This is a genomic window from Enterobacter sp. BIDMC 30, assembly GCF_000534355.1.
In the GTDB taxonomy this organism is placed as follows: Bacteria; Pseudomonadota; Gammaproteobacteria; order Enterobacterales; family Enterobacteriaceae; genus Enterobacter; species Enterobacter ludwigii.
Genome location: NZ_KI973169.1, coordinates 2,846,447 through 2,903,121, shown reverse-complemented (window position 1 = coordinate 2,903,121; position 56,675 = coordinate 2,846,447). Strand labels below are relative to the sequence as shown.

Below are 56,675 nucleotides of genomic sequence, written 5' to 3'. Positions count from 1 at the left end.
GAGCCGGGTAGCTCTATCATGCCGGGCAAAGTAAACCCGACCCAATGTGAAGCCATGACCATGCTCTGCTGCCAGGTAATGGGTAACGACGTTGCCGTTAACATGGGCGGCGCATCCGGTAACTTTGAGCTGAACGTCTATCGCCCGATGGTGATTCACAACGTGCTTCAGTCCATACGCCTGCTGGCGGACGGTATGGAGAGTTTCAACGAGCACTGTGCGTCAGGCATTGAGCCAAACCGCGAGCGCATCAGCCAGTTGCTCAATGAGTCGTTGATGCTGGTGACCGCGCTGAATACCCATATCGGCTACGACAAAGCCGCCGAGATTGCGAAAAAAGCGCATAAAGAGGGGCTGACGCTGAAAGCCTCCGCTCTGGCATTGGGTTACCTGACGGAGGCTGAGTTTGATGCATGGGTACGCCCGGAATCGATGGTCGGCAGCCTGAAATAATCACTGCGCCACATACAGGTGCAGCCGCGGAATAATCAGCTGCAGCGGTTGCGCCTGAGGTCTGTAACGATGCTGGACATTTTCAGCATCGTAATTCAGCAGTTCGCCAATATCCGGCACAATGGCCCCCTGATCGGCATCATAAAGAGCGATCAGCGGCGTCGGGCAGGCATACTGTACCTGCTTTTGCTGGCCGGAATACCAGACGCGTGCGATAGGCTGCACCTTCACCGGACGCTTAATCTTAAGCCGGGTATCCGCCGGCAGTGAGGCGATGCTGTGGTACTCCTGCTCAAGCCGTTCAATCCACTGCTCGCGTGACCACGGTGCGACAGTCCGCGGTGCCTTCAGACTCTTTTCCAGCTGCGCCAGAATGTCATCCCGGGTGAAGTTTTTAATGATGTGCTTGTTGGCCCAGCCGAAGCGAAGCGTGGCGGGATGACGCAGTACCGTGAGCGTACGGTAGGCATTCAGGGTGATTAATCCCGGTAGCTGTCGGTGTACCCATTCAAAACGGGCGGCAGGGGCCAGACCCGAATCTTCAGTGATGATCTTTTCAAACGTCGCCTTAAGCGTGTTGATATGCGCAATCTGGTTTTCCAGCGCTTCTCGCGTTGTTGCATCAGTTTGCAGGCAGATTACGCCCGGCAGACGAACGGCCGCCTTACTGCTGCGGTTTTCTGACTGCTGCTGGATAAACAGGCGACGGTAGTGCCGCAGCGTCAGTTCCAGCGCCGCTTTGCCGATATGCTGCTGTACCTCTATGGTTTCCAGCGGGTCGTGTTCAGCGCCTTTCACCACATCCGGCAGGGTAAAGACGCGCGCGGCTAACAGACGGCAGGTCTGCAAACGTTCGGTCAGGGTCAGTAACTCGTGTTCAATGTCGCGGAACGTGCTGTTCAGCCTTTCGATGAGATCGTACGTCGCCATGATAACTCTTCATTAGTTACAACATACTTATCATATAGCACAGCACGCCGGGTCAGGCCAGCGTGCGATAAAGGTCAGGCAGGGACGGGAAGGGTGATGTTGTGATATACCGGCCAGCTAAAGCAGAAGCGCGCGCCGCCGAGCGCGCTCTCTTCACAATGCACCGTGCCGCCCATCGCCTGCGCAATGGAGTAAACAATTGCCAGCCCGAGGCCACATCCCCCCGTGGCACGATCGCGGCTGGGGTCGAGGCGTACAAACGGCTCAAACACCGTTTCACGCGCTTCCGGGGCGATGCCCGGTCCGTCGTCCTCAACCGTCAGACAGGCCTGACTACCCTGTAAATCTAAGCCAATCTGCAGCGTGCTCTCGCTATAACGCATGGCGTTGTTCATCAGATTATCCAGCACGCGTTCCATCAGACGCATATCCAGTGCGCCATAATCGCCGGGCGTGACGTGTGTCAGCAGGGTACGTTGCGGGTTTACGCTCTGGACATCATCGATATGGGTTTGTAACCAGCCGGGCAGGTCCGGCGTACTGAGGTTCAGTTCGTTTTGCGGGCGATCGAGGCGCGCGTAGGTCAGGAGCTCCTCAATGAGGCCCTCAAGCTGACCAATGTCGCGGTTCAGCGCCTGAGACTCGGCCTCCGTCAGGTTTTCGCTCATCTCCAGCCGATAGCGCAGGCGTACCAGCGGCGTACGCAGCTCGTGAGCAATTCCGTCAATGAGCTGTTTTTTACTGATAATCAGCGCATTGATGTTATCGGCCATCTGGTTAAACGCCACGCCAAGACGTTCGAAGCTGGAACCGCTGTCGAAGTGAATGCGCTCGGTAAAATGCCCGTCACCAAAACGTTGCGCAGCAGATTCCAGTTTCAGCATGTCCTGCCAGTGTGGCCTCATCCAGATAAAGACCGGGAACGCGAGCGAAATGGCAATGAAAGCCAGCAGGGCAAGGTCCAGCAGGCGCATCTGATGCAGATAATAGAGATAAGGTACCGGCCCCACGGCCAGAACGTAATGGCTCCGTGGAATGCGCTGGATAAAGGTATATTTCTCATCCAGCGCCACAATGTCCCCGTCACGCAGTCGCTGCATGGCGGGTGGCTCTAAATCGAAATCCTTCATCGGCTCGATGCGCAGATCAAACGACAGGTTCAGATCCAGCTCTTTTAAGGTCTTGGCCCAGTCGTGTGGCGGAATCTCTCGCAGCTCGCTGCGCATCAGGTAGAGCGAGCTTTTCATTAAATCATCCAGTGACTGCCTGCCCGCACGTTCGGCGGTGAATTTATAGACCAGCCCAACCAGCATGGTCATCACCAGGAAGCAGACAAACAGCAGGAGATAAAACTGTACGAACAGCTTTTTCATTCAATCTCACCGAAAATCAATACGTTAACAACCTGCGTCGAAGACAAACACGCAAACCCAAACTAGTTACACATACCGCTCGGTTTTTTACGGGGCCCGCATTGTGAGTAATCCCACAGAACGTACCCTTTTGATTTCATACAGTCTTCTATTTTTTTGATCCTGGAATCCTGCTGTTCTATCGTTTCGCCCGGCAGCAGGCGGTTACGACTGAAGTTTTCGTCCCATGAATTGAGCGAATACTTTCGATCAACGCCGCAGGCGTACAAATCCTCACGGCGTTGTTGCACATTGGTATGGCCCGGGGTCCTGGGATTCTGGATAGTCTGAATATACGGAACATAGTCATAATGACTTGAATCCATATCTGCGACAACGCACCCGGTTAACCCAAAACAGCAGATCAGGCTGAGTGTTCTTATTTTATGCAACTGTCAGACCTCGTCTGCGTAATGTTTTAAACAGTGTCGTTCGGGGAACCGGCATCAGGTTTCCCAGGCGTGAGGCGCGAACAGATAGCCCTTGTTACGCACGGTTTTAATGCGGTACGGCTCAGTGGCATTATCCTGCAGTTTTTTACGCAGGCGCGAAATAGCCACGTCAACGCTGCGATCCATTCCGTCGTAGCTGACGCCGCGCAGGTTTTTCAGTAATGCATCGCGGTCCATGATCTGCCCGGCGTGGGTTGCCAGTTCCCAGAGCAGGTCAAAATCTGCCGTGGAAAGGGCGATAAGCTCGCCAGAAAGCAGAACCTGACGGTTAATCGGATCAATAGACAAGGTACCAAAACGCATCGCTTTGTGCGGGGTCAGCGACTGAGCAGGCGCTTCTCGTTCAACGCTGGCACGCTGGCGTAAATGAAGGCGCAGACGAGCAAGGAGGACGGCAGGGGGCGTGGTTTTCAGAATGTAGTCATTGGCACCCATTTCGAGTGACAAAATATGGTTCATGTCGCTGTCCAGCGAGGTCAGCAGCACGATAGGGCCCTCCCACCGGGCGCGCAGATCGCGGCAGACCGTCATGCCATCTTTGCCGGGCAGCATAATGTCCAGCAGCACCAGGTCCGGGTTTTCACGTAAGACCACCTCTTCGGCACGATCGCCACGAGGCTCAACAATGACGTCCATATCATGTTTACCCAGATAGGCGGCGATCAATTGCCCCACTTCGGGCTCGTCTTCAACATAAACAATCTTATTCATACAACGTCTGTTATTGCGAAAAAAGCCAACATACACCGCACAACCTTAACGTTCCATTAATCTTTCATAATTAACGCCAGTTCCGTTATTCTGGCTCATAGTGTTATTTGATTGTTATAGGGAAAAAGATGGGGCTGGTGATAAAAGCCGCGTTGGGTGCGCTGGTGGTGTTACTGATTGGTATTCTGGCTAAAACCAGGAATTATTATATTGCCGGGCTGATCCCACTCTTCCCGACCTTTGCGTTAATAGCGCACTATATTGTCGCCTCAGAACGAGGCACGGAAGCATTGCGTACGACTATCGTGTTCGGGATGTGGTCGATCATCCCTTATTTTCTTTATCTGCTTTCGCTCTGGTACTTCACCGGTTTTATGCGACTTCCCCTGGCGCTGAGCGGGGCCGTTGTCTGCTGGGGGCTCAGCGCCTGGGTGCTTATCTTCTTCTGGAGCCGCTTTCACTAGCGCAGCGGTCGACCGCCGTCCACGGCAAAGGTTCTGCCAGTGACATAGCAACTGGTGAGCAGATAATCGATAAGATCGATAACCTCTTTTTCACCTGGCGCAATTTTCATCAGCGATTTATTTAGCGCCTGCTGGCGATACTCCGCATCATCGTCTTCGTTGAATAAAATCATCGCCGGGGCGATGGCGTTCACCTTAACTTCAGGGGCAAGTTTACGGGCGAACGAGCGCGTCATGTTATCGAGTGCGGCTTTACTGGCCGCATAGGCGATGTGCTTGTCGCTGCCGCGCTCCACGACGTAATCGGTGAAATGAATAATATCACCCGCCGCATGTCCGTGACCACGCAGCAGGTCGAGCAGGGCATGGTTCAGCAGATAGGGCGCATTGACGTGGATCTGCAGCATGCAGGAGAGCGTTTCGCTGAGTGGCGTACCGGATTTTTCGGGAAGCCAGGCGCTGGCATTATGGATAATGGCGCGCAGCCCGGGGGTGGTAGATTTTACTTTTTCAGCGAAGGCCAGAATACCGTCATCGGTTGAGAAATCGGCCTGAATGCAGATCGCACCGGCTTTGCGTAGCCCCTCAATCGAGGGATATTCGCTGCGGTAACTGATGATGACCGGATGGCGAAGATTGAGAAAGTGATGGGCAAGGGCGAGGCCGATACGACGGCCTCCACCAGTAATCAGTATTGGGCGTTGCTGCGCGTTTCCCATCGTGTTCTCCTTTTCAGTTCAACAATGGGAAAGGCGATTCTATCCCATTAACATCCAGGTTGCCGGTACGGCAGCAACCAGTAACAGCCCGATTAAGGCCATCTCACGGCGTCTAAGCGCGTTCTCTAACTGATGCGTGCGGCGGGCGTAGATAAACACCAGCAGGCCCGGTGCATACAACACCACCGACAGCAGCAGATGCATAGGCCCGGAAGCATACAACAACCACAGGCCGTAAATACAGGCTCCGACGCCCACCACATAGTGCGCCGGACGTGTGGCGATTTTTAACAGATATGCACCCACTAAGAAATAGGGTACCAGAATCATCTCCGAGGCGATGGTCAGCAGAGTGTTATAGTCTGAACCTGTGAGCCAGATCAGCACCAGACAGACCTGAACGCTGATGTTGGTCAGCCAGAGTGAGGCCGACGGCGCGCTGTTTTTGTTTTGACGAGCAAACAGGCGTGGAAATGCTTTGTGCGTTGCGGCCAGGAACGGCACTTCTGCCGCCATAATGGTCCAGCTCAGGTACGCGCCACACACGGAGATAATCAGCCCCGCGGCAATCACCACGTCACCCCACGGTCCGAACATTTTCACCATCAGGCCCGCCATCGACGGGTTACGCATTTCGGCCAGCTCAGGACGCGCGACCACCCCCAGCGACAGCAGCGTCACCATCAGATACACGCCCAGCGCCGCCAGTACCGCCAGCAGCGTGGCGCGACCCACATCGCGCTTATTCCGCGCCCGGGCAGAGACCACGACGGCCCCTTCAACACCGATGAAGACCCACAAGGTGATCAGCATGGTGTTTTTGACCTGCTCCCAGACCGGTACGCCCAGCGCGACACCGCTGAAATCGAGACTGAACACATCGAGACGGAACGCCATAAAGGCCAGCACGATAAACAGGCCGAGCGGAACCAGTTTGGCCAGAGTTGCCACCAGATTAATGCTGGCCGCCGTCTGTACGCCACGTAGAATCAGCCAGTGAACAACCCACAGCAGTACCGAGGCGCCCACAATGGACTGCCAGGTATTGCCGTCGCCAAAGAACCGCAGTTCAGGGGTATCGGTAAAGAAACTGAGCGCCGAAAAGACGATCACCAGGTAGGAGACGTTTGCGATGACCGCACATAGCCAGTAGCCCCATGCGGAACAGAAGCCAATCAGTTCGCCGAAACCTTCACGGGCGTAAGTGAAAATCCCTCCATCCAGATCCGGGCGGATGCGGGTCAGAAGCAGCATTGCGAACGCCAGCAACAAAATCCCGGCACCCGTGATGCCCCACCCTATAAGCAGTGCGGCAGGGCTGGCGACCGCTGCCATATTCTGCGGTAAGCTGAACACGCCCGCACCCAGCATTGAGCTCAAAACGAGTGCAGTCAAAGCACTCAGGCCTAGTTTCTTTTCCATTGGCTTCCTGTTATGAAAGGTCCAAATCCAGAATAATTATTTCGCACAGGCGCATAAAAATGGTGGATCACACTAAGGCGCGGGATTTTACGGAGTGTCACGAAAGCATGCAATGACGTGGGGCCGAATTTCAAAAAAAAGTAACAAAAAAGGCGGCATTGCGCCGCCTCGGGTCAACCGTTCTGTTACTTGTACAGGTCGGCGCTGATGGTCACGTTGTTACCACGTTCCTGCCACTGGCGGGTGATGTGGTAATACTTCGCCCCTTTCTTCGCCGCACGTTTCGCGACCTGATAAGAGACTTCCGTCATGTTGCCGTAGTTGCCGGTAAATTTAATGCTGTCGAACGGCACCATCTGCGCTGCAGTGGCTTTGTTCAGCTCTTCAATTTTGGTTCCGTCTGGCAGGGTAACGGAGTAACGGCCACCTTTGGTGGATTGCGTTTCGAAGAAACGGCCCACTTCAGCGCTTGGTGCGGCAGAGGTGGCTACGCCTGGAATTTCCACTTTCTTCGCTTCTTCGCCGCCTTTTGCTATCGCCGCACGACCCGCTTCGGAATCAGCAGGGATGGCGTCCGGGCTTTGCAGAACGCGTTTTTTCGCATCTTCTTTATAGATGAACGCGGTAATACGCTGGTTGCCACCCTGGTTAGCATCGACCTGACGCACGATAAAGAAAGAGTACGCGCCTTTTTCTTTTGCGGCTTTGGTGATGGCATCGTTCACTTCAGGCTGGCTGCGATAGAAGCCCTGCACGGTGACGGTGTCATAAGGTTCCAGCTCAATCGCCTGATCTTTTGGTAATTCAACGACGCCGTTAATCACGCGGTTTTTCGGTGCGTCAGCTTTCGGGGCATTGTCTTTATACAGCGCAATGGTCACGCGCTGGTTACCGCTGTTGCCGGAGTCAGACTGATCAACAACGTAAAACGAGGCCGCACCGTTTTTATCGGCGGCTTTTGATGCGGCGGCGACGGCATCGCCAATAGAATTATAACGACCCACAATGACCGTATGGTCAAAAGGTTTTAACGCTGCCGCTTGCTCCGGCGTTAACTCTGTCGCGGCATTCGCAGACAGGGCGGTCGCGGAGAGAAGTGCGGACGCCAGGAGTGTGTTCTTAAGCTTCATAAAAATAATCCTTCGCCTTGCGCAAACCATGTACTGGTATTGTTGTTAATTTGAGACGGTCCCGATTATGGCATTTAAAACCCGTCGCTGTCTGCGCCATTTTTCACAGCCTGTGCTCACTGAATCATCTGATTTGATAACATTTAGTGATATGTTGAAAAAACAGGCGTCTGACAAGCAAAACTGATAAAGCTTATGACTTTTACAAGTTAATTTAATGTTAATAAGTTGTTCTCTAATGGCGCTATATCATGTTTTTACCGCTTCGCTTGCGCTATTTATCGGTCTCAGCGATGAATTTAAGGTAAATATCACTGTCAGCGACGCAGATCACTTATTTTTCACAGATAAAGTAAGAAATAGTGTTTTCTGGCGGTAGATCACGGGCGTTATTTTCAGTAGGTTATAGAAAGTTTGTTACTGTTTTATTTTCTGGGGTTAATCATATGTCGTCGCTGTCCTGCTGGCGAAAGTTGATACAAACCGCGGGCATTTATCGACAAACCATCATCAAAAACCGATGGAAGGGAAAACTATGCGTATTGGGGTACCAAAAGAACGGTTAGCCAATGAAACCCGCGTAGCGGCAACACCGAAAACGGTGGAGCAACTGCTTAAACTGGGTTTTACCGTCGCAGTTGAACGCGGCGCGGGCAAACTGGCGAGTTTCGATGACGAGGCCTTTATTCAGGCTGGCGCGGAAGTGGTGGACGGTGCTGAAGTCTGGCAGTCGCCCGTTATTCTCAAGGTTAATGCGCCGGAAGAGAGCGAGATTGAACTGCTGAATCCCGGCACGACGCTGGTGAGCTTCATTTGGCCTGCACAGAATCCTGAGTTGATGGAGAAGCTGGCAGCACGTGGCGTGACCGTGATGGCCATGGACTCCGTACCGCGTATTTCGCGCGCGCAGTCGCTGGATGCCTTAAGTTCCATGGCGAATATCGCCGGTTACCGCGCGATTGTTGAGGCGGCGCATGAGTTTGGTCGCTTCTTTACCGGTCAGATCACCGCGGCAGGGAAAGTGCCTCCGGCGAAAGTGATGGTGATTGGCGCGGGCGTGGCGGGTCTTGCGGCTATCGGCGCGGCTAACAGCCTGGGCGCTATCGTACGCGCTTTTGACACCCGTCCTGAAGTAAAAGAACAAGTCCAAAGTATGGGTGCCGAATTCCTTGAGCTGGACTTCAAGGAAGAAGCGGGCAGCGGTGACGGTTACGCGAAGGTCATGTCCGAAGCCTTTATCAAAGCGGAAATGGAACTCTTCGCCGCGCAGGCAAAAGATGTCGACATCATTGTCACTACCGCGCTTATCCCCGGTAAACCCGCGCCGAAGCTGATTACCCGTGAGATGGTTGACTCAATGAAGTCGGGCAGTGTGATCGTCGACCTGGCGTCGCAGAACGGTGGCAACTGTGAATACACCGTGCCAAATCAGGTGACCACAACCGCTAACGGCGTGAAGGTGATCGGGTATACCGATTTGCCGGGCCGTCTGCCAACCCAGTCTTCTCAGCTGTACGGTACCAACCTTGTTAACCTGCTGAAACTGCTCTGCAAAGAGAAAGACGGCAACATCACCGTTGATTTTGACGATGTTGTTGTGCGTGGCGTAACGGTGGTGCGTGAAGGCGAAATCACCTGGCCTGCGCCACCGATTCAGGTGTCCGCGCAGCCTCAGGCGGCACCGAAAGCGGCACCTGAGCCTAAAGAGCCTGCTAAACCGGCTTCTCCGTGGCGCAAGTACGCGATCATGGCGCTGGTCATTATTCTGTTTGGCTGGCTGGCAGATGTCGCGCCGAAAGAATTCCTCGGCCACTTTACCGTCTTCGCGCTCTCGTGTGTGGTGGGGTACTACGTCGTGTGGAATGTCTCTCATGCGCTGCATACGCCACTGATGTCGGTCACTAACGCCATCTCCGGGATTATCGTGGTCGGGGCGCTGCTGCAGATTGGCCACGGCGGCTGGGTAAGCTTCCTGAGCTTTATCGCGGTGCTGATCGCCAGTATCAATATTTTCGGTGGGTTCACCGTGACTCAGCGCATGCTGAAAATGTTTCGTAAAGGCTAAGGGGTAGCATATGTCTGGAGGATTAGTCACAGCCGCATACATTGTTGCTGCAATCCTGTTTATTTTCAGTCTGGCGGGGCTTTCCAAACACGAAACGTCTCAGCAGGGAAATAACTTTGGTATCGCCGGGATGGCGATTGCGCTGATTGCCACCATCTTCGGGCCGGACACCGGCAACGTTGCATGGATCCTGGTGGCGATGATCATCGGTGGCGCGATTGGTATTCGCCTGGCGAAACGCGTTGAAATGACCGAGATGCCGGAGCTGGTGGCCATTCTGCACAGCTTCGTGGGGCTGGCGGCGGTGCTGGTGGGCTTCAACAGCTACCTGTACCACACACCCGGTCTGGAACCGATTCTGGTCAACATCCATCTGACGGAAGTGTTCCTCGGCATCTTCATTGGTGCGGTGACCTTCACCGGCTCAATTGTCGCGTTCGGCAAACTGCGCGGTAAGATCTCTTCTAAACCGCTGATGCTGCCAAACCGTCACAAGCTGAACCTGGCGGCGCTGGTCGTGTCCTTTGTGCTGCTGGTGGTCTTCGTGCGCACTGAAAGCGTGGGCCTGCAGGTGCTGGCGTTACTGGTGATGACCCTGATTGCTCTGGCCTTTGGCTGGCACCTGGTGGCCTCCATTGGTGGTGCCGATATGCCAGTGGTTGTCTCCATGCTGAACTCCTACTCCGGTTGGGCCGCGGCGGCAGCTGGCTTCATGCTGAGCAACGATCTGTTGATCGTCACCGGTGCGCTGGTCGGTTCTTCTGGTGCGATCCTGTCTTACATCATGTGTAAGGCGATGAACCGTTCGTTTATCAGCGTTATCGCGGGTGGCTTTGGTTCTGATGGCTCCTCAACCGGTTCTGACGAAGAAGTGGGTGAGCACCGTGAGATCACCGCGGAAGATACCGCAGAGATGCTGAAAAACTCACACTCGGTCATCATTACCCCAGGCTACGGCATGGCGGTGGCACAGGCTCAGTATCCGGTTGCGGAGATCACCGAGAAGCTGCGTGCGCGCGGTATCAAGGTTCGCTTTGGCATTCACCCGGTAGCGGGGCGTCTGCCAGGCCACATGAACGTGCTGCTGGCGGAAGCGAAAGTGCCTTACGACATCGTGCTGGAGATGGATGAGATCAACGATGATTTCACCGATACCGACACCGTCCTGGTTATTGGTGCCAACGACACCGTTAACCCGGCGGCGCAGGACGATCCGCGTAGCCCAATCGCCGGTATGCCGGTTCTGGAAGTGTGGAAGGCGCAGAACGTGATTGTCTTCAAACGTTCCATGAACACCGGTTATGCAGGGGTTCAGAACCCGCTGTTCTTTAAAGAGAACACGCACATGCTGTTTGGCGATGCAAAAGCCAGTGTCGATGCTATTCTGAAATCGCTGTAAATCAGCGACAAAAAAACCGCCGTTTCCGGCGGTTTTTTTTATGTCTGAACTTAGTCGTCTTCCGGGTCGTCCAGTTCAACCGGTGTCTGATACTCATCCGGCTTGATGACCAGCAGGTCACAGCGCAGATGGTCGATCACCTGTTCGGCGGTATTGCCCAGGAATGCGGCAGAAATACCGGTCCGGCCAATGGTACCCAGTACCACAATCCCCGCCTGCAGATGTTCTGCTAAATCCGGGATCACCTCTTCAGGCAACCCTTTTTCCACATGTGTCATTTTCTCATCGATGCTGAATTTCTGGCGTAACGCCTTCATGGCCAGCAGGTGCTGCCCCCGGATCGCATCGTTATACACGCTCGGGTCAAATTCAGGCAGCTCGATGGCAATATTAATCGGTGTTACCGGGTAAGCGCCCACCAGATGGACTTCAGTGTGGTTAACCTGCTCGGCAAGCTGGATCGTCTCCTTGACCAGCTTTTCATTGAGCGAATTGTGGTAATCCTCCTCGCTCGCCAGGTTGACCGCCACGACGGCCTTGCCGCCTTCTGGCCACGGCTGGTCTTTTACCATCCACACCGGGCAAGGGCATTTACGCAGCAGGTGCCAGTCGGTAGGGGTAAAGATCACGGATTCCAGCTTGTCGTGCTGGTGCGCCATTTTCAGCAACAGGTCGTGCCCACCGGCGACCACTTCCTGGATAATGGCTTCGAAAGGTCGGTTATGCCAGACCACTTTAATATCGATAGGAACACCCGCTTCCAGGTAATATTTGGCCTGTTCACGGATCCACGCGGTACGCTGGCTGATCACTCCCTGACGCATTGCGGTGCGTTCGTCAGGCGACAGAAGGGTGGTCATCTCATATGAGAAGTCATAGATCGGCAAAAACGCTTTGATTTTGCCACCAATCCGTTGATGTAGATACACAGCACGTCGTAATGCCGGCTGATCGTCCTGGTTAGGATCGATAGCCACCAGCATGTTTTGATACTTTGCCATACAGGTCTCCTTACTACTGTCACCACAGTCTGTAATTAAAAGAGTAACCTATATATCTTGAATGAAACAGGGGGGAAGTTTTTGTCAGATCAATAAATCATGAAAATCTGTCACAGAAAAAGAACCGTTGTTGTTACCGCGATAAAGGCAATCAACAGCAGTACCATCACCGCAATCGCAAACGTCGTTGAATCCTGTACGTAGGTTTTTTCTTCACCCTTCATTGGCCCGACAAGCATGATCCAGATGAATATGAAGGTCACTGAGGCGATAACGACTGAAACGAAAAATAAACTTTCTCTCAATTCATAACCTCAACAAGAACCTTTCAGGGACTGAGTGGGGCGGTGCCAGGGAAACGTGGTGAAACGGAAGTGGTGACGTACCAGACCAATAAATCATAAAAATTTATCGGCCTGGCATCAATCATGCGGGGGCGTTATGCCACGTTGCGGGAGTGACCGGCAAGAACGGCCAGAGCTTCACCGTTTTCGATGGTAATGTATTTACCCTTAACGGCCAGCATTCCGCTTTTCTGGAAACGACCCAGCAGGCGGCTAATGGTTTCCACGGTCAGGCCCAGGTAGTTGCCGATATCGCCACGCGTCATGGTCAGACGGAATTCACGCGGGGAGAAACCGCGCTCCGCGAAGCGGCGTGAGAGGTTATAGATAAACGCGGCCAGGCGTTCTTCTGCATTCTTTTTAGAAAGCAGCAGAATCATGTCCTGATCGCCTTTGATCTCACCGCTCATCAGACGCATCATCTGCTGACGCAGATTGGGCATTTTGCCTGAGAGATCGTCCAGCGTTTCAAACGGGATTTCACAAACCATTGAGGTTTCCAGCGCCTGAGCAAAGCTCGGGTGATGGCCAGTACCGATGGCATCAAAGCCAACCAGGTCACCCGCCAGATGGAAGCCGGTGATCTGCTCATCACCCTGTTCAGTGATGGTGTAGCTTTTGATGGTGCCAGAACGGATAGCATAGAGCGATTTCAGTTCGTCTCCCGCTTTAAACAGCGTCTGCCCTTTCTGAATAGGCTTTTTGCGCTCGATGATATTATCAAGCTGATCGAGTTCATGCTCATTCAGAGTAAACGGGATACAGAGCTGGCTGATGCTGCAATCCTGGCAATGGATAGCACAACCGCCAGACTGAATGCGTCGTATAATTCGCTTTTCCGGGATCATAGGTTTGCTCAAGCCTTAATTGATATTGGTCAATTTTAACATCTTTTTGGTAAGTACGTAAGCCTGCCAAACCATCAATAAGGACAAGAGACGGCAACCTGTTGCCATCTTCTTGAAATTCCACAGCTTGATTATGGATTTTTAGCCTAACCGGAAGAAAATTAAGCACTAAAAGCCTGGAAACTAGAGCAGGAGATACCCCTCGTGACGCAGTAACCACTCCTTGCGCTGCACGCCACCGGCATAGCCGGTCAGGGTGCCGTTGCGGCCAATCACGCGGTGGCAGGGGACCACAATACTGACGGGGTTAGCGCCATTTGCCGCGCCGACCGCGCGGGCCGCGCCGGCACGGCCGAGCTGCCCGGCGAGCTGGCCGTAATGCATGACCTGTCCGCACGGAATACTGCGCAGCGCCTGCCAGACTTCGCGCTGGAAAGGTGTGCCTGCCGTGGCGGTCGGCAGGGTGTCAATGATGCTGAGATCGCCCTCGAAGTACGCCGTCAGTTTGTCGCTCAGGCCGCCGGGGTTGGTGGCGCTGATACGTTCATAACCCTGCGCGCGATAGTGCACGTTGAGCAACGTGTCCATCCTGTCGCTGTGTTCTTCCCACTCAACGGCGCGCAGACAGAACTGCTCGTCTGCAATCACCCACAGTGGACCAAGCGGCGTGGCAATTTTATCTTCGAGTAATCTCAGCATCGATAATCCTTTAGTGCAGTCTTGGGTAAATCCCCGGCCCAATCGGCAGACCGACAAGATACCATGCCACCAGCATCACCAGCCATACCCCTAAAAAGATAAGCGGATAGGGTAAAACCAGCGAATAGTAGGTACCCAGTTTTGCCTCTGGTTTATAGCGCTGCAGGAAGCCTAAAAACAGCGGAACAAACGGTGAGACCGGTGCCAGCGGGATGACGGAGGAGTCTGCGATACGGAACAGGATCTGGGCAAACGCCGGGTGGAACCCCAGCATCATAAACATCGGCACAAAGATGGGGGCCAGAATCGACCAGATTGCCGAGCCGCTGGCGATAAACATGCACAGCAGTGACGACAGCAGCGCAAGGCCGACAAATGCCGGGACGCCGCTTAACCCCGCCGCTTCCAGCGCATCGGTCAGCCCCACGGCCATAAATTTGCCCATGTTGCTCCAGTTAAACATCGCCACGAACTGCGCCAGCGGGAACACCATCACAATAAAGCCCGCCATCTCTTTCATGGGTTCGATCATCAGCTGCGGCAGATCGCCCTGACGGCGAATTTTGCCGGTGGCGATCCCATAGGCGAGCGAAACGACAAAGAAAAACAGAATAATCAGCGGCACAATGCCCTGAATAAACGGCGAGGGGAGAACGGTATGTTTAACCGGATCGCGCAGGATGCCGTTTTCCGGTACCACCATCAGCGCGACCGCGGCAATAAACGCCAGCGAGACCACGCCTGCCACGCGCAGGCCAACGCGTTGCTCTTTACTCAGCGTCTCCAGCTTCTCATCGCTTCGGCCTTCCCATTTCCCTAAACGCGGCTCAATGAGCTTATCGGTAATCAGTCCGCCCACCAGGGTCAGCAGGACCACCGAGCTGGCCATAAAGTACCAGTTGTCGATGACGCTGACGTGCATCGCGGTGTCGATGGTTTTGGCCGCCTCCGTGCTGATGCCTGAGAGCAGGACATCGGTGGTCACGATCAGCAGGTTGGCGGTAAAGCCGCAGCCTACGCCCGCAATCGCCGACAGCAGACCCGCCACGGGATGGCGTCCGACGGCGAGGAAAATCAGAGCGCCCATGGGCGGCATGATCACCAGCGCGGCATCAGAGGAGATGTGGCTAAAGAAGGCGATAAACAGCACCATGTAGCTGGCGTAACGTGCGCTGACGTGGGAGGCCATTTTCACCATCAGCGCCGGTAACAGTCCGACACGCTCGGCAAGCCCGGCGCCCAGTACCAGCGCCAGAATGGCTCCCAGCGGGGCGAAGCCGCTGAAGTTTTTAACCACATTCGGTAAGAACCAGTGCAACCCTTCGACACTCAACAGGTTCTTGACCGCCACCAGACTGCCATCGGCCGGACTGCGCACGCTGACATCAAAGGCGGACAGCACCGCTGTCGCCACCATCAAAACCACGATCAACCAGATAAAAAGCAGGAAAGGGTGCGGCACTTTATTGCCGATCCTTTCAACCCAGCCATAGAGCTTACCGGATGGGGAATGCGAAGGTATGGAAGACATACTCATGGGCGTTCCTCGGGACTGTTGTTGTGTTGTTGTGTTGTTGTGTTGTGTTTTATTATTTTAAAGGTGACGGTGTCACGCCTGCCGGAATCGGACACACGTACGGCTTTTCGGTGATTTGTTGTTCGAACTCTTCCCGGCATTGTTGCAGCAGCGTTGCATCCTGGAGCAGATTTAGCGCGGTTGCGCCCATCACTTTTCCGGCCAGCAGCATGCCCTTATGAGCAATCGAGGTTCGCCCCTGAGCCACGAGTTGGCAGGTATGCAAAGGCGTTCCGATGGTAAAGCAGGGGCTGAAACACTGTGCCACCGGCATTTTCCAGCTGACATCGCCCACATCGGTTGACCCGGCCAGTACGTTATCGGTAATGGCATAAGGTGCGACCTCATCTGTCAGTAACTTCTCCTGCTGACGGCGCGCAAAAGCGTTACCGGCTTCTCCCCCCGTCGCGGCAATGTTCTTCAGGCTGTTTTGCAGGTCATTTGGCGTTAGCGTGGCACGAATATCCTGCGCAAACTGGCGCTCCTCTTCCGTCCACTCCGGCGTGCCGTAATGCTGCAGGGCGCGATACATCGCCGCTTCGAGCGTGCGATTGGGCAGGTAGCTGGAACAGGCTTTATCAAAGCGACACGCAACGGTGGTTTCGGTCATCATTGCCGCGCCCTGAGCGATTTTCTCGATACGTTCGTAGATCTGCTGCGCATCGGCCATTTCCGGCGCGCGGATCAGGTACAGCACTTCAGCCTGCGCCTGCACCACGTTGGGTGAGATTCCACCGGTATCGGTGATAGCGTAATGAACGCGCGCTTTCTCAATGATGTGTTCGTTGAGGAAATTGGTGCCGGTGGTCATCAGCGTTACGGCATCCAGCGCGCTACGCCCCAGATGTGGCGAGTTAGCAGCATGTGCCGCCACGCCGTGAAACCGCCAGGCGGCCTGAATATTGGCCAGCGTGCTGACGTTAAACATGCCGGCAAATGCTTCAGGGTGCCAGGTGACGGCGGCATCAACGTCATCAAACAAACCTTCGCGCACCATAAAGGTTTTCCCTGAACCGCCTTCTTCACCAGGACAGCCGTAGAAACGCACGGTGCCGTTCCCCCCGTGCTGCTCCAGCCAGCTTTTCACCGCAATGGCACCCGCCAGCGCTGCCGTTCCCAGCAAATTGTGGCCACAGCCGTGGCCGTTGGCACCCGGCGTGGCGGACTGTGCCGTCGCGCAATGTGCCTGCTGGCTCAATCCGGCCAGAGCATCATATTCCCCCAGCAGGGCGATAACGGGTTTACCGCTGCCGAAGCTGGCGATAAAGGCATTCGGAATCCCGCCGGCTTCACGGGTCAGGGTGAAACCTTCCGCTTCCAGCGCGCCGGCAATCCGTTCCGCGGACCAGAACTCTTCAAAACGCGTTTCAGGGTGATCCCAGATGTCGTCGGCAATGTCGGTTAACAGCTGACATCGTGTGTCGATGGCATCGGCAATAAAAGCGTAGTTCTCCTGCATTACACACCTCGCGTCCACGGGAAATTAAGCGCAGTGCGCGCCAGCGTTTTGATAGCGAGGTTCATGACCTGCTCATCAAAATCAAATTTTTCATTGTGATGACCTGCGCTTAACTCGGTACCGAACACCATATACGACGCCATTCCGCCATTCTGCTGCACGCGGGCCATCATCAGCGTCGCGTCTTCGGAACCTGCGGGGGCGTTGACTCTGTCAATGGCCTGCACCACGCCGGTCACCTGGCTTGCCTGCTGGCGCAGATAATCTACCCAGGCCGGTGTAGGGGCACTGGCGGTGGCGGCGCCCATCAGACGCATCTCGACGCTCACGCCGTAGAGTGCCGCCGCACCGGTAATCACGGCCTGCGCGCGTTCAAAGACGTACTGGTTAATGGCTTCGCTTACGCCGCGGGTTTCAACCTTGAGCAGGGCGTTAGCCGGCACGACGTTGCGTCCGCTGCCGGCCTGCATCACGCCGACATTCACCCGCGATGCACCTTCGCTGTGTGGGGCAATGCTGTGAAGCGCGATAGCGGCCTGAGCCGCGGCGAGCAGGGCATTACGGCCGTCCTCCGGTTTACCACCGGCGTGTGCGGCAACCCCGGTAAAATGCACATCGAACTTGGTGGTGGCCATAAAGTTATCGCTGCCGCAGATCACCACACCGGCGGGCACACCGGTGCCAATGTGAATCGCGGTGAAGTAGTCCACATCGTCGAGCGCCCCGGCGGCCACCATGGCGCGAGCGCCTCGGGTGCCTTCCTCGGCAGGCTGGAAGATCAGTTTGATGGTGCCATTGAGTTGCGATTCATTCTGCTTAAGCACGTGCGCCAGCCCCAGACCAATGGTGGTGTGGCCATCGTGACCGCAGGCGTGCATCATCCCCGGGTTGCAGGAGGCAAATCCGTCGCGGAACGGGCGATGGCTGTCATCGAGTGCTTCGCTTAAATCCAGCGCGTCCATATCCACGCGAAACGCCAGCGTCGGTCCTGGGCGGCCGGTATTCAGGGTCGCCACAATGCCGGTAAATCCCCCTTCAAACGGGGCCAGCCATTTCTCTGGTGCGCCTTGCGCCCGGGCGCGGGCAAACTCTCGCGCCAGCGTGGCGTCATCGGGTAATCCCATACGGCTTTCGGCGTCCACCACGTCGCGGCCCATCGCCAGCGAATAACCCAACTGGTCTAAGATTTCCGCGACTTTCGCCGCCGTGCGAAATTCGAGCCATCCGGACTCCGCGAAATGGTGAAAATCGCGACGCCATGCGCTCAGTTGTGGGGCTAATGTCTGGATGTACTGCGCCAGTGATTCCATATCTGTTCCTGTCATCATTAAAATATGTGAACTGCTTCACGCTGTGATAGTTTTTACTTATCACTAACCGTTTTTTCACAGTTTTAACCGTTCAGGAATTACCCTCGCACATCCATTTCCATTAAAGTAGATGACAGTTTCTTTACTCTGATAAACAACGGTTATCGGTCGGGCTATGTCATTTCAGATTAAATTTCATCAAATCCGGGCGTTTGTTGAAGTCGCGCGTCAGGGCAGTATCCGCGGTGCCAGCAGGACGCTTAATCTTTCGCAACCGGCGCTGACTAAATCGATCAAAGAGCTGGAAGAGGGCATGGCGGCGCAGCTTTTTGTGCGCAGGAGTAAAGGCGTCGCATTGACCGAGTGTGGGGAAGGGTTTTACTCGCGCGCCAGGCTGATTCTGGAAGAGTTACGCGCGGCGCAGGATGATATCCGCCAGCGCCAGGGGGAACTGGCCGGGCAGATTAACATTGGAATGGGAGCCAGTATTTCGCGAAGCCTTATGCCCGCGGTGATCACCCGCTTTCATGCACAACATCCGCAGGTAAAAGTCCGGATTATGGAAGGGCAACTGGTGTCGATGATCAATGAATTACGCCAGGGCGAGCTGGATTTCACCATCAACACCTATTATCAGGGGCCGTACGATCATGAGTTTACGTTTGAAAAATTGTTTGAAAAGCCTTTCGCCGTATTTTGTCGGGAAGGACATCCGGCGACGGGCGCGACATCCATTACCGAATTGCTTAATTATAACTGGACAATGCCGACGCCACGCGGGAGTTATTATAAGCAATTAGAAGATGTGTTTACTCATCGCTCGCAAATACCGCGCATTGACGTTGTCTGCGAAACGTTTTCTTCCTGCATTAGCCTTGTTGCACAAAGTGATTTTTTAAGTATCCTGCCAAAGGAACTGGGCTGTGACCCGCTGCTGGCGCACCGTCTGGTTATGCTGCCCGTTGTCGAATCGCTACCTAAAGCGGCCTATTATTTAATTCAGCGCCGTGATTCTCGTCAGACACCCCTGACCGAATCGTTAATTACGCAATTCAGAAGAGAGGCGCGGAAAATAGTATCGGAGTGAAGCGGGGAGTAAAATAAAAAAACAGAGCCTGTCCGACATCAGACAGACCCTACAACACACAGCAGTGCTTCCCTTCGCAGATCCTGAATGTTATATCCGTGAAGCAGGTTTATTTAATTATAACAGCCCACCCTCAAAAAGATATGTTTTAGCATGATTGATTCCACATTTTTTTAACCTAAACTTTCTGTTTTATGTGTGCTGAAATTTAAGTTAAGTCGCGTTTAACTTTTGCGGAGAAATAATTTTTATATTCATCAGATTAATATTTATGCCCTCATCCTGGGGGGCGGTTATTGAGGCCCATGCCTGGCGCAGGTATAGTACAGGCTCAGATGTAGCGGGAGGATGTCCATGAACCCTGACGACAAATCACTTTTTCTTGACGCCATGGAGGGTATCCAGCCCCTGAAGCGCTGCACGGATATTCACTGGCAGCCGAGCCGCAACACGCGAACGCGTCAGGAGATTGATACCGAGCAACTGGATAACTTCCTGACCCTGGGCTTCCTGGAACTGCTGCCCCTGGAGGAGCCGCTGGCGTTCAGACGGGAAGGGGTGCAACAGGGCGTTATTGATAAGCTCCGCTCGGGTAAATATTCCCGCCAGGCCAGTTTAAATCTGTTACGCCAGCCCGCCGAGCGTTGCCGGCAGATGCTGTTTTCCTTTATCCGCCAGGCTGGACGCGATGGATTACGTAACCTGGTGATCATTCATGGAAAAGGGCGGGAGCAGAACGCCCATCCCAACGTGGTACGCAGCTATCTGGCGCGCTGGTTAACCGAGTTCGAGGAAGTGCAGGCCTTTTGCGTGGCGCTGCCGCATCACGGCGGCAGCGGAGCATGCTATGTTTCGCTACGAAAGTCTGACGAAGCGAAACAGGAGAACTGGGAACGGCACGCTAAGCGCAGCCGTTAAGCGCTTCTGGCGGGCGAGACGTTCGCCCGCCTGTCACTCAGAAGGTTTCCCAGTTGCTGTCGGTGGCGGTGTTGGCCGTTGCCGGGCGTAACAGCTGTGGGGTTTTCACCGTGGCCGGGCGGGGCGCGGTGGCTTTTTCCTTTCCGTTCAGGCGAAACGCTGCCACAGCCTGGCGCAGTTGTTCCGACTGATCTTCCAGGGCCGCCGCCGCCGTGGCGGATTGCTGTACCAGCGCGGCGTTTTGCTGTGTGACGCTGTCCATCTGCGAAACGGCCAGGCTCACCTGTTCAATGCCGCGGCTCTGTTCATCGGACGCCGACGAAATCTCGCCCATGATATCGGTCACGCGGGTGACGGCCGCGACAATCTCCTTCATGGTTGCGCCCGCTTCGCTGACCTGCTCTGAACCGGTATTCACCCGGCTGACGGAGTTCTCAATCAGCCCTTTGATCTCTTTCGCCGCCTGCGCACTGCGGCTGGCCAGCGTGCGGACTTCACCTGCAACGACCGCAAAGCCACGACCTTGCTCCCCGGCACGCGCGGCTTCCACCGCCGCGTTAAGCGCCAGAATGTTTGTCTGGAAGGCAATGCTGTCAATCACGCCGGTAATGTGCGCAATTTGCTGCGAGCTGTCGGCGATTTCGGTCATGGTACGGACAACGTTATCCACCACGTGACCGCCACGGGCCGCCGTTTCTGAAGCGTTCTTCGCCAGTAGCGTAGCCTGACGGGCGTTGTCGGAGTTCTGTTTAACCGTTGCGGTCAGCTCTTCCATGCTGGCAGCCGTCTCCTCCAGCGAAGCCGCCTGTTGCTCGGTGCGGGCAGACAGATCGTTGCTTCCGGCGGCAATTTCACCTGCGCCTGTGTAAATGGAGTCGGTGCTACCACGCACGGCGCTGACGGTGGTCACCAGCGACTGTTGCATCTCATGCAGACCCGCTGCCAGCTGACCCATCTCATTGCGGCCAGACAGGGCGATATCCTGCGTCAGATCGCCGCCCGCAATGGCGCGAATATGGTTCATAATCATGTGGAGCGGTTTTAACAGCAGGTGTTGTAAACCCTGCCAGATCACCACCAGCACCGCGATCACGGCCAGGAAGATCGCTGCCAGCGTCCATTGCATCTGGGTAAAGCTGCTCTGGTTCTCTTCGGTTGCGGCTTTCAGCAGGGTGTTGTTTTCGGCGCGCCAGCGGTTATAAACCCCTTCCATATCGTCCTGGGCCTGTTGGGCATCCAGATCGCCATAGGCCTGGTAGTTGTCGGCACGCAGATACGCAATGGAGAGACGCATCACTTCATGCATCTGGCTCCATGATTTCTGCATTTCATCGGTTAATGCCGCGTTCTGGCCGTTAACCTGCGGCATTTTCTGCCACTCTTTGTTATAGGCTTCAGCTTTAGCCAGAGAATCAGCCGCGGTGCCAAGCAGTTTGTTGATCGCCGCAAGGGACGCCGGGTCGCGCTGGTTTTTCAGGTAGCGGATCGCCACGCGGGTGACGGTGACGCGCGTTTTGATCAGCGTGTTCACGCTGTCGCTCAGGCTCTCCTGCTGGGCATTGAGCACCCCGGAGTTCTGGAAGTTATGGCGGTCGTTGCTGACGGCAGAGTAGAACAACCCTCCCGTGACAACTTGCAACAGACAGAATATGGTGAGAGCAAAGATAATACCGGTAATCACGTGCAGATTTTTCAGCATAGCGGTCGTCCGTTAGAGAAGATGCAGGGTTACACAAATACTATCGTCGTAGAGAAATTAAACTTTAATTTAACTCGCGCTTAACTACGGGGTCTGTTAAGGAACTCGTTGTAAATCCGGATCATTTTTATGAGGAAGGTCGACATGAGCAGCATTGATAAAAGCGGGACGTACGCACTTGGGTCGCGGACGGTTAAACGGCTTGGCTATGGCGCGATGCAGCTTGCCGGGCCGGGCGTGTTTGGTCCTCCAAAGGACAAAAATGCCGCGCTGGATGTGCTCCGCGAAGCGGTGGCTGCTGGGGTGAATCACATTGATACCAGCGATTTTTACGGGCCGCATATCACCAACCAGCTGATCCGTGAGGCGCTTCATCCGTACCGCGACGATCTGACGCTCGTCACCAAGATCGGTGCCCGTCGCGGCAGTGATGCCTCCTGGCTGCCGGCCTTCTCCGCGCAGGAACTGACGCAGGCGGTACATGACAACCTGCGTAATCTGCAGCTGGATGTGCTGGACGTGGTTAATCTGCGCATCATGTTCAGCTCACACGGGCCAGCAGAAGGCTCAATTGCTGAACCTCTCGCCACGCTGGCCGAGTTACAACAGCAAGGTTTGGTGCGCCATATTGGCCTGAGCAACGTCACGGCCACCCAGGTTGCGGAAGCGCAGAAGATGGTGCAGGTGGTGTGTGTGCAGAACATGTACAACATCGTGAACCGTGGCGATGATGCGCTGGTGGATTCGCTGGCGCAGCAGGGGATTGCGTATGTGCCGTTCTTCCCGCTGGGCGGTTTTACACCCCTGCAATCATCCGGGCTGCAGGCGGTCGCTGATTCGCTGGGCGTAACGGCAATGCAGGTCGCGCTGGCGTGGTTGCTGCAACGCTCGCCGAACATCCTGTTGATCCCCGGCACCTCCTCCGTGGCGCATCTGCGACAAAATCTTGCGGCGGCGGAGCTGGTACTTCCGGCTGACGCGCTGGAAACGCTTGATTCGCTGGCGGATTAAGACAGACAGGCATAAGCCCAAAGCAGTGCTTTGGGCTTTTTTGTCCCTCTTGAAACCTGAATGTCGCTGCCGCAGGCGTTATCTGGCTATTCTTTCGCCGATGCGCAGGATACGGCTGAATTAAATCCGCTCACACTTCAATGCGTTTGGGGATAACCCCCGTAAAGGACCTTGATCCTTGTCCATAATCCGTAATACTGTAGTTATATACAGTATCTGGCGAGAAAGGCATTTATGGACACTCTCTTTTCTTATTATCCTAAGCAACCCCTTGAATTACCGTTATTTGTAGAACGCGTAGCGTGTGGTTTTCCAAGCCCGGCACAGGATTATGTGGAAGATCGTCTCGATCTTAACCGCCTGGCCGTCAGGCATCCCAGCGCGACCTACTTTGTGAAGGTGAGCGGAGACTCGATGATCGGCGTTGGGATCGGCGATGGCGATCTGCTGGTCGTCGATCGTTCGTTAAACGCCGTGCACGGGGATATTGTGGTGGCATCCGTCGCGGGTGAGTTTACGGTCAAAGAGCTGCAGACCCGCCCGATCCTGAGGTTAGTGCCGCATAACGTTCGCTATCAGCCGATCACGTTTCAGTCCGAAGAGGAACTGCAGATCTTCGGTGTTGTCACCCACACACTCAAAACGCATAAACATGTTCGCGCTGGTTGATGTGAACAGCTTTTATGCCTCCTGCGAGACGGTGTTTCGGCCCGATCTGCGGGGTAAACCCGTGGTGGTGGTCTCCAATAACGACGGCTGCATTATTTCGCTGTCGCGGGAGGCAAAGCAGTTCGATATAAAAATGGGCGAGCCGTATTTCAAATTCAAAGAGAAGCGCTTTCCCGCGCGGGTTTACGTCTTCAGCTCGAACTATGCGCTTTATGCCGATCTCAGCAGCCGGGTGATGCAGACGCTGACCGACTTCGCCCCGGCCATAGAGATTTACTCCATTGATGAGGCGTTTGTGAACGTTGCTGGCGTCAGCAACTGCATGGCGCTGGAGGCGTTTGGTCATCATATGCGCACGCAGGTGTTTAAAAATACGGGATTAACCGTTGGCGTAGGCATTGCCCCCACGAAAACGCTGGCGAAGCTGGCCAACTATGCGGCAAAGCGGTGGAGCAGCACGGGAGGCGTAGTGGATTTATCGGATCGCGAGCGGCAGCGTAAATTGCTGGCGCGCGTACCGGTAGAGGAGGTGTGGGGCGTCGGGCGGCGCATTACCAAAAAACTTAATGCGATGGGCGTCACCACGGCGCTGGATCTGGCACAAGCTTCCTCGTGGGTCATCCGCAAACATTTTAATGTTGTCCTGGAGCGCACGGCGCGCGAGCTGCGCGGCGAGCCCTGTCTTGATCTGGAAGAGTTTACGCCTACGAAGCAGCAGATTATCTGTAGCCGCTCGTTTGGACACCGTATTACGCAATACGAGGAGATGCACCAGGCCATTTGTGCCTACGCTGAACGGGCTGCGGAAAAGCTGCGCAGCGAGCATCAATATTGTCGCTTTATCAGCGTGTTTTTGCGTACCAGCCCGCATGCGGACAACGAGGTTTATTACGGCAATCAGGCGTCTGTCACCCTGATGACGCCCACCAATGACTCGCGCGATATCATCCGTGCCGCCACCGATGCGCTGGGGCGCATATGGCTTGACGGCTATCGCTACATGAAAGCGGGGGTGATGCTGGCGGACTTTTTCAGTAGCGGCGTCGCCCAGCTGAATTTATTTGACGATAACCGTTTGCGCGCCAACAGCGCGGCGCTGATGGAGTTGATCGACAGCGTGAATCATTCCGGGAAAGGGAAGATATGGTTTGCCGGGCAGGGGATTGAGAAATCCTGGGCGATGAAGCGCGAGATGTTGTCACCGGCTTATACGACGCGGTACGCGGATTTGCCGGTAGCGAAGTAGGCGCCGGTTATTTGGCAAGCGTCGGCAGGATTTGTTCGATCACCTGTATCACGCTTCTGACGCGTTGTGGGATAAAGCGGGCGTCGGGGTAGACGGCATAGAGATAGCGGTCAGGTAACCGCCAGGCCGGTAATACCGGCACCAGCGTGCCGGCTTGCAACGCCTTTGCCGCAAGCGGCAGCTGCATGCCGCCAATCCCGATGCCTGACTCCAGCGCCTGTAACAGGGCGTCACTGGTGTTGGCACGAAAAACGGTATGCACTTTCACGTCAATTGTTTCCTCACCGGCGATCAACCGTAGAGGCGCATCCCGCGGGATGCCGCTAAATCGCACATGGGGATGTGCCGCCAGTTCGCTGACGGAGTGTACCGCCTGAAAGCCGGGAGCAGCGAACAGCGCGGTTTCAATCCGCATCAGCAGACGTGCCGCATGCGACTGCGGAGGCTCAGCGCTAAGGCGTAGCGCGACATCCACCCCTTCGCTCACCAGGTCGGCGATGCGGTCATCCAGGGACAGCGTCAGGTGCAACGCCGGATGCAGGCGCTGAAGCGCCAGCAGAGGGGGCAAAACGATCTGCCCCAGACCGCTTGGCAACTGAACATGGACGCTGCCCTGAAACTGATGATCGGCAGGGTTTAACCGTCTCTCCGCTTCCTGCATGGCATCCAGCAAAAGCTGCATATCACGGCGATAACGTTCACCCTGCTCGGTGAGCTTCATCATTCGCGTTGTCCGATGCAGTAATACCACCCCGAGCTCCTGTTCCAGGGCGGCAATCTGCTGGCTGACGGCAGACTGCTTCATTCCGCTCTGGCGAGCGGCTGCCGAAAAGGAACCCGCTTCTGCGACGCGCAGAAAGGTGGAAATGGCGTTGAGCTTATTGTTCATTTAATGTTTTTTCTTATAAGTGCCATCGAATTCAGGGGATATGTAGGGAAAAAATAATATATCACACTGTGTCTGTCACCTTAACTGGAGAAACACCGTGAATAAGATGCAGCCACAAAACGTCGCGCTGGTCGCTGGCGCCAGCGGGATCGTAGGCAGACAGCTCGTCAAAACGCTCCTGGACAACAAATGGCAGGTGATTGGCCTGAGCCGCCATGCCTTATCCCATCCTGATGCTATTTCGCTGATCAACGTTGATTTACTGGATGCGGAGGATAGCGCCAGGGCTTTGCAAGCCGCTGGCGAGATCACCCATATTTTTTACAGCGCCTGGATGAATGCCGGGAGCTGGACGGAAATGGTTGAACCGAACGTCACGATGTTGCGCAACCTGGTCAGCAATATTGAAAAAACGGCACCTTTGCAGACGGTAAGCCTGATGCAGGGATACAAAGTGTATGGCGCGCACCTGGGACCGTTCAAAACCCCGGCACGCGAAAGCGATCCGGGCGTACCCGGGGCAGAATTTAACGCCGCTCAGCTCGCGTGGCTCCGTGATTTTCAGCGGGGGAAACGCTGGCACTGGAATGCCATCAGGCCAGGCGTGGTGGGCAGTTCGGTGCCAGGCAATACCATGAACCTTGCGCTGAGCATCGCACTGTATGCGTCCCTGTGTAAGGCTCTGGGTTTACCTCTGCGTTTTCCCGGTTCGGAACAGACCTGGCACAGCATTGTTGATCATACTGACGCCGGATTGCTGGCGGAGGCAACGCTGTGGGCAGCCACATCACGTAGGGCTGACAACCAGGCTTTCAACGTGAATAATGGGGACATCTGGCGCTGGAGCGAGCTGTGGCCACGTATCGCACGCTGGTTTGAACTGGACTCTGCGCCGCCGGTCAGATTGTCATTCCATCAGCTGTTTAAGGATTATCGTGCGTTATGGCGCGACATTGCCGGGGATCGGTTGGTGGAGGCGGATATTTTGCAGCTGAACGACGGACATTTTGCCGATTTTGTCTTTAGCTGGAATTACGACATGTTTGGCGACGGCAGTAAGCTCCGCCGGTCAGGGTTCACGCGAATGCAGGCAACCGATGAGATGTTTTTCAGCCTGTTCTCGCAGCTAAGAGCGGCACGTATTATTCCGTGAAAAAAAGAGTGCGTTTCTGACGGCAGTAAAAAACGCGAACCCGAATGCAGGGAGTAAAGAACGCTCAATGTTCACTTTCTGGAATAAGGCCAGAGGAACCGGCCAGTTCATGACAAAGCGCGCCAATCCGATCCACCGCATTCAGCAGGAGGGGCGTGGGTTCGTTGGCACAATTTAATCGCAGGTAATTCGTTAAGTGTGCGCGGGGGGAAAACAGCGGCCCGGGGCTAACGCCAATGTTCAGTGCCAGCGCGCGGCGGTGCACCTCCAGTGCATTCACCTGGTGTGGAAGTTCAACCCACAACAGGAAACCGGCAGCCGGCACGTTAACGCGTGTGCCGGGAGGGAAGCTTGCCTTGACGCGCGCAATGACGGCACCAATCCCTTCTGCGATGCGCCGCTTTAGCCGCCGCAGATGACGATCGTAGTCGCCACTGGCCAGGATTTCGCTCGTTGCGGCTTCAAACAGCGGCGCGCCTGCCCAGTCTCCGGCCATACGCGCCTGCAGGACCTGGGCGTGGTAACGTCCGGCCGCAATCCAGCCGATGCGCCATCCGGGCGCAAGCGTTTTAGACAATGAACTGCAGTAAATGACATTCCCGCTCTGGTCGAACGCTTTACAGGCCGGAGGACGTTGCCCTTCGCCGACCAGATCGCCATAAACATCGTCCTCAATTAACGGGATGCCTGCATCTTCCAGCAGGGCAACAAGTTCCTGCTTGCGGGTGACGGACATACTGGCGCCCAGCGGATTTTGCACGGTGGGCGAGGCCAGAACGGCCGCTGGATGATGGCACCGAATAGCATCGGCGAGCGGCGCCAGCAACAACCCTTCTTGAGGATCGGTTGGGATCTCCAGCGCCTTCAGGCCCAAATCTTCCAGCAGCAACAGCGTACCGAAATAGGCGGGTTGTTCTATCGCTACCACGTCGCCAGGCTGGCACACAGCCCGCAACGCCAGACGCAGCGCCTGTGTCGCGCCAGCGGTGATGATGAGATCCTCTGCACCAAAACGGCCACCCCATTGCGCTGCCCGGGCGGCAATCTTACTGCGCAAATCAACCCGTCCCGGAGGCAGGCTATAGCTTTGCCCACGCGCTTCCAGACGTCGACCTGCAGACTGCAGCGCACGTTGCAGGGTATCGCCTGGTAGCCACGCGGGGTCGGGCAAGGCAGCCCCCAGCGGTACCAGCCGGGCTTCTGCACTACTGAATAACGATCGCGCGACGGCTGACATTGTCACAGGCACGGGGCCGGACAGGGAACGCGTGGGCTGCACGCATCGGGACTGGCGGGTCTGACGGACGTAGTAGCCCGAACGCGGACGCGCAACGATCAGGCCTTCGGCCTCAAGACAGCGGAGTGCTTCCAGTGCTGTCGGGAGACTGACCTGTTCGCGCTCGGCCAGTTTACGTGCAGAGATCATCCGGTCGCCGATTTGCAACGCGCCTGAAGCCAGCGTAAGACGCAGCATCTCAGCAATCCGACGGTAATGGGGGGACGGGGCGGCCATGGGGATCTGTGCAGTCAAATTTTCGATAAAACTGACTATACAGCCAATGAAGTGCCCCATCTATAGTGTCCGGCATGTTCCAGACAAGGAGGCACTATGCACAGCGACAATTTCGATATTTCTGCCTATTTCAGGCGCATAAACTATACCGGCCCGGCGGCTGCCGATACTGCAACCCTGCATGCGCTGATGCGCCATCAGCTCTTTTCGATACCCTTTGAAAATGGGGATGTACAGGCGGGTAAAGTCGTTTCGCTGGTCCCCGAAGACATTGCCGATAAGCTGTTGAGGCAGAAGCGCGGCGGTTACTGCTATGAGGTGAATGGGCTATTTGCGATGGCGCTGGAGGCATTGGGCATTCGCTGGCGTTTTGTCGCGGCGCGCCCGATGTTCTACCCGGTGCGTCGGCCTAAAACCCATATGGCACTCATTGCTGAGATTGACGGTCGTCAGTGGCTTTGTGACCTCGGGTTCGGTAGCTACGGCATCCGTGCGCCGATGGCGTTAGACATGCTTGATACGGATATCCGGCAGGATTTCGACACGTTCCGGCTGACCCGTAACGCTGAGGGTGAGTATCTGCTTCAGGCATGGGTGGAGGGTAAATGGGCCAGTCAGTACGGCTTTGACCTCTCTCCTCAGGAGTGGATTGATTTTGTGCCTGCCAACTACCTTAACTCCACGCACCCGGACGCCATTTTTGTGCAGAAACTGCTCGTCGTACAGCATCGCCCGGAAGGACGCCAGATTTTGCTGGGTAACGTGCTGAAAACGATCACCGCGCAGGGCGTTGAAACGCAGCAGCTGGCAGAAGATGATATTGCCTCTGTACTGAAAAATTGTTTTGCGCTGACGGTTGAGTGATCCGCAGGGGGACGCTGGACTGTATCGAGTCTGCGCATGCGTCCCCGGCTTATCATCGACAATGCGAACTGTTAAAGACAGAGGCTACCTGAGACGCCTTCAGGGCAGAAACCGTATCCGCTACGTAAAAAGCGTCGTAATAATCGACCCTATAATATACAGGGAAAGGATGCCCTGGATGCTACTTAAAGCCCACCGCAAATAGCGCCACTGGTAGCGTTCTCTGGCATTGGCCTCGGCAATGGGGCCGGTAGCGTCAGGGGCTTCTTTTCTGAAGCGCTGCAGGGTTTGATGACACCACCACACCAGCAGTAATACCAGCACGGTTTTCGTGAGCAGTGAGCCATAAGCATTGAAAAAAACGTCCCAGTAGCAACGGAGTGTATCCATATCCTTTTACCTGTAACTGTGCGGCCCATATGACGAAGAGGGGCAATATTAAGGAATTATTTTTTCTTATTCATCATCGCTTTTAGATCGGCAAACGGGTTGAAAGTGGCCACGCCCATGTCTTTTTGCGCGTCTTCACCCGCCACAACGGTGGTGCCGTACTGATCTGCTTCGGTGTATTTCGAGTGTTCATGGTCGTGGCAAAACAGGCACAACAGCTCCCAGTTGCTGCCATCTTCCGGGTTATTAGTATGATCGTGATCGATATGGTGAACCGTGAGCTCGCGCAGGTTTGAATAGACGAACTCGCGTGAGCAGCGTCCACAGACCCAGGGATAGATTTTTAATGCCTTTTCACGGTAGCCACTTTCCAGTCGCGCGTAGTTTTTAGGGATCAGAGCCATTGCCGGTTTTACCTGCCAGGGAAAAAGAAAGACGCACTATATCTCATTATGGGGCGTCATTGCGATCTGCTCAATTCAGTCAATTTATTTGAATTATTCCGTTAAATAAAGGGCATTTATTCTCCCCGGGTAATGCGTAAAGTAGAGATAACGCAAAGCATCATCAGGATATCTCGTTATGAAAAAGATCGGCTTTTTGTCATTTGGTCACTGGACACCGTCACCTCAGTCCGGCACGCGTTCCGCGGCGGACACCCTGTTGCAATCCATCGACCTGGCCGTCGCCGCTGAAGAGCTGGGCGCAGATGGTGCCTATTTCCGTGTGCATCATTTTGCCCGTCAACTCAGCTCTCCATTCCCCTTACTGGCGGCGATCGGTGCCAAAACGAAAAGCATCGAAATCGGTACTGGTGTGATCGATATGCGCTATGAAAATCCGATGTACATGGCGGAAGATGCGGGCGCGGCGGATTTAATCTCCGGCGGACGTTTGCAGCTGGGGATCAGCCGGGGCTCTCCGGAGCAGGTCATTGATGGCTGGCGTCATTTTGGTTATGTCCCGCAGGAAGGGGAAAATGAATCAGATATGGCACGCCGACACACCGAGGTACTGCTTGAGGTGCTGCGCGGAGAAGGGTTTGCAAAACCGAACCCACAACCCATGTTCCCAAATCCACCGGGACTGCTGCGCCTGGAGCCACATTCCGAAGGTTTACGTGAGCGCATCTGGTGGGGCGCAGGGTCGAACGCGACAGCGGTATGGGCTGCAAAACTGGGGATGAACCTGCAAAGCTCAACCCTGAAAGATGATGAAACCGGTGAGCCATTCCATATTCAGCAGGCAAAACAGATCCGCGCTTACCGACAGGCCTGGGCGGAAGCCGGGCATACTCGTCAGCCGCGCGTCTCGGTCAGCCGCAGTATTTTTGCGCTGATGGACGATCGTGACCGCATGTACTTCGGCGCAAGCCGGAACGACAGCGATAGCGTGGGTTACCTTGATGAGAAAACGCGCGCAATTTTCGGACGCAGCTATGCCGCTGAGCCTGAAAAGCTGATTGAGCAGTTGAAACAGGACGAAGCGATTGCCGAAGCGGACACCTTATTGCTCACCGTGCCGAACCAGCTCGGTGTGGATTATAACGCGCATGTTATCGAATCCATTCTGAAGCATGTTGCACCGGCAATGGGATGGCGCGAGTAGCCATTTTGTTGTGCGCCGAACGCCGCGCGCGAAGGCCGTAACGCCTGCCTGTCTCGTCACCCCCGGTAAGGGGGACGAGGCAGGCATCTGCGGAGGTTATTCGACTGGCTTATGGCTCATATCGCTCAGCAGCACGGCGATACTTTGCCCGCCCGCCGTCTGTTCGAGGCCAATCTTCACAATGATGGTCAGCGGAACGGAGAGCAACATGCCGACCGGGCCGAGCAGCCATCCCCAAAATATAAGGGACAGAAATACCACCAGTGTGGACAATCCCAGACCGCGCCCCATCATGCGTGGCTCAAGAATATTCCCGAACACCAGGTTAATCACCAGATACCCGGCCAGCAGAATCAGCGCATCATAGAACCCACTGAACACCAGCACCTGCAGAATAGGGGGAATGGCGGCCAGCACCGAACCGATGTTGGGGATATAGTTGAGCGCAAAGGCCAGTAATCCCCAGACGAATGCAAACCGGACATCCAGCGCCATCAGCATTCCCCAGACCACGGCCCCGGTGACCAGGCTAATGGCGGTTTTCAGGACCAGATAGCGGGAGACGCTATCCAGCGCGCGTTGAATCGCCCCCATGCCTTCAACCGGACGGACCATTATTTGCTGCAGTTTTGCGGGCAGTTGCGGCACTTCCAGCAGCATAAACACCACCGTTAAAAACAGCAGGAAAATCGAGGTCATGGCGTTAGAGAGCTGCGCCAGCAGGCCGGTGACGAGGGTCATGGCGGCATTCGGATCAATGTACTTCAGCAACTCCTCAACGGAGACTTCGATTCCCGCACGCTGCAGCCAGGGTTCAAGCTGCAACAGCGGTATCGCCAGCGACGAGCGGTATTTCGGTAACGTTCGCGTCAGTTCATTCAGGGAGGTGCCGAGATAAGCGACCAGCAGCACCATGGCAATAATAATGATGCTGATAAGCATCGTGATTGCCAGCACGCGCGGGATGCGGAACCGCGTCATGCGCTGTATGAGCGGGTTAAGGATCACCGCAATAAACAGGGCCAGAATAAACGGCACGATGATGTCGGCGGCAAAACGAACGCCCGTCAGTATGATCACCAGCATGCCCAGCATGATGACAATTTTTAGCCCGTTCAGGGTAATGATGGGTTTAGCCATGGGGGTTCCTGAATAATATTTTTATTTATAATAAAGGCGAAAGCCGTTTCAATAAACTAACCAAAATCAAACGGGATGGGTAAAGAATTGAAAAGACTTTGAGTAAAAGCCTTACTTATGGTACAAATTTGGCGTGTTCAACTACCGAGGACAATTTTCATCCGCAAAGACGAGAAGCAACAACGCGGATAATTGTAATTTTATGGACAATTTGTTCAGGACGTATTCTTCAAACAACACCGCTGTATTTTTCACTTCCTTCTGCCTTCTTTCTGGTGAGCAACACTGGCGCAACGCGCTATAGTCACATCTTCTGCCTGAGCTGGCGCTACGCGCTTAGCTGTCTGATTTAATTTCATATTTTTGGGTTTGCTGCACGCAGCAGGCCACGATGGATTATATTCTCAAGCAGGAGAAAAACATGTTTTACTGGATTTTATTAGCCCTTGCTATTGTCGCTGAAATTACCGGCACGCTGTCTATGAAATGGGCAAGCGTCAGCGATGGCAATGCCGGCTTTATTTTAATGCTGGTGATGATTTCACTTTCCTATATTTTCCTGTCGTTTGCAGTGAAGAAAATTGCGCTGGGTGTGGCCTATGCGCTGTGGGAAGGGATCGGTATTTTGTTGATCACCCTGTTCAGCGTCTTATTATTTGACGAAACATTATCAACAATGAAGATTGCCGGGTTAACGACGCTGGTAGCAGGTATCGTGCTGATTAAATCGGGTACACGCAAACCGACTAAGCAGCCGAAGGAGCAGACCCATGCAGCAGTTTGAATGGATCCACGCGGCCTGGTTGGGGTTTGCCATCGTGCTGGAGATTTTAGCGAACGTCCTGCTAAAATTCTCTGACGGTTTTCGTCGTAAAATTTACGGACTGTTGTCGATTGCCGCCGTACTGGGGGCGTTCAGCGCCCTGTCACAGGCGGTGAAGGGTATCGATCTGTCCGTGGCCTATGCGCTGTGGGGCGGGTTTGGTATTGCCGCCACCCTGGCAGCCGGCTGGGTGCTGTTCGGTCAGCGTTTAAATAACAAAGGTTGGATTGGACTGATATTGCTGCTTGCCGGCATGATCATGATAAAACTCGCCTGATACACGTTAAGCCATTATTTACAGGCAGCGAAATTCGCTGCCTGTATTACTCTTAAAAAAAGCAAAACATTGAAGAGGATGGCTAATGTATCGCACATTAAGCTGGCGCAATATTCCCACCGCGAGAACATTGTTTGCCATGATCTTCATGGCGGGGATCGGCTTAATCATCTCCATTGTCGCGCTGCTCTATTTATCTCTGCACCTGATCAGCACCAAAACCAATGAAATTGACGAGCACCGCACCACGCTTTCCGTGCAGGGTGCGATACAAACGTCGGTTAACCGTGTCTCGACCCTGGTGATTGATAATGCCGTCTGGGACGATGCGGTACGCGAGGTCTACCGCCCAAAGCTCGATACCGAATGGTTATACAACACCTGGGGAGCGGGCTTTAAAGTCAATAACCTCTATGACGGCACTTTCGTGCTGGATGAGCATTTCAACGTCATCTGGGGATCGTTTCAAAGCCAGCCTTTTGCGGAGACGAATCTCGACTTTTTTGGCAAAGGCCTGCAAGCGCTTATTCAGCAGCACGGACGTGAGTTACCCAGCCAGAAGAATATTTATGCCGGGATCACCCGAACGCGTCACGGCGTCGCGTTTGTCGGAATAGGGCTGATTCGACCGATGATCGGGCGATTGCAGGTTAACGACGGTACACGCCGCTATCTGGTGATTACCCGCCATTTGAATGGCGGCATATTATCCGATCTGGGGCAGACCTTTCAGATTGATAACCTCAACTTTACCCCGGATAAAATCAACAGTCTGAGTATGCCGCTGCGCAGTTCTGCAGGGGAGTTACTGGGGTACCTCAACTGGCAGGCACGCCTTCCTGGCGCGCAGGCGGCCCGGGCTGCATCATCCGATATTACGCAGATAGTGGTGCTGGCATCAGTGCTGATCCTGCTGTTCATTATGGTGAGCTGTGTGGGCCTGTACAAACTGGCCCGCGGAGAAAGCCAGGCGCGTCTGGTCGCCAGAACGGACTGGCTAAGCCATCTGCCGAACCGCCGCGCACTCATTGAAGCGCTGGACCGCGTGAGTTTGCGTGGCGATATTGACGTCAAAAGCGTGGTGTTTATCGATCTGGATGGCTTCAAGGACGTCAACGATATCTACGGCCACAGCGTCGGTGACGATCTCATTGTGACCATCGCCAAAACGCTGAATGAATGCGTTCCACCGGGTGGAATGCTGGCGCGCATGGGAGGCGATGAGTTTGCCATGACCATCGGCGGTGAAGGGGCAGAAGCGCTGGCGACCACCTTTGCCGAATCCGTACTGGATTTTCTCAATACCCCCATTCGTCTGGGGGAGCGCACCATTCATATCGGTGCCAGCATCGGGATTGCCAGCGGAACCCTGATTGAATGCACCAGTTCCGAGCTGTTTCGCCGCGCCGATATCGCCATGTACCATTCCAAAATTAGCGGGAAAGGGCGTGTCACCCACTATGACGCGGCGCTGAATAACGCCCGGGAACGCAAGCTTGCGATTGAAAACCAGATCCGTAACGGACTGGAGCGAGACGAGTTTGAGGTCTGGTACCAGCCGATTATTGACGCCCGCAGTCAGAAAATGAGCAGTGTGGAAGCGCTGGTTCGCTGGCCGCGTCGTCCGGAAGGTGAACTCGGTCCGGATACCTTCATTTCCATTGCGGAAACGAGCGGGCTGATTTACAAACTGGGCCAGTTTGTTTTGCAGCGTGCCTGCCAGGATCTGGAGCCGTACAGCGAATTAAAGCTCTCCGTTAATATCTCCCCGGCGCAGTTTCGCGATCCTGAATTCGAAGAAAAAGTGGCCTGGGTTCTGGAAAGCACCCGTTTCCCGGCCAGGCGACTCCAGCTCGAAGTCACGGAGACCTATGTGCTGGAAAACCCCGAGCGTGCCCGCACGGCGATTGCCAACCTTAAAGCGCTGGGCACCGCGGTGGCGCTGGATGATTTTGGCACGGGCTATTCGAGTATTGGCTATTTGCGGCGTTTTAATTTCGACACCATTAAGATCGATAAATCACTGGCCGGGCTGGTGGACAACGATGAGCAGGCGGCGGCGCTGGTGAGCGGCACGGTGAGGATCGCCAATGCCCTGGGCATGGCGGTGGTCGCTGAAGGGGTGGAAAACGAAAAGCAGATGAAATTGTTACGACTGGCTGGCTGCGATCAGCTGCAGGGGTTCTGGTTCAGCCAGCCGATGCCGATTGAATCAATCAGGGCGTTACGTCAGGTCAGACAGTGCTGAGCTACTGCTGCGCCAGTGCTTCCAGCTTGTCACGAAACCCGGTCACGGCTAAGGCCCGGTTATCTGCACGCCATCTGTCTTTTGCCGCTGGCGCAGAGCTTTGAACCCCAATCAGCTGCCAGCCGTTATCCGTTTTTAACATCAGCGGCGAGCCGCTGTCACCGGGTAACGTATCGCACTGATGTGAGAGCACGCTGTTTTGCGCCCATCCTGTGACAATACAGTCCGTGTGGGTGTAAAGCGCGTCCAGATGATCGACAGGGTAGCCTGATTGCGTCACCTTACGGTCGGCGGCTTTCAGTGCGGCAGTGAGCGCGGCTTTGTCTCCGTCAAATAACGGAAGCGGGGTAATGCCAGAAGGCGGGTAGCGCAAAATGATCAGGCCAAAATCCCAGGATGCCGCTGACGGAGGCACTATCCAGCCGTCACCGTCGGGCTTCAGACGTTTGCCGAGAGAAGCATCAACCCGTCCCTCAATACCGTGAATTTCATAACGCCACATCCCTTTTTGCGACACAAATCGCAGGGCAACGGCTTTGTCTGGCTTGCCGTCTGGCGGTGTCAGCAGGCAGTGGCCAGCCGTCAGGGCTAGTTGCGGGGTAATCAGCGTAGCGGTACATAAATTACCGCTGGCGGTTTCCAGTTGCCCGATAGCGTCCCAGGGTGCCTGGGTAGGATCGGCGACGCGCGTACGATCGTCATGACCGAAAAACAGCGTTTTAAGCTCTTTCGCGCTAATGGTTTCATCACCGCCATCATCCGCCTGTGAGAATCCAGAAAAAAGACCAAACGTTCCCAGTAACAACACAACAGATTTACGCATATCACACTCTGGTGGGGGCAATTATGATTATTAAAAGTGAACCCTATGAAAATACTATAGACGGGACAGCGCTAAAGTGGGAGTAAAATCAGCGTGCTACGATCAGGAAAGATAAAAATGGCTTGCGATGAGCGCGCATAAAATAAGCAGGATAAGAATCAGCTCAAACCGATAGCGCCGCAGCATACGCCCTCCGGATAAAAAAAACGGCGCTGGACCTTTCCGGTTCAGCGCCGGTTTACCAACGTGCCCCGAAAGGCACGGTTAAGCTTGTACTCTTACGCAGCTGGCTGTGCAGCTGGTTTAGCAGCTTCGTGTTTTACTGCTTTTTTGTGATGCTTTTTAGCCGCCTGGGCTTTCTGTTCTACAGCAGGTTTGGTCGCTTTTTTGTGGTGCTTTTTAGCGGCCTGCGCTTTCTGCTCTACAGCCGGTTTAGCGGCATCTTGTTTAACGGCTTTTTTGTGGTGTTTTTTAGCAGCCTGGGCTTTTTGCTCTGCAGCAGGTTTAGCGGCTTTATGGTGTTTCTTGTGGTGTACGGTTTTTGCCGGAGCAGCAGTCGTTGTTGCAGCTGGAGCAGCAGCAGCCGGTGCAGCAGTGGTTTCAGCAGCAAATGCAGCAGAAGACAGACCCATAGCAGCGGCAACAACCAGAGCTAATACTTTTTTCATGTTCATACCCTCGAATTTGGTTTTTCATTTAACCCCACTGCGGGGCCGTTGAAAGAACTATATCCCTGTAAATTCGGGGTTTCCGTGAGTGATTGGTATCGGCGTGTAACGGAATGTACAAAGGGCGGTACAGGGTGCGCAAAAGGAAAACGGCCGGAGCGTACTCCGGCCGCTGGATTACAGATAACGGGACGTCAAATGCTCGCGGAAGTAACGGATATTCAGGTCTTCACCCGTCGCCTGGGTAATCAGTTGCGAAGTGGTGAAGCGGCTACCGTGCTGCCAGATGTTCTGACGCAGCCAGTCAAACAGGGCGGAGAAATCGCCCTCAGCGATGGAGGACTGCAGACCCGGTAGCGCTGTTTTGGCCGCATGGAACAATTGTGCGGCGTACATCGCGCCGAGCGTGTAGGACGGGAAGTAGCCAAAACCGCCGTCGGTCCAGTGAATGTCCTGCATACAGCCGTTGCGGTAGTTATCTTTGGTTGATAACCCGAGCCAGGCCTGCATTTTCTCATCCCACAGTGCCGGAATGTCATCCACCTCGATATCGCCATTGATCAGCGCACGTTCAATTTCATAGCGCAGCACCACATGTGCCGGGTAGCTGACTTCGTCGGCATCGACGCGGATATAGCCCGGCTTCACGCGCTGGTTCCAGGCAATAAAGTTCTCTTCACTGAACGCCGCCTGACTGCCAAAACGGGCGTGAACCGCAGGGAGGAGATGTTTAAGGAAAGCGTCGCTGCGCCCCAGCTGCATCTCAAAGAACAGGCTCTGGGATTCGTGGATCGCCGTTGAACGGGCCAGCGCGACAGGTTGACCGGCCCACGTTCGCGGCAGGTTTTGCTCGTAGCGCGCGTGTCCGGTTTCGTGGATCACGCCAAACAGCGCGCTGAGCAGCTCGTCCTCATCATAACGCGTGGTGATGCGCACATCTTCCGGCACGCCACCGCAGAACGGGTGTGCACTGACGTCCAGGCGACCGCCGTTAAAATCAAAGCCGAGCATCTTCATGGCTTCAAGCCCGAGTTCACGCTGCGTTGCCGTCGGGAAGGGGCCCTGCGGCGGAACGAACGACTGCTGAGCCTGTTTTTCCACAACGTTTGCCAGCAGGTCCGGCAGCCAGGATTTCATATCCGCGAACAGTACGTCCAGACGCGCGCTGGTCATGTCCGGCTCGAAAATATCCAGCAGCGCGTCGTAAGGGCTGCAGCCTTTGGCTTCAGCACGCAGGCGAGCCTCCTCACGGCTCAGTTTGACGACCTCTTTCAGGTTGGCGGCAAACCCCTGCCAGTCATTGGCCGGGCGCTGAGTACGCCAGGAGTGCTCACATTTGCTGCCTGCCAGCGATTTGGCTTCCACCAGCGCTTCCGGCAACAGCGACGCCTGCTGGTAATGACGCGTCATTTCACGCAGATTGGCTTGTTCAATATCATTCAGATCCTCACCGGCCGCGGCGGACAGCCATTCACCCACCTTTTTATCGGTCAGGATCTGGTGTTGCAGAACGCTCATTTCGGCCAGCGCTTCACCGCGCGCGGCACTGCCACCCGGCGGCATCATGGTAAACATATCCCAGCTGGCGATGGAGGAGAGGTGGGAGAAACGGGAGAGGCGCTGGAAGGTGCGGGTGAGTTGTTGGTAGTGGCTGTTTTCGCTCATTTCGTTTTCTCTTTGCAAGGCGATGTTTCAGGCATGAAGAGTGAGTAGTATCAAAATTCCCGCCTGAATCCAAGCCATTACCCCTTAGAGTTTGGTGCTATTTCGTTCAGTAACGCTGTGTTATAACCCTAAAAAAACGACTGCCGGATGGAAAATGAACAAGGTTGTGAGTGTAGGGATTGCAGTGTTGCTGACGGGATGCCAGACACATCATCATGACGTGATCCCGTTCAACACCGAAGAGGACTCCGCGCACGCATGGGCGTTTGCGTATGTGGAAACAGTGAAACAAAGGATGACAACCACAGAGCAGTATGAAGGGAAGCTCTGCTCGTTAAAGATTCACCAGCCCAAAGACGCGGCCTATGTGACCCACATTCAGGTGGTAAAAGGCAGCGATCCTGAGCTGTGTAAGGCCGCCATTGCGGCCTTACAGTCTGCCAGTGACGATCATGTGCTCCCAGTGGTACCTGATGAGCGTATCGGGGAAAACTACACGCTCGATTTCAAACCCTGAATCAGTGCAGCCGCTGGTGTAAACGGGTCCCTACCAACAGCGCCCCGCAGAGCATCAGCGCAATAAAACCGCCCACGCCGTTCCAGCCATAGTTATGCCAGAACACCCCACCCAGCGTCCCCGCAAAGCTGGAACCGAGGTAATAGCTGAACAGATACAAAGACGACGCCTGGCCTTTGGCCCGGCGAGCGCGTGGCCCAATCCAGCTGCTGGCCACCGAGTGAGCGGCGAAGAAACCGGCAGAGAAAAGCAGCATCCCGGCGAAGATAAGCCACAGGGAGGCGAAAAGGGTCATCAACAGGCCGAGCAGCATGACGGCCGTAGAGACCAGCATAACCGGACCGCGTCCAAAGCGGGCCGTCATCGCTCCGGCTTTAGGTGAACTCCACGTGCCGGTGAGATACGCCACAGAGAGCAGACCCACCACCGCCTGGCTCAGGTGCCACGGGGAGAGCATCAGGCGATAACCGATATAGTTAAACAACGTAACGAATGAGCCCATCAGCAGAAAGCCGGTCAGGAACAGCAGCGGCAACCCTTTGTCACGCCAGTGCAGACGGAAGTTGATGAACAGCGTTTTCGGGCGCAGGGAGGTGGAACGAAAATGACGTGATTCCGGAAGGATTTTCCAGAACATCAGCGCAGACGCAAGGGCAAAGCAGCCGATCACCGCCAGCGCAATGCGCCAGTTAAAGAAGTCCGTAAACACCCCGCTCAGCAGACGTCCACTCATTCCGCCAATCGAGTTCCCGCTGATGTACAGCCCCATAGAGAAGGCGACAAAGCTCGGGTGGATCTCTTCGCTGAGATAGGTCATCCCGACCGCCGCCACGCCACTCAGGGATAACCCAATTAACGCGCGCATCACCAGGATACCGTGCCAGCTGGTCATCATCGTGGAGAGTAACGTACAAATCGAAGCCAGCATCAGGGCGGTAACCATCACCTGTTTACGGCCAATGGCGTCGGAAAGTGGCCCGGTGAAAAGCAGACCAATCGCCAGCATGCCGGTAGAGATGGAGAGCGAAATACTGCTGCTGGCAGGCGATACGCCAAATTCATGGGAAAGAACGGGCAGGATCGGCTGAACGCAATAGAGCAGGGCGAAGGTTGCCAGACCCGCTGAGAAAAGCGCCAGCGTGACGCGCATAAACTGGGGGGTACCACGTTTAATGAACTGAACCGGCTGCGATGCTGCGGGTAAATCATCAATATCTCTGGCCGGATCGATATCAATGGTAGATGTACGACTCACACAATGTCCTTGCTTAAACATCCCCGTGGTTTCGGGTGACGGGTATGACCACACGATCAGAGTAGGAAAATGTAAATATTCTGTCTAATATATTAATAATCTCAAATGATACTTTAAAAATATGAATATCGAACTGCGTCATCTGCGCTACTTTGTCGCCGTCGCTGAAGAGCTTCATTTTGGCCGCGCGGCGGCAAGACTGAATATCTCACAACCCCCGCTAAGCCAGCAGATCCAGATCCTTGAGCAACAGGTCGGGGCGCGCCTTCTGGCACGGACCAACCGCAGCGTGAGCCTGACGGCGGCCGGGAAGCAATTTCTGGCCGACAGCCGACAAATCCTCAGTATGGTGGATGAGGCGGCAGCCCGGGCAGAGCGGCTTTATCTCGGGGAAACCGGAGAGTTGCGGATTGGGTTTACCTCGTCTGCACCGTTTATCAGCGCTGTTTCGCAGACCCTGTCGTCGTTTCGCCGGCATTTTCCGGATGTGCATATTCAGACGCGCGAAATTAATACCCGCGAGCAAATCGCTCCGCTGAATGAAGGTTCTCTTGATTTAGGTCTGATGCGTAACACCCAACTCCCGGATACGCTGGCGTGGCAGGTTATTCTGCGCGAACCGTTGATGGCAATGATTCCGCACGATCATCCGCTCGCCTCGCGTTCGGCGGTCACGCTGGCAGAGCTGGCAAAAGAGCCGTTTGTTTTTTTCGACCCGCAGGTAGGTACCGGTCTGTACGACGATATTCTGGGCCTGTTACGACGCTACGATCTTGCCCCGATCATTACGCAGGAAGTTGGGGAAGCGATGACCATTATTGGGCTGGTCGCGGCGGGGCTGGGCGTCTCTATTCTTCCGGCCTCGTTTAAACGGGTACAATTGCGTGAAATGCGCTGGGTTGCTATCGCCGAAGACGATGCTGTTTCGGAAATGTGGCTGGTATGGTCGAAACATCATGAGCAGAGCCATGCAGCGCAGCGGTTTAAAGCACAGCTGTTAAGCGCCTCTGCAGGACGATATTTAGAGGGAAAAGTGGGTAAAAATGTGCAGTAAATCACATGGCTAAGTAAATATTTGACGACGGCCATTGAAGTGCTTCACCATAGCCCACAGTTTATTTCGATGCTCGAAAATAAGGGAGTACGAGGTGGTTGCTGATAGTCAGCCAGGGCACATTGATCAGATTAAGCAGACCAACGCTGGCGCGGTTTATCGCCTGATTGATCAGCTTGGCCCGGTTTCGCGTATCGATCTTTCGCGCCTGGCACAACTGGCACCTGCCAGTATTACCAAGATTGTTCGTGAAATGCTGGAAGCCCACCTGGTCCAGGAGACGGAAATTCAGGAGCCGGGCAGCCGCGGCCGTCCGGCGGTCGGCCTGGTGGTGGAGACCGAAGCGTGGCACTACCTGTCACTGCGCATTAGCCGGGGAGAGATCTTCCTTGCCCTGCGCGATCTAAGCAGCAAGCTGGTGGTAGAAGACCGGCTGGATCTGCCGCTCAAGGCTGAACAATCGCTCCTCGATGCCATTGTCACCCATATCGATCACTTCTTTATTCGCCATCAGCAACGCCTTGAACGCTTAACGGCCATTGCGATCACCATGCCGGGTATTATTGATACCGAAAATGGAATCGTGCACCGCATGCCGTTCTACGACGATGTCAAAGAGATGCCGCTGGGCGAGGTGCTGAAAAATCACACCGGCGTGCCGGTCTATATTCAGCATGACATCAGCGCCTGGACGATGGCGGAGGCGCTGTTTGGCGCATCCCGCGGCGCAAGGGACGTGATTCAGGTGGTGATTGACCATAACGTCGGGGCGGGCGTCATCACCGACGGACGCCTTCTGCATGCCGGAAGCAGTAGCCTGGTCGAAATCGGCCACACGCAGGTCGATCCCTACGGCAAGCGCTGTTATTGCGGCAACCATGGCTGTCTGGAAACCATCGCCAGCGTGGAAAGCGTGCTGGAGCTGGCGCAGGTCAGGCTCAGCCAGTCCATGAGCTCTTCGCTGCACGGACAACCGTTGACCGTCGATTCACTGTGCGCCGCAGCGCGTCAGGGGGATCTGCTGGCAAAGGATATTATTACCGGAGTGGGGAATAACGTTGGCCGCATTCTGGCCATTATGGTGAATCTCTTCAACCCGCAAAAAATCCTGATTGGCTCACCGCTGAGTCAGGCGGCGGAAATCCTCTTCCCGGCGATCTCGGCCTGTATTCATCAACAGGCGCTCCCGGCCTACAGCAAAAATATTGCCGTGGAAAGCACCCAGTTTTCCAATCAGGGCACCATGGCTGGTGCAGCCCTGGTCAAGGACGCCATGTACAACGGCTCGCTGTTGATCCGCCTGTTACAGGGTTAACTCTTTTCCGCAGATGTACGAAAAATTGCGCTATCTCAAGCTGGGTAGCGCACGCATCCCGTAGACTTCCCCCACTGAATTATTTCTCTGGTTTATATTTTCGAAGCATACCCAAGAGGTGGAATGAGTCATGCTTAAGCGTTTCTTTGTTACGGGTACAGATACCTCTGTCGGCAAGACCGTTGTATCCCGCGCGTTGCTACAGGCTCTGGCAGCAAGCGGTAAACGCGTTGCAGGGTACAAACCGGTCGCAAAAGGCAGTAAAGAGACGCCCGAAGGATTGCGGAATAAAGACGCCCTGGTGTTACAAAGCGTCTCGTCACTGGAACTGCCATATCACGCGATCAATCCCATTGCCTTAAGCGAAGATGAAAGCAGCGTGGCGCACAGCGGTCTGATTAATTACACCCTGTTGTCCGACGGTCTGGCGAACCTGAGCGAGATGGCCGACCATGTCGTGGTGGAAGGTACCGGCGGATGGCGCAGCCTGATGAATGATCTGCGCCCGCTTTCTGAGTGGGTGGTGCAGGAGCAACTGCCGGTGATCATGGTGGTCGGTATTCAGGAAGGGTGCATCAACCATGCGCTTCTGACGGCGCAGGCGATTGCCAATGACGGATTGCCGTTGATTGGCTGGGTCGCAAACCGTATCAACCCGGGCCTGGCGCACTACGCTGAAATCATCGACGTGCTCAGCAAAAAACTGCCGGGACCGTTGGTGGGCGAGCTGCCTTATCTGCCGCGTGCCGAACAGCGTGAATTAGCGCAGTACATCGATCTCTCTTCCCTCGGTCGCATGTTGTCCGTAGATCGAGTCGTGGCGTAACGTCCGCGACAAGACGGACGCGATCACGCAGGCAATCAGCAAACCGGGCAGCAAAAAATACTGCCCGGTCATTTCACAGACCATCAACGCAGACATAATGGGCGCATGGGTCGTTGCGGCGAGTAACGTCGCCATGCCTGCCAGCCCCAGCAAAATCACCGTTTCAGACCCCGGAAACCACAGCCCGAAGAGTTGTGCAAACAGCATTCCTGTGGCCATGCCGACAAACAACGTCGGTGTGAAAACCCCGCCCGGCGCGCCAGAACCACTGCTTGCCAGTACCGCCAGTAATTTACAGATAAATACACCTGCTATCACGGACAGCAGCGGTGGGGCGAGCAGAAAAGCCTGAACCACGCTGTAGCCATTCCCCCACACGTCAGGCGTCAGGAGCGACAGCAACCCGACGATCGCTCCGCCGAGCGCCAGTTGCCAGGGCGGCGAGAGCCTGAGACGCAGAAATAACGAATGGCAGAACGCCATTAGCCACATCAGCAGCGGTCCGCACAGGCCCGCCAGCAGGCCTGTCACGACAAGCAGGCCATAATCTGCCGCACTGAGTAGGCCACTCAGATGGACGTCATAGAGCGTACCGGCACCGGGCGCTAAGAGTCGCGTGGTAAGCAGGGCTACCACCGCCGCAATCACCACCGGCCCGAGCGAGGCCAGCATCAGCGTGCCAAACAGAATTTCGGCAATAAACAGGCTGCCGGCCAGGGGCGCGTGATAGGCGCTGGCCATCCCGGCCGCGGCTCCGCAGGCAATCCATAATTTCCATTCGGATTTCGGCGTAAAGCGTTGGGCGAAAAAGGAGGCGGCCAGTGCCGCAAGCAGGATCATGGCACCTTCGCGGCCGATGGCGCTCCCGCTGGAGACAACCAGCAGTGACGCAAGGGATTTTACGAGGCTCGAGCCATAATCAAACTGGCCGTCGCCCGTCTCCAGTGCTTCCATATAATCTGTCGGCGCATGAGGACGTTGCGCCGTAAGCCGCTGCCATCCCCACAACAATAACCCCGCCGCCAGCCCTCCCAGCGCGGGCGTGAGCGCGCGACGCCACGGGGATAACGCAGCCGCGGCATTCACCAGACTGCCGCTGTTGTTACTGAGAAACAGCCACTCCAGCAGATACATGCTGTGGCGGAACACCGCGACGGCCAGCGCGGCCAGTATGCCGGTAAGGGTGGCAATCAGAAGTCTGCGAAACATCGCGCGGATGTCGGGATAAGCGTGAAGACGTTGCATGGGCCGCAATTAAACGTGGGAGATACAATATTGTGAGGGGAAATCGCGGGGTTAGCAAAAGGTATGCGTGCGATGAACCGTGTTGGCCTGAGCAAATGCGCTGTGGGGGAGCGTGCTGCCGGGCAGGTCAGCGCCATACGTCTGGCCCGCCCGGCGGAGTGTTTTCGCTTAACTCTCGCTGTGAATATTCAGCGCCCGGCGCGTACGGCCGGAGCTGAGATACTCGGCAATATAATCCTGTGAGATCTCGCCGTTATAGCGGCCCTCTTCGTCGACAATCGGCATCCAGCTGGTGTTGCTCTCATACAACCGTGAAAGCACCACGCGCAGGTTATCCTCCGCTTTGCCGGTCATACGGAACGGATGCAGGATATCGGCACAGGTGCCGCTGGCATTACGCGCTTCCCGACGCTTCACAAAGCCCAGCGGTTTACCCCGATCGTCCACGACGGTAATGGCGCGAATATCGTTGTCATCCATGATCGCAAAGGCGTCAGAAAGCAGGGTAGAGCCCCGCACGGTGAGGGTCGGTTGCTGGTCGGTGACATCGCCTGCCGATACCAGCAGCAAACGCTTGAGCGTACGATCCTGGCCGACAAACGAGCCGACGAACTCATTCGCCGGTTTTGCCAGCAGTTCGTCCGGGCTGGCGCACTGGACAATACGCCCCTGGCGGAAGACGGCGATACGATCCCCAAGCTTCAGGGCCTCGTCGATGTCATGGCTGACCAGCATCACGGTTTTTTTCAGTTTGCGCTGCATCTCCAGGAACTGGTTCTGGATCACCTCGCGGTTTATCGGGTCCACCGCACCGAACGGTTCATCCATCAGCAGTACCGGAGGATCCGCCGCCAGGGCACGGATCACGCCGATACGCTGCTGCTGACCGCCGGACATTTCACGCGGATAGCGGTTGAGAAATTTATGCGGGTCCATGGCCACCATATCCATCAGCTCTTCAGCGCGGGTTTTACATCGGGCTTTATCCCAGCCCAGCATGCGCGGCACCACGGTGATGTTCTCCTCAATGGTCATGTTCGGGAACAGACCAATCTGCTGAATAACGTAGCCAATATTGCGGCGCAGGGTCACGGTATCCATCCCGCTGGTGTCTTCGCCGTTAATCAGGATCGTGCCGCTGCTTGGTGCGATCAGACGGTTAATCATCTTCAGGGTGGTGGTTTTCCCACAGCCTGACGGGCCGAGCAGGACGCACATTTCCCCTTCAGGCACGTTGAGGTTGACGTTGTCGACGGCCTTAACGCTCTGGCCGTGTTTCTGTGAAAATTGTTTGGTGAGGTTTTCCAGTTTTATCATTATCGTATCCCCTTTGGAGTCAGAACGACCTGCAGACGATGCAGCAGCCAGTCGAGCACAATCGCTAAAAGACAGATCATCAGCGCACCCGCAATTAACATACGAATATCGCTACCGCCGATGCCGTTAAGCAGCAGCAGGCCAAGGCCGCCAGCGCCAATCACTGCGGCAATGGCCATCACGCCGATGTTCATCACGACGGCGGTGCGGATACCGCCAAAAATCACCGGCAGTGCCATCGGGATTTCAACCCAGCGCAAACGCTGCCAGAAGGTCATCCCGATACCGCGTCCGGCTTCACGCAGGCCCGGCGGCAGGCTGTCCAGCGCGGTATGGGTGTTACGCACAATTGGCAGCAACGAGTAAAGAAACACCGCCGTGATAGCGGGCAGGGCACCAATGCCCTGACCGATCAGCGAAAAGAGCGGGATCATCAGGCCAAACAGCGCAATGGACGGTATCGTCAGCACGATGGTGGCAATCCCCAGCACCGGCGTCGCCAGCCATTTGTGGCGGACAATCAAAATCCCCAGAGGGACGCCGATGAGTATGGCTAGCCCAACCGCCAGCGCCACCAGCCACAGGTGTTGCAGCGTCAGGGTTAACAGATAGTCCCAGTTATCCAGAATGTAGTGAATCGTCTCCATAGCGCCTCCTACAGCAACTGTTTGCTACGCAGGAAATCACGGGCGACCTGCTGCGGTGACTGATGGTCGATATCCACCTTCTTATTCAGTTCGGTGATAACGTCGTTATTGAGCTGGGCGGAGAGAGTATTCAGCGCCTCTTTCAGACTCGGATTGGCATCAAGGGTGTCTTTACGCACCACGGGAGTGACCGCATAGCTCGGGAAGAAGCCTTTATCATCTTCCAGCACCTTCAGGTCGAAACCTTTTACCCGCCCGTCGGTGGTATAGATAAGCCCGGCATCGACGAAACCGTCCCGCACCGCGTTATAGACCAGGCCCGGGTCCATCTGGCGGATCTGCGGGCGATCCAGTTCCATGTTGTATGCCGCCTGCAGCGGTTTCATCCCGTCGCTGCGTCCGGCAAATTCGAGGTCCAGACCGAGCAGCCAGTTTTTATCCGGATCGGTTTTACGGATCTGCTCAATCTTTGCGACCATTTCAGACATGGTGTTGATGTGTTCCGCTTCGGCGCGTTTACGCTGCATGGCGAAGGCGTAGGTATTGTTCATATCGGCGGGGTTGAGCCATACCAGACCGTGCTTCGCGTCCAGGCGTTTCACCGTCTCGTAAGACTCCTGTGGCGACATTCGCTTGTTGATGTGGTTAAAAATGATTAACGACGTGCCGGTGTACTCCCAGGTCATATCAATTTGTTTGTTGATCATCGCGTTGCGGGAAATGACCGTGGCAATATTGGTCTGTGGCTGGACCTGAAACCCCTTCTTTTGTAAATACTGGACGGTCATGGCCGAGAGAATGTGCTGCTCGGTAAAGCTCTTGGTCGCCAGGATCAGCGGGGCCGCTATCGCCTGGCTGGTGAACAGTGCCGCGGCACACAGCGCCGTCAGGCTGGATATCAGTCTCATAAAAGCTCCTTGTTATTGTTATCGAGCGAGATGCGGACTCATCACGCGACCCAGCGCAGCCAGCAGGGTGTCGAGGATCAGAGCAAACAGGGCGGTGGCCGCCGCGCCGAGGATCAGCGTCGGGAAGTCGTTGAGGTAGATACCGGGAAAAATCAGTTCGCCGTAGCTGCTGGCACCAATCAGGAAGGCCAGCGGGGCGGTACCCACGTTGATGGCGGTGGCAATGCGGATCCCGGAGAGCATTACCGGCCAGGCGTTGGGAAGTTCGACCTGGCGCAGACGCTGCCATTTCGTCATCCCAATGCCATTAGCCGCTTCCAGTAACGACGCCGGAACCGAGCACAGTCCGGCATAGGTGTTTCGCACTATCGGCAGCAGCGAGGCGAGGAACAGGGCGATAATCGCAGGCGTATCACCGATACCAATCACCACCATTGCCAGCGCCAGAACGGCCAGCGGCGGCAGGGTATTACCGACGTTAAAGATCTGCATCACGTATTCAGCGATACCGCGTGCTGACGGGCGGCTCAACAAAATGCCGCTGGGAATACCCATCAGCAGGGCAAAGAACATGGATGAGAATACCAGGATTAAATGCTGTTGCCCGAGGTAAATCAGGTCAACCTGACGCGCCTTAATTGTATCCAGCCCAATTCCCCAGGTGAGGAGGGCAACGACCACAATAATGGCGCCGACAAAAAGCAGCGAACGTTTGAGTAATGGGTGCATTGCGATGTGTCTCCCTGTGCGCATGCGTTATAGCAACCACGGGTTGCCTGTTGTTATGCCATGTTTCGGCAGGGGTAGATGACCTATAGCAAGCGTTTGGGATGGGTTCCAGCGAAGGGGGAAAATCAGTAACCCTATGAAATTAGTGACAACCTTAGGTTAAGCCTTATGGAGCAAGGGCTGGCTGTGGGGCAGACAGAATTGTCCTAAAGCGTAATTTAAAATGTGACAGTGTCACATGGCGTGAGCATATCCTCACGCCTGCGACCCTCATTATCGGCTGAAGGCGGCGCGAACCCGGCGAACGCGCACTGAGGTGCTGATGATGGAAAAGGCGGCGACAACGACGAGCATCACCCCAAGCGCCAGCATGGCGTTAAACCCAATCCACCTGAACAGGATCAGCCCGGCGATACCGCCGGTAATAAACGAGAAAATGGTGGTTAAGTGGGTTTTGAGCTGACTTTTTTGCGCTGCCGTATCTTTGGAATAATCCCGGCGGAGCATCGCCACCAGGACCGAGGCCAGGGATATTCCCGCGTCCGTCAGCGTGCCGGTAATATGGGTTGATCTTACCCGGCCGCCGGAAAGCTGGGTCGATGTTGAATTATGAATCCCCATCAGACCACAAAGAAAGATAATAATTTCACGGTTAGTCGTGAGGGCATGGAAATACATCTCGTAACAGGAAACGCCGGTCAGTAATAATCCCTCGACCAACAGTATCTGGCAAAAAACCAGCCTGATATTATGGATAATCCCCCATAACACGATGATACGGGCCATGATTGCGCCGGCAACAAAAGACAGAATAAGGGTGCCAAAGAACAAAATATCATTCAGATCGGTAGAGGAAACTTCGCTGGATAATTGGGAGGTATTGCCGGTCATATGGGAGGGAAAAAAGCCAAATGCCCCGAGGGCGATGGCGTTGAGCAAGCCTGCAGAGGTCGCCAGCCAGAGTGCGAGCAGGCGATCCTCCTGATGCGTTCGTTCTTTTTTGAGTTTAATCAGCAAGAATACCTCCGGGTTGAGCTTTGCCTGACTATTCAGGCTAGCAAAGCGGTGCAAGGGGCTGTCCAGGATATTGCTTAATTATTATTCCTGATAACGGCATTCAGGGTTTTGTAATTAAATAAAATATCCTTGCTGAATGTGTGTGGGCTGAAAACTTACACCATACCGTTATTCCCGTGACGTAAAAATGCCGGTCGCTGATTAAGTCGTTCGAACCAGGCGTTAATTGCCGGCACATCAGGCTTATCAAATGGCGTCATTTTCCAGCGGTTCACCGAAAGACCAAGTACCACGTCTGCAAGGGTAAACACCTCGCCCGCCGTATAGGCTGCAGTGCGTTGCAACTGCTCCTTCAGAATAGCGATGCAGTGGTTCCACGCTTTAATTCCGGCGGCAATACGCTCCGGGTCGTTATAGTCCGGGTTATTGCGTCCCAGTGCCGGAAAGACATACCGCCAGGCATTGTTGAATTCGCTTGCCTGCCAGTCCATCCAGCGTTCGACGTTGGCGCAGGCCTGCGGTTCCGTTGGCAGGAGATCCTCACGGCCGGCTTTACGTGCCAGATAACGGCAGATTGCGTTAGATTCCCAGAGGACGAACTCGTCATCGAGCAGCACGGGAACCATGGCGTTGGGATTCAGAGCGCGGAAGGCAGCGGTTTGCGTGGAGGCAAAACCGCTGCCGTAGTCTTCCTGGTGATACTCGATACCCGCTTCTTCGCAGGTCCAGAGCACTTTACGTACGTTGATCGAGGTTGTCTTGCCCAGGATGCTTAACATGATGCCGGTGTCCTTTTAGAGATGCAGTGTTTAAAAACTCTACACCGGTTCTGGCGAACGGGTGGAGAAATCTGGAAACGATATCGCAGGCAAGGAAACGAAACGCTTAGTCAGTGGTGACAACGAACATTTTTGCCTGCTGTGTCAGCTGGCGTTCAGCTTTGATCGGGGCATATTTTTCCGAATGGTAAAACGCCAGCGCCTGCTGCAGTGAAGGGAACTCAAAAATGCCAGCAAAGGGTAGCGGTTCTTCATCGCCTTCAAGGACTTCAACAACAGGACCAAAATGCAGAATTTTGCCGCCGGCCTCTTCAAGTGCCAGTCTGAAGCGAGGGGCAAGATTGGCCTGCCGTGCAGGGTCGATAACACGTAAATTGATATGGATAAATGCGGGCATCATGATACCTTGAATAGCGTTAATAGTGTATATACACTATTTTATCTCACCGTATCTGTCGAGCGTAAAGTATGAACACTGTTGATCTGGCGTTACTAAAAACCATCCCCGAGACCTGTCCGGCGTATCAGGCACGTGCAACCGCACGGGCTATTACGCGTTATTACAACGCCTGCTTCAGACCTTATGAATTGACGGCAGAACAGTTCAGCCTGCTGGTGGGGATCGGCGGTGGCGTAAATGAAACGGTGGCAGGGCTTGCATCAAAGGCCGGGGTGGATGCAACCACACTGAGCCGAAACATACGGATTATGGAGTCCCGTGGGGTTATTGAATCAACGGGGGGGCGCGGACGCCGTGGAAAACAACTTAGCCTGACCGCGCAGGGGTGGGCGCTTCTGACATCCGTGATCCCCGTATGGCAGTCCGCAAGAGAGGAATTGTCACGTAAAATGGGAAGTGAACAGCTCAGCCTGACGACGACGATGATGAAAGACCTGGCAAAAACCAGCACATCATTTTGAGCCTTTCCTGCTGTCGCAGACACGTACTGTGGGCAACGCCGTCAGCACCACGCGTCATCCCAAAGAACACCAGCACGGTGCACTCAACTCGCCGTGTCTCACCAAAACGGTGAAACAGCCTGCACAGGCAGGCTTAACAGTTTAATAATTAACATAAAAAATTCTGGCATATCCCTTGCAACGCTTAACACTGAAGGGCAGCACACCACAATTTGAAAAATAGCTGGCTAGGGTTCCGGTTCACTGCGGTGAATGGCTGGTCCAAGAGCTGGCGACCTCTGAGAGGTTACACGGCGGGACAAAAGCCCGGGAGACAGCAGCACCTGAAGGTGTCGCGCTGCCCCCTAATTTTGTGCCACTCAGAGGTCAAGCATGAAGAAAACGCCATTATTCCGCACCCTGGTACTCTCCCTGGCGATGCTGGTCAGTCTCCCCACCTTTGCTGCGGTGAAGAAAGAGTTCAACGTCTGCTGGACCATCTACGCCGGCTGGATGCCCTGGGGCACCCTCAGCAGTAGCAAAATCATCGATAAATGGGCCGATAAATACGGCATCAAAATCAATGTTGTTCAGCTCAACGACTATATCGAATCCATCAACCAGTACACTGCGGGCCAGTTTGACGGCTGCACCATGACCAATATGGATGCGCTGACCATACCGGCCGCGGGCGGCGTTGATACCACGGCGCTGATCCTTGGCAGCTATTCAGAAGGCAACGACGGCGTGGTGATGAAGGGCGAGGGCAAAACGCTCAACGACCTGAAAGGGATGAAAGTCTACCTGCCTGAGCTCTCTGTTTCCCACTATCTGCTGGTGCGCGGCCTGGAAAAAGCCGGCCTGGCCGAAAAAGACGTCACCGTGGTAAACACGTCTGACGCGGACATCGTCTCCGCTTTTGGCACGGCAAATGTGCAGGCGGCGGTAGCCTGGAACCCGCAGCTGTCGGTCATCAAAGGCACGCCAAAAACAACAGAAGTGTTCAGCTCCTCTCAGGTACCGGGTGAGCTTATCGACATGATGGTGGTCAACAGCGAAACCCTGAAAGACAACCCGGCGCTTGGCAAAGCATTAACCGGCGCATGGTACGAGATGATGGGGCTGATGAAAGCGCAGGATGCCACCGTGCTCAACGCAATGGCCGCCGCCTCCGGTACCGATCTGGCCGGTTATCAGGCGCAGCTGAAAACAACCCACCTGTTCTATACCCCGCAGGACAATATTGCCTTTTTAACGTCGCCGGAGCTGGCGAAAACCATGCAGCGCGTAGCCACGTTTTCGTTCGATAAAGGGCTGCTGGGCGATGGGGCGCAAAGCGCGGATTTCATCGGCATGCGCTTCCCGGGCAATGTCACCCAGGGCGATGCCAGCAACGTGAAGCTGCGCTTTGACGACAGCTTCGTGAAAATGGCCGCTGCCGGCACGCTGTAATAACGGACGGAACATCCATGCGACAAATTAATCGCCATCCCACGCCCGGCATGCGGCTGATGCTCGTGATGCTGCCTTTCGTCCTGCTGCTGGCCGCATACTTTTTCGGTTCTGCGGTCAGGCTGGAGGCTAACCCGCAGGACAAGCTGCTGCCTGGCCTGCAGCAGATGCTGGACGCGCTATCACGCATGGCGTTTACCCCGGATAAACGCAGTGGTGACTATCTGTTCTGGTTGGACACGCTGGTGAGCCTTGCCCGTCTGCTGACGGGGCTGGTCATCGCCTCGATCATCGGCCTCTGTGTTGGTGTCACCGCCGGTGTTTTCCCGCTGTGGCGCGCGTCGCTCTCGCCGCTGATGACGGTGCTGTCGATGATCCCGCCGCTGGCGATCCTGCCGGTGCTATTTATCGTTTTCGGGCTGGATGAACTGTCGAAAGTGATGCTGATTGTCATCGGCATCACGCCGATGCTGGCGCGCGATCTGGAGCATCGCGCGTGCGAAATCCCACCGGAGATTCTGATCAAAGCCCAGACGCTGGGTGCCAATAGCTGGACGCTGGTGTTGCGCGTGGTACTTCCGCAGCTGTTATCGCGGCTGCTGACCTCGCTGCGTCTGCTGCTGGGGTCGGCATGGTTGTTTCTCATTTCGGCAGAGGCCATCTCCTCAACCGCCGGGCTGGGCTATCGCATTTTCCTCGTGCGCCGCTATATGGCGATGGATGTGATCATTCCGTACGTCCTGTGGATCACGCTGCTGGCCTGGCTGATGGATCTGGCCCTGCGCCAGTTACATAAAACCTGGTTTCCCTGGGCGGAAGGAGGGAAAGCATGAGCTTTATCACCATCAACAATATCTGGCAGGAGTACGGCGACCACGTGGTGCTGGAGCGCCTCAATCTGCAGGTGAAAGAGGGCGAGTTCTGCTCAATGGTGGGGGCCTCTGGCTGCGGAAAATCCACGTTTTTGCGCCTGCTGCTCGGTCAGGAAGCGCCCAGCCGAGGGGCCATTACGCTCGACGGTAAACCGTTGCGCGCCGAGCCGGACAGCAGCCGGGGCGTGGTGTTTCAGCGCTACTCCGTTTTCCCGCATCTCAGCGTGCTGGATAACGTCACCATAGGGCTCGAACTGCCGCAAGCGCCGCTGTTCGGGCGCCTGTTTGGGGCAAAGAAACGCGCGGCGCGTGAGCGGGCCACCGGGATGCTGGAAAAAGTCGGTCTCGGGCATGCGATGCACAAATACCCGGCCCAGCTTTCCGGCGGTATGCAGCAACGTTTAGCCATTGCGCAGGCCTTCATTATGCAGCCGCGCGTGTTGCTGCTGGATGAGCCGTTTGGCGCCCTGGACCCGGGTATTCGTAAAGATATGCACGCTTTGTTGCTTCAGCTGTGGGGGGAGACCCGCATGACCGTCTTTATGGTCACCCACGATCTTTCGGAAGGCTTTAACCTCGGCACCCGCTTACTGGTGTTCGACAAAGTGCGCCTCGACCCGCAGGCGCCCAACGCCTTTGGCGCCCGTATTACCTACGACATTCCGCTCAACGAGACGCGGCTCTCCGCGCTGAGTGGAACGGCTCCCGATAACGTTTATGCATTAAGGGGTTAACACCGTGAATACCATGACCATGTTACGCGAAGAGATCCTGCCCGGTGGCGGTCACCTCTCGTTTGTGCTTAAGCGCGGGCAGATCCTGCGTATGACCGACATTGAAGGTGGAGCAAACGTCAGCCTGCTGATGCTGAATCCGCACGAGAAAAGTGAACGTCTGAACCTGCCCGACACCCTGAAAGGCCAGCACACCGCGCGTCTGACCGCCGGACACTGCTTTTACTCCGACATGGGACGCGTGCTGGCAGGCATCACCGCAGATACCTGCGGCTGGCATGACCCGTTTGGCGGCGTACTGAACGCCGCCGAGGTGACTGAAAAGTATGGCCAGGGACGCTATCAGGAACTGCGTAACGGGTTTTACCGAAACGGAACGGACAACCTGCTGGTGGAGATGGGTAAGTGGGATCTCAATCTCGAAGATCTGCTGATGGTGGTCAACTTCTTCAGCAAAGTCACCGTCGATGACCGCGGTCAGTTCACCTTACACGGCGGCTATTCGCAGCCGGGCAGTTACGTGGAGCTGTACGCGCCCATGGACACGCTTGTGGTGATGACCGCGCTGCAGCATCCGATGGATCCGTCCCGGGAATATGCCCCACGACCGGTCGCGCTGAGCTGGCGACAGGCTGAGGATGAAGAGGGGGCCGTTAACGCGCTTCTGACGCGCCTGGAAAACGAACGCGCCATGACCAATACCCGGCTTTTCGCCCTGTAAGGAGCAGTAAAATGACCATGATCTCTGAAAAGCATGTGCAAGACGCGGTATTTCGCCACGTGATCCCGGCAGGTGAACCGTACCTGTTCGAGGTGAAACAAGGGCAGACGTTGCGCCTGCTCGACCTGGAAGGTAACCAGGCGGTCGACACGCTGTTCTACAATGCCGATAACCCGCGTGAACGTTACGATGCGCAGCGCACATTGCGCCGTCAGAACAACGCCTATCTCACGCGTGGCAGCGTCCTGTACTCCAGCCTCGGTAACCCCCTGCTGACCATTATCGACGATACCTGCGGGCGTCACGATACCCTCGGCGGGGCCTGCGCCCAGGAGAGCAACACCGTGCGATACGCCCTCGATAAACGCCATATGCACAGCTGTCGCGATAACTTCCTCTGCGCCTGTCTGCACGATGGGCGTCTGCAAAAACGCGACATCACGGCCAACATCAATTTCTTTATGAACGTGCCGGTGACGCCAGAGGGCGGGCTGACGTTTGAAGATGGTATCTCCGCGCCGGGGAAATACGTCGACCTGCGCGCCGAGTGTAACGTCATTGTCTTGATCTCCAACTGTCCACAGCTGAATAACCCCTGCAACGGCTGGAACCCAACGCCTGCTGAGGTGCTGGTATGGAACTGACGCCCACCCGCTGGCAGCGACTGCGCCAGGCGCTGTACCGCCTGTTTGAAGTCCGTGCCGGACGCATTCTGCCGTAACCGCTTTTTCCCCCATGGACGACCATGGGTGAGCCGATTTTCGGCGGGACGACCCGCCACGATTGAGTCTGACCTATGTTGACGACACTCCTGATTGCGAACCGCGGGGCGATAGCCTGCCGCATTTTACGCACCCTGCGCACCATGAAAATCCGTGGTGTGGCAGTCTATTCCGAGGCGGATATCAGCAGCCTGCATATTCGCGAGGCCGATGAAGCGCTGAGTCTGGGCGATGGCCCGGCGGCGAATACCTATCTGGATAGTTCGAAGATCATCGCCGCCGCGAAAGCCAGCGGTGCACAGGCCATTCATCCGGGCTACGGTTTTCTCTCGGAAAACGCCGCGTTCGCCGAAGCGTGTGACGCCGCGGGGATTGCCTTTGTGGGCCCCACGCCGGAACAGCTGCGTCTGTTTGGGCTAAAGCATACCGCTCGCGCGCTGGCGAAAACGCACGGGGTTCCGATGCTGGAGGGCACCGACCTGCTGGCCGATGTTAACCAGGCCGTCAACGCTGCCGCCGAAGTGGGATATCCGGTGATGCTGAAAAGCACGGCGGGAGGCGGCGGTATCGGTATGCGCGT

The 56,675-nt window shown here is 55.4% G+C and carries 56 protein-coding genes and 1 riboswitch (2 of these 57 running past the window's edge); of the genes, 26 read left to right on the top strand and 30 right to left on the bottom strand.

Annotation, left to right across the window (positions count from 1 at the left end; all coding sequences use genetic code 11):
* Window positions 1–453, top strand: partial view of a class II fumarate hydratase gene (gene fumC, locus L466_RS08680; protein WP_020884315.1) — the end only. It extends 942 nt beyond the left edge of the window; only the last 453 of its 1,395 coding nucleotides appear in the window; the start codon falls outside the window, past its left edge; it ends in the stop codon at window positions 451–453.
* Here fumC and tus read toward each other — a convergent pair whose 3' ends face one another.
* The 3 genes from tus to rstA all read right to left on the bottom strand — a co-directional run bounded on the left by tus (window position 454) and on the right by rstA (window position 3,958).
* The gene (tus, locus tag L466_RS08685) at window positions 454–1,383 is read right to left on the bottom strand and encodes a DNA replication terminus site-binding protein (RefSeq protein WP_032681151.1); all 930 of its coding nucleotides are present in this window, start codon (window positions 1,381–1,383) and stop codon (window positions 454–456) included.
* A gap of 74 nt (window positions 1,384–1,457) precedes the next feature.
* Entirely contained in the window at window positions 1,458–2,756 is a 1,299-nt protein-coding gene (gene rstB / locus L466_RS08690; protein ID WP_014169816.1) for a two-component system sensor histidine kinase RstB, read from the bottom strand.
* 485 nt (window positions 2,757–3,241) lie between these two features.
* Window positions 3,242–3,958, bottom strand: a complete 717-nt coding sequence (gene rstA / locus L466_RS08695) for a two-component system response regulator RstA (RefSeq protein ID WP_025204337.1) — start codon at window positions 3,956–3,958, stop codon at window positions 3,242–3,244.
* A 128-nt stretch (window positions 3,959–4,086) separates the two neighbouring features.
* Here rstA and L466_RS08700 point away from each other — a divergent pair, with 128 nt between their 5' ends.
* A complete protein-coding gene (locus L466_RS08700) occupies window positions 4,087–4,422 on the top strand; it encodes a GlpM family protein (protein ID WP_020884312.1) in 336 nt (111 codons plus the stop codon).
* On the opposite strand, the gene folM is transcribed toward L466_RS08700, so the two are convergent.
* The 3 genes from folM to ydgH form a co-directional block, all read right to left on the bottom strand.
* Entirely contained in the window at window positions 4,419–5,141 is a 723-nt protein-coding gene (gene folM, locus L466_RS08705) for a dihydromonapterin reductase (RefSeq protein ID WP_025204335.1), read from the bottom strand. The two genes, L466_RS08700 and folM, sit on opposite strands and share 4 nt — an antisense overlap.
* A 39-nt stretch (window positions 5,142–5,180) precedes the next feature.
* The gene (locus L466_RS08710) at window positions 5,181–6,563 is read right to left on the bottom strand and encodes an amino acid permease (RefSeq protein WP_020884310.1); all 1,383 of its coding nucleotides are present in this window, start codon (window positions 6,561–6,563) and stop codon (window positions 5,181–5,183) included.
* Between the two features lie 185 nt (window positions 6,564–6,748).
* On the bottom strand, window positions 6,749–7,693 hold the full coding sequence (gene ydgH / locus L466_RS08715; RefSeq protein ID WP_020884309.1) for a DUF1471 family protein YdgH: 945 nt from the start codon (window positions 7,691–7,693) through the stop codon (window positions 6,749–6,751).
* A 535-nt stretch (window positions 7,694–8,228) separates the two neighbouring features.
* Between ydgH and pntA the strand changes: the two genes are divergently transcribed.
* Together pntA and pntB are read left to right on the top strand one after the other, a co-directional pair.
* Window positions 8,229–9,758 carry a Re/Si-specific NAD(P)(+) transhydrogenase subunit alpha gene (gene pntA, locus L466_RS08720; RefSeq protein ID WP_020884308.1) on the top strand — a complete coding sequence of 510 codons (1,530 nt, stop codon included), beginning with the start codon at window positions 8,229–8,231 and terminating at the stop codon, window positions 9,756–9,758.
* Window positions 9,759–9,768: 10 nt separating this feature from the next.
* Complete coding sequence (gene pntB / locus L466_RS08725) at window positions 9,769–11,157, top strand: Re/Si-specific NAD(P)(+) transhydrogenase subunit beta (protein ID WP_025204333.1); 1,389 nt, start codon at window positions 9,769–9,771, stop codon at window positions 11,155–11,157.
* Window positions 11,158–11,207: 50 nt separating this feature from the next.
* On the opposite strand, the gene uspE is transcribed toward pntB, so the two are convergent.
* The 6 genes from uspE to L466_RS08760 all read right to left on the bottom strand — a co-directional run bounded on the left by uspE (window position 11,208) and on the right by L466_RS08760 (window position 18,394).
* Window positions 11,208–12,158, bottom strand: coding sequence for a universal stress protein UspE (uspE, locus tag L466_RS08730; RefSeq protein WP_014169827.1), 951 nt, complete (start codon window positions 12,156–12,158; stop codon window positions 11,208–11,210).
* 439 nt (window positions 12,159–12,597) lie between these two features.
* Window positions 12,598–13,350: a fumarate/nitrate reduction transcriptional regulator Fnr gene (gene fnr, locus L466_RS08740; protein ID WP_014070017.1), complete on the bottom strand. Its 753-nt coding sequence runs from the start codon at window positions 13,348–13,350 to the stop codon at window positions 12,598–12,600.
* Between the two features lie 183 nt (window positions 13,351–13,533).
* Window positions 13,534–14,049, bottom strand: a complete 516-nt coding sequence (gene ogt / locus L466_RS08745) for a methylated-DNA--[protein]-cysteine S-methyltransferase (protein ID WP_020884306.1) — start codon at window positions 14,047–14,049, stop codon at window positions 13,534–13,536.
* A gap of 10 nt (window positions 14,050–14,059) precedes the next feature.
* Window positions 14,060–15,586, bottom strand: coding sequence for a p-aminobenzoyl-glutamate transporter (abgT, locus tag L466_RS08750; protein WP_032681150.1), 1,527 nt, complete (start codon window positions 15,584–15,586; stop codon window positions 14,060–14,062).
* A 52-nt stretch (window positions 15,587–15,638) separates the two neighbouring features.
* Window positions 15,639–17,084, bottom strand: a complete 1,446-nt coding sequence (locus L466_RS08755; protein ID WP_032681149.1) for a M20 family metallopeptidase — start codon at window positions 17,082–17,084, stop codon at window positions 15,639–15,641.
* Complete coding sequence (locus tag L466_RS08760; RefSeq protein ID WP_032681147.1) at window positions 17,084–18,394, bottom strand: M20 family metallo-hydrolase; 1,311 nt, start codon at window positions 18,392–18,394, stop codon at window positions 17,084–17,086. Before L466_RS08760 ends, L466_RS08755 begins: the two co-directional genes overlap by 1 nt.
* Window positions 18,395–18,569: 175 nt before the next feature.
* On the opposite strand from L466_RS08760, the gene L466_RS08765 reads away from it, so the two are divergent.
* The gene (locus L466_RS08765) at window positions 18,570–19,481 is read left to right on the top strand and encodes a LysR family transcriptional regulator (protein WP_014169834.1); all 912 of its coding nucleotides are present in this window, start codon (window positions 18,570–18,572) and stop codon (window positions 19,479–19,481) included.
* Between the two features lie 354 nt (window positions 19,482–19,835).
* A complete protein-coding gene (smrA, locus tag L466_RS08770; protein WP_020884302.1) occupies window positions 19,836–20,399 on the top strand; it encodes a DNA endonuclease SmrA in 564 nt (187 codons plus the stop codon).
* 37 nt (window positions 20,400–20,436) lie between these two features.
* On the opposite strand, the gene L466_RS08775 is transcribed toward smrA, so the two are convergent.
* Window positions 20,437–22,098, bottom strand: coding sequence for a methyl-accepting chemotaxis citrate transducer (locus tag L466_RS08775; RefSeq protein ID WP_014169836.1), 1,662 nt, complete (start codon window positions 22,096–22,098; stop codon window positions 20,437–20,439).
* A gap of 144 nt (window positions 22,099–22,242) precedes the next feature.
* Between L466_RS08775 and L466_RS08780 the strand changes: the two genes are divergently transcribed.
* The 3 genes from L466_RS08780 to umuC all read left to right on the top strand — a co-directional run bounded on the left by L466_RS08780 (window position 22,243) and on the right by umuC (window position 25,024).
* Window positions 22,243–23,109: an aldo/keto reductase family oxidoreductase gene (locus L466_RS08780; protein WP_032681146.1), complete on the top strand. Its 867-nt coding sequence runs from the start codon at window positions 22,243–22,245 to the stop codon at window positions 23,107–23,109.
* Window positions 23,110–23,343: 234 nt separating this feature from the next.
* Entirely contained in the window at window positions 23,344–23,778 is a 435-nt protein-coding gene (gene umuD, locus L466_RS08785) for a translesion error-prone DNA polymerase V autoproteolytic subunit (protein ID WP_014169838.1), read from the top strand.
* On the top strand, window positions 23,762–25,024 hold the full coding sequence (umuC, locus tag L466_RS08790; protein WP_025204329.1) for a translesion error-prone DNA polymerase V subunit UmuC: 1,263 nt from the start codon (window positions 23,762–23,764) through the stop codon (window positions 25,022–25,024). Before umuD ends, umuC begins: the two co-directional genes overlap by 17 nt.
* 7 nt (window positions 25,025–25,031) lie before the next feature.
* Here umuC and L466_RS08795 read toward each other — a convergent pair whose 3' ends face one another.
* Window positions 25,032–25,913 (bottom strand): LysR family transcriptional regulator, encoded by an 882-nt coding sequence (locus tag L466_RS08795; RefSeq protein WP_032678042.1) that lies wholly within the window; start codon window positions 25,911–25,913, stop codon window positions 25,032–25,034.
* Between the two features lie 97 nt (window positions 25,914–26,010).
* Here L466_RS08795 and L466_RS08800 point away from each other — a divergent pair, with 97 nt between their 5' ends.
* Window positions 26,011–27,066: an SDR family oxidoreductase gene (locus L466_RS08800; RefSeq protein WP_032681144.1), complete on the top strand. Its 1,056-nt coding sequence runs from the start codon at window positions 26,011–26,013 to the stop codon at window positions 27,064–27,066.
* 64 nt (window positions 27,067–27,130) lie between these two features.
* Here L466_RS08800 and L466_RS08805 read toward each other — a convergent pair whose 3' ends face one another.
* Window positions 27,131–28,639, bottom strand: coding sequence for an aminotransferase-like domain-containing protein (locus L466_RS08805; RefSeq protein ID WP_032681143.1), 1,509 nt, complete (start codon window positions 28,637–28,639; stop codon window positions 27,131–27,133).
* Between the two features lie 36 nt (window positions 28,640–28,675).
* Between L466_RS08805 and L466_RS08810 the strand changes: the two genes are divergently transcribed.
* Entirely contained in the window at window positions 28,676–29,443 is a 768-nt protein-coding gene (locus tag L466_RS08810) for an arylamine N-acetyltransferase family protein (protein ID WP_020884297.1), read from the top strand.
* A 120-nt stretch (window positions 29,444–29,563) separates the two neighbouring features.
* Here L466_RS08810 and L466_RS08815 read toward each other — a convergent pair whose 3' ends face one another.
* Window positions 29,564–29,833 (bottom strand): hypothetical protein, encoded by a 270-nt coding sequence (locus L466_RS08815; RefSeq protein WP_032681142.1) that lies wholly within the window; start codon window positions 29,831–29,833, stop codon window positions 29,564–29,566.
* A 56-nt stretch (window positions 29,834–29,889) separates the two neighbouring features.
* Entirely contained in the window at window positions 29,890–30,237 is a 348-nt protein-coding gene (yajD, locus tag L466_RS08820; protein ID WP_014169845.1) for an HNH nuclease YajD, read from the bottom strand.
* A gap of 178 nt (window positions 30,238–30,415) precedes the next feature.
* On the opposite strand from yajD, the gene L466_RS08825 reads away from it, so the two are divergent.
* Window positions 30,416–31,441: an LLM class flavin-dependent oxidoreductase gene (locus L466_RS08825; protein ID WP_014169846.1), complete on the top strand. Its 1,026-nt coding sequence runs from the start codon at window positions 30,416–30,418 to the stop codon at window positions 31,439–31,441.
* A 96-nt stretch (window positions 31,442–31,537) separates the two neighbouring features.
* Here L466_RS08825 and L466_RS08830 read toward each other — a convergent pair whose 3' ends face one another.
* Entirely contained in the window at window positions 31,538–32,581 is a 1,044-nt protein-coding gene (locus L466_RS08830; protein WP_014169847.1) for an AI-2E family transporter, read from the bottom strand.
* 421 nt (window positions 32,582–33,002) lie between these two features.
* On the opposite strand from L466_RS08830, the gene mdtJ reads away from it, so the two are divergent.
* From mdtJ to L466_RS08845, 3 genes are all read left to right on the top strand, one after another.
* Entirely contained in the window at window positions 33,003–33,365 is a 363-nt protein-coding gene (gene mdtJ, locus L466_RS08835) for a multidrug/spermidine efflux SMR transporter subunit MdtJ (protein WP_032682010.1), read from the top strand.
* On the top strand, window positions 33,352–33,681 hold the full coding sequence (mdtI, locus tag L466_RS08840; RefSeq protein ID WP_014169849.1) for a multidrug/spermidine efflux SMR transporter subunit MdtI: 330 nt from the start codon (window positions 33,352–33,354) through the stop codon (window positions 33,679–33,681). The genes mdtJ and mdtI overlap by 14 nt, the downstream gene beginning before the upstream one ends.
* Window positions 33,682–33,766: 85 nt before the next feature.
* Window positions 33,767–35,929: a bifunctional diguanylate cyclase/phosphodiesterase gene (locus L466_RS08845; RefSeq protein WP_014169850.1), complete on the top strand. Its 2,163-nt coding sequence runs from the start codon at window positions 33,767–33,769 to the stop codon at window positions 35,927–35,929.
* A gap of 1 nt (window position 35,930) precedes the next feature.
* On the opposite strand, the gene L466_RS08850 is transcribed toward L466_RS08845, so the two are convergent.
* The 3 genes from L466_RS08850 to L466_RS08855 form a co-directional block, all read right to left on the bottom strand.
* Complete coding sequence (locus tag L466_RS08850; RefSeq protein WP_032681141.1) at window positions 35,931–36,752, bottom strand: trypsin-like serine peptidase; 822 nt, start codon at window positions 36,750–36,752, stop codon at window positions 35,931–35,933.
* Window positions 36,753–37,030: 278 nt separating this feature from the next.
* Complete coding sequence (gene asr / locus L466_RS0122555; RefSeq protein ID WP_032670412.1) at window positions 37,031–37,420, bottom strand: acid resistance repetitive basic protein Asr; 390 nt, start codon at window positions 37,418–37,420, stop codon at window positions 37,031–37,033.
* A 177-nt stretch (window positions 37,421–37,597) separates the two neighbouring features.
* Entirely contained in the window at window positions 37,598–39,085 is a 1,488-nt protein-coding gene (locus tag L466_RS08855; RefSeq protein WP_032681140.1) for a carboxypeptidase M32, read from the bottom strand.
* A gap of 154 nt (window positions 39,086–39,239) precedes the next feature.
* Here L466_RS08855 and L466_RS08860 point away from each other — a divergent pair, with 154 nt between their 5' ends.
* Window positions 39,240–39,602, top strand: coding sequence for a cell envelope integrity TolA family protein (locus L466_RS08860; RefSeq protein WP_032681139.1), 363 nt, complete (start codon window positions 39,240–39,242; stop codon window positions 39,600–39,602).
* Between the two features lies 1 nt (window position 39,603).
* On the opposite strand, the gene L466_RS08865 is transcribed toward L466_RS08860, so the two are convergent.
* Entirely contained in the window at window positions 39,604–40,857 is a 1,254-nt protein-coding gene (locus tag L466_RS08865) for an MFS transporter (RefSeq protein WP_032681138.1), read from the bottom strand.
* Between the two features lie 121 nt (window positions 40,858–40,978).
* Here L466_RS08865 and L466_RS08870 point away from each other — a divergent pair, with 121 nt between their 5' ends.
* The 3 genes from L466_RS08870 (at window position 40,979) to bioD (ending at window position 44,052) form a co-directional block, all read left to right on the top strand.
* Window positions 40,979–41,911 carry a LysR family transcriptional regulator gene (locus L466_RS08870; protein ID WP_032678049.1) on the top strand — a complete coding sequence of 311 codons (933 nt, stop codon included), beginning with the start codon at window positions 40,979–40,981 and terminating at the stop codon, window positions 41,909–41,911.
* A 94-nt stretch (window positions 41,912–42,005) separates the two neighbouring features.
* Window positions 42,006–43,226 (top strand): sugar metabolism global transcriptional regulator Mlc, encoded by a 1,221-nt coding sequence (gene mlc, locus L466_RS08875; protein ID WP_032681137.1) that lies wholly within the window; start codon window positions 42,006–42,008, stop codon window positions 43,224–43,226.
* Window positions 43,227–43,356: 130 nt separating this feature from the next.
* On the top strand, window positions 43,357–44,052 hold the full coding sequence (gene bioD / locus L466_RS08880; RefSeq protein ID WP_014169857.1) for a dethiobiotin synthase: 696 nt from the start codon (window positions 43,357–43,359) through the stop codon (window positions 44,050–44,052).
* Here bioD and clcB read toward each other — a convergent pair.
* The 8 genes from clcB to L466_RS08920 form a co-directional block, all read right to left on the bottom strand.
* Window positions 43,987–45,297: a voltage-gated ClC-type chloride channel ClcB gene (clcB, locus tag L466_RS08885; protein WP_032681136.1), complete on the bottom strand. Its 1,311-nt coding sequence runs from the start codon at window positions 45,295–45,297 to the stop codon at window positions 43,987–43,989. The genes bioD and clcB overlap by 66 nt on opposite strands.
* A 168-nt stretch (window positions 45,298–45,465) precedes the next feature.
* Complete coding sequence (gene osmV / locus L466_RS08890) at window positions 45,466–46,614, bottom strand: osmoprotectant ABC transporter ATP-binding protein OsmV (RefSeq protein WP_014169859.1); 1,149 nt, start codon at window positions 46,612–46,614, stop codon at window positions 45,466–45,468.
* Window positions 46,614–47,261, bottom strand: a complete 648-nt coding sequence (gene osmW, locus L466_RS08895; RefSeq protein ID WP_014169860.1) for an osmoprotectant ABC transporter permease OsmW — start codon at window positions 47,259–47,261, stop codon at window positions 46,614–46,616. The genes osmV and osmW overlap by 1 nt, the downstream gene beginning before the upstream one ends.
* Before the next feature lie 8 nt (window positions 47,262–47,269).
* Window positions 47,270–48,169 (bottom strand): osmoprotectant ABC transporter substrate-binding protein OsmX, encoded by a 900-nt coding sequence (gene osmX / locus L466_RS08900; RefSeq protein WP_032681135.1) that lies wholly within the window; start codon window positions 48,167–48,169, stop codon window positions 47,270–47,272.
* Window positions 48,170–48,187: 18 nt separating this feature from the next.
* Window positions 48,188–48,898 carry an osmoprotectant ABC transporter permease OsmY gene (gene osmY, locus L466_RS08905; RefSeq protein WP_032681133.1) on the bottom strand — a complete coding sequence of 237 codons (711 nt, stop codon included), beginning with the start codon at window positions 48,896–48,898 and terminating at the stop codon, window positions 48,188–48,190.
* 273 nt (window positions 48,899–49,171) lie between these two features.
* Window positions 49,172–49,915, bottom strand: a complete 744-nt coding sequence (locus L466_RS08910) for a YoaK family protein (RefSeq protein ID WP_032681132.1) — start codon at window positions 49,913–49,915, stop codon at window positions 49,172–49,174.
* Between the two features lie 155 nt (window positions 49,916–50,070).
* Window positions 50,071–50,694, bottom strand: a complete 624-nt coding sequence (locus L466_RS08915; RefSeq protein ID WP_032681131.1) for a glutathione S-transferase family protein — start codon at window positions 50,692–50,694, stop codon at window positions 50,071–50,073.
* 106 nt (window positions 50,695–50,800) lie between these two features.
* The gene (locus tag L466_RS08920) at window positions 50,801–51,091 is read right to left on the bottom strand and encodes a DUF1330 domain-containing protein (protein WP_032681130.1); all 291 of its coding nucleotides are present in this window, start codon (window positions 51,089–51,091) and stop codon (window positions 50,801–50,803) included.
* A 71-nt stretch (window positions 51,092–51,162) separates the two neighbouring features.
* Here L466_RS08920 and L466_RS08925 point away from each other — a divergent pair, with 71 nt between their 5' ends.
* The 7 genes from L466_RS08925 to uca form a co-directional block, all read left to right on the top strand.
* Window positions 51,163–51,615 (top strand): MarR family winged helix-turn-helix transcriptional regulator, encoded by a 453-nt coding sequence (locus L466_RS08925; RefSeq protein ID WP_014169866.1) that lies wholly within the window; start codon window positions 51,163–51,165, stop codon window positions 51,613–51,615.
* 216 nt (window positions 51,616–51,831) lie between these two features.
* Window positions 51,832–51,930: riboswitch (guanidine-I (ykkC/yxkD leader) on the top strand.
* 57 nt (window positions 51,931–51,987) lie between these two features.
* Window positions 51,988–53,046, top strand: a complete 1,059-nt coding sequence (locus L466_RS08930) for a putative urea ABC transporter substrate-binding protein (RefSeq protein WP_032681129.1) — start codon at window positions 51,988–51,990, stop codon at window positions 53,044–53,046.
* A gap of 17 nt (window positions 53,047–53,063) precedes the next feature.
* Complete coding sequence (locus L466_RS08935) at window positions 53,064–53,879, top strand: ABC transporter permease (protein ID WP_032681128.1); 816 nt, start codon at window positions 53,064–53,066, stop codon at window positions 53,877–53,879.
* Window positions 53,876–54,652: an ABC transporter ATP-binding protein gene (locus L466_RS08940; RefSeq protein ID WP_032681126.1), complete on the top strand. Its 777-nt coding sequence runs from the start codon at window positions 53,876–53,878 to the stop codon at window positions 54,650–54,652. Before L466_RS08935 ends, L466_RS08940 begins: the two co-directional genes overlap by 4 nt.
* Window positions 54,653–54,665: 13 nt before the next feature.
* Entirely contained in the window at window positions 54,666–55,373 is a 708-nt protein-coding gene (locus L466_RS08945) for an urea amidolyase associated protein UAAP1 (RefSeq protein ID WP_032682007.1), read from the top strand.
* Window positions 55,374–55,384: 11 nt separating this feature from the next.
* A complete protein-coding gene (locus L466_RS08950) occupies window positions 55,385–56,017 on the top strand; it encodes an urea amidolyase associated protein UAAP2 (RefSeq protein WP_025204312.1) in 633 nt (210 codons plus the stop codon).
* 152 nt (window positions 56,018–56,169) lie between these two features.
* Window positions 56,170–56,675: the 5' portion of an urea carboxylase gene (gene uca, locus L466_RS08955; RefSeq protein ID WP_032681125.1), read on the top strand. The gene runs 3,097 nt beyond the window's last position; 506 of the gene's 3,603 nt are visible here — the first part of the coding sequence; the start codon lies at window positions 56,170–56,172; the stop codon falls past the right edge of the window.

Excerpts from the sequence above, each read along its gene's own strand:
- L466_RS08780 (WP_032681146.1), top strand. The coding sequence starts at position 22,243 with ATGAGCAGCATTGATAAAAGCGGGACGTACGCACTTGGGTCGCGGACG.
- L466_RS08700 (WP_020884312.1), top strand. The coding sequence starts at position 4,087 with ATGGGGCTGGTGATAAAAGCCGCGTTGGGTGCGCTGGTGGTGTTACTG.
- rstA (WP_025204337.1), bottom strand. The coding sequence starts at position 3,958 with ATGAATAAGATTGTTTATGTTGAAGACGAGCCCGAAGTGGGGCAATTG.
- L466_RS08935 (WP_032681128.1), top strand. The coding sequence starts at position 53,064 with ATGCGACAAATTAATCGCCATCCCACGCCCGGCATGCGGCTGATGCTC.
- L466_RS08870 (WP_032678049.1), top strand. The coding sequence starts at position 40,979 with ATGAATATCGAACTGCGTCATCTGCGCTACTTTGTCGCCGTCGCTGAA.
- osmY (WP_032681133.1), bottom strand. The coding sequence starts at position 48,898 with ATGCACCCATTACTCAAACGTTCGCTGCTTTTTGTCGGCGCCATTATT.
- L466_RS08815 (WP_032681142.1), bottom strand. The coding sequence starts at position 29,833 with ATGGATACACTCCGTTGCTACTGGGACGTTTTTTTCAATGCTTATGGC.
- bioD (WP_014169857.1), top strand. The coding sequence starts at position 43,357 with ATGCTTAAGCGTTTCTTTGTTACGGGTACAGATACCTCTGTCGGCAAG.
- ydgH (WP_020884309.1), bottom strand. The coding sequence starts at position 7,693 with ATGAAGCTTAAGAACACACTCCTGGCGTCCGCACTTCTCTCCGCGACC.
- L466_RS08765 (WP_014169834.1), top strand. The coding sequence starts at position 18,570 with ATGTCATTTCAGATTAAATTTCATCAAATCCGGGCGTTTGTTGAAGTC.
- pntB (WP_025204333.1), top strand. The coding sequence starts at position 9,769 with ATGTCTGGAGGATTAGTCACAGCCGCATACATTGTTGCTGCAATCCTG.
- L466_RS08915 (WP_032681131.1), bottom strand. The coding sequence starts at position 50,694 with ATGTTAAGCATCCTGGGCAAGACAACCTCGATCAACGTACGTAAAGTG.
- L466_RS08940 (WP_032681126.1), top strand. The coding sequence starts at position 53,876 with ATGAGCTTTATCACCATCAACAATATCTGGCAGGAGTACGGCGACCAC.
- osmV (WP_014169859.1), bottom strand. The coding sequence starts at position 46,614 with ATGATAAAACTGGAAAACCTCACCAAACAATTTTCACAGAAACACGGC.
- L466_RS08825 (WP_014169846.1), top strand. The coding sequence starts at position 30,416 with ATGAAAAAGATCGGCTTTTTGTCATTTGGTCACTGGACACCGTCACCT.
- L466_RS08950 (WP_025204312.1), top strand. The coding sequence starts at position 55,385 with ATGACCATGATCTCTGAAAAGCATGTGCAAGACGCGGTATTTCGCCAC.
- L466_RS08830 (WP_014169847.1), bottom strand. The coding sequence starts at position 32,581 with ATGGCTAAACCCATCATTACCCTGAACGGGCTAAAAATTGTCATCATG.
- umuD (WP_014169838.1), top strand. The coding sequence starts at position 23,344 with ATGGACACTCTCTTTTCTTATTATCCTAAGCAACCCCTTGAATTACCG.
- L466_RS08795 (WP_032678042.1), bottom strand. The coding sequence starts at position 25,913 with ATGAACAATAAGCTCAACGCCATTTCCACCTTTCTGCGCGTCGCAGAA.
- L466_RS08755 (WP_032681149.1), bottom strand. The coding sequence starts at position 17,084 with ATGCAGGAGAACTACGCTTTTATTGCCGATGCCATCGACACACGATGT.
- smrA (WP_020884302.1), top strand. The coding sequence starts at position 19,836 with ATGAACCCTGACGACAAATCACTTTTTCTTGACGCCATGGAGGGTATC.
- L466_RS08775 (WP_014169836.1), bottom strand. The coding sequence starts at position 22,098 with ATGCTGAAAAATCTGCACGTGATTACCGGTATTATCTTTGCTCTCACC.
- abgT (WP_032681150.1), bottom strand. The coding sequence starts at position 15,586 with ATGAGTATGTCTTCCATACCTTCGCATTCCCCATCCGGTAAGCTCTAT.
- L466_RS08760 (WP_032681147.1), bottom strand. The coding sequence starts at position 18,394 with ATGGAATCACTGGCGCAGTACATCCAGACATTAGCCCCACAACTGAGC.
- pntA (WP_020884308.1), top strand. The coding sequence starts at position 8,229 with ATGCGTATTGGGGTACCAAAAGAACGGTTAGCCAATGAAACCCGCGTA.
- L466_RS08845 (WP_014169850.1), top strand. The coding sequence starts at position 33,767 with ATGTATCGCACATTAAGCTGGCGCAATATTCCCACCGCGAGAACATTG.
- umuC (WP_025204329.1), top strand. The coding sequence starts at position 23,762 with ATGTTCGCGCTGGTTGATGTGAACAGCTTTTATGCCTCCTGCGAGACG.
- uspE (WP_014169827.1), bottom strand. The coding sequence starts at position 12,158 with ATGGCAAAGTATCAAAACATGCTGGTGGCTATCGATCCTAACCAGGAC.
- L466_RS08805 (WP_032681143.1), bottom strand. The coding sequence starts at position 28,639 with ATGGGGCACTTCATTGGCTGTATAGTCAGTTTTATCGAAAATTTGACT.
- L466_RS08810 (WP_020884297.1), top strand. The coding sequence starts at position 28,676 with ATGCACAGCGACAATTTCGATATTTCTGCCTATTTCAGGCGCATAAAC.
- L466_RS08945 (WP_032682007.1), top strand. The coding sequence starts at position 54,666 with ATGACCATGTTACGCGAAGAGATCCTGCCCGGTGGCGGTCACCTCTCG.
- clcB (WP_032681136.1), bottom strand. The coding sequence starts at position 45,297 with ATGCAACGTCTTCACGCTTATCCCGACATCCGCGCGATGTTTCGCAGA.
- L466_RS08860 (WP_032681139.1), top strand. The coding sequence starts at position 39,240 with ATGAACAAGGTTGTGAGTGTAGGGATTGCAGTGTTGCTGACGGGATGC.
- osmX (WP_032681135.1), bottom strand. The coding sequence starts at position 48,169 with ATGAGACTGATATCCAGCCTGACGGCGCTGTGTGCCGCGGCACTGTTC.
- L466_RS08710 (WP_020884310.1), bottom strand. The coding sequence starts at position 6,563 with ATGGAAAAGAAACTAGGCCTGAGTGCTTTGACTGCACTCGTTTTGAGC.
- yajD (WP_014169845.1), bottom strand. The coding sequence starts at position 30,237 with ATGGCTCTGATCCCTAAAAACTACGCGCGACTGGAAAGTGGCTACCGT.
- L466_RS08925 (WP_014169866.1), top strand. The coding sequence starts at position 51,163 with ATGAACACTGTTGATCTGGCGTTACTAAAAACCATCCCCGAGACCTGT.
- folM (WP_025204335.1), bottom strand. The coding sequence starts at position 5,141 with ATGGGAAACGCGCAGCAACGCCCAATACTGATTACTGGTGGAGGCCGT.
- L466_RS08855 (WP_032681140.1), bottom strand. The coding sequence starts at position 39,085 with ATGAGCGAAAACAGCCACTACCAACAACTCACCCGCACCTTCCAGCGC.
- asr (WP_032670412.1), bottom strand. The coding sequence starts at position 37,420 with ATGAAAAAAGTATTAGCTCTGGTTGTTGCCGCTGCTATGGGTCTGTCT.
- tus (WP_032681151.1), bottom strand. The coding sequence starts at position 1,383 with ATGGCGACGTACGATCTCATCGAAAGGCTGAACAGCACGTTCCGCGAC.
- ogt (WP_020884306.1), bottom strand. The coding sequence starts at position 14,049 with ATGCTGAGATTACTCGAAGATAAAATTGCCACGCCGCTTGGTCCACTG.
- rstB (WP_014169816.1), bottom strand. The coding sequence starts at position 2,756 with ATGAAAAAGCTGTTCGTACAGTTTTATCTCCTGCTGTTTGTCTGCTTC.
- mdtJ (WP_032682010.1), top strand. The coding sequence starts at position 33,003 with ATGTTTTACTGGATTTTATTAGCCCTTGCTATTGTCGCTGAAATTACC.
- fnr (WP_014070017.1), bottom strand. The coding sequence starts at position 13,350 with ATGATCCCGGAAAAGCGAATTATACGACGCATTCAGTCTGGCGGTTGT.
- L466_RS08850 (WP_032681141.1), bottom strand. The coding sequence starts at position 36,752 with ATGCGTAAATCTGTTGTGTTGTTACTGGGAACGTTTGGTCTTTTTTCT.
- L466_RS08920 (WP_032681130.1), bottom strand. The coding sequence starts at position 51,091 with ATGCCCGCATTTATCCATATCAATTTACGTGTTATCGACCCTGCACGG.
- osmW (WP_014169860.1), bottom strand. The coding sequence starts at position 47,261 with ATGGAGACGATTCACTACATTCTGGATAACTGGGACTATCTGTTAACC.
- L466_RS08930 (WP_032681129.1), top strand. The coding sequence starts at position 51,988 with ATGAAGAAAACGCCATTATTCCGCACCCTGGTACTCTCCCTGGCGATG.
- mdtI (WP_014169849.1), top strand. The coding sequence starts at position 33,352 with ATGCAGCAGTTTGAATGGATCCACGCGGCCTGGTTGGGGTTTGCCATC.